The 57,671-nt window shown below is 45.6% G+C and carries 48 protein-coding genes and 1 pseudogene (2 of these 49 running past the window's edge); 16 read left to right on the forward strand and 33 right to left on the reverse strand.

Features of this window, described 5'->3' with window-relative positions; translation table 11 throughout:
• The 17 genes from DW769_RS06000 to DW769_RS06080 form a co-directional block, all read right to left on the reverse strand.
• A protein-coding gene (locus DW769_RS06000) for a glycoside hydrolase family 2 TIM barrel-domain containing protein (protein WP_118666674.1) crosses the window boundary here: on the reverse strand, positions 1-2,285 show its 5' portion. The gene continues 754 nt to the left of window position 1, outside the view; only the first 2,285 of its 3,039 coding nucleotides appear in the window; the start codon lies at positions 2,283-2,285; the stop codon falls past the left edge of the window.
• A 97-nt stretch (positions 2,286-2,382) separates the two neighbouring features.
• Complete coding sequence (locus DW769_RS06005; protein WP_243026074.1) at positions 2,383-3,189, reverse strand: carbohydrate ABC transporter permease; 807 nt, start codon at positions 3,187-3,189, stop codon at positions 2,383-2,385.
• Positions 3,189-4,052 (reverse strand): carbohydrate ABC transporter permease, encoded by an 864-nt coding sequence (locus DW769_RS06010; RefSeq protein WP_243105421.1) that lies wholly within the window; start codon positions 4,050-4,052, stop codon positions 3,189-3,191. The genes DW769_RS06005 and DW769_RS06010 overlap by 1 nt, the downstream gene beginning before the upstream one ends.
• Before the next feature lie 212 nt (positions 4,053-4,264).
• Entirely contained in the window at positions 4,265-5,641 is a 1,377-nt protein-coding gene (locus DW769_RS06015; RefSeq protein ID WP_118750109.1) for an ABC transporter substrate-binding protein, read from the reverse strand.
• Positions 5,642-5,844: 203 nt separating this feature from the next.
• Entirely contained in the window at positions 5,845-6,786 is a 942-nt protein-coding gene (locus tag DW769_RS06020) for an AraC family transcriptional regulator (protein ID WP_243001870.1), read from the reverse strand.
• Positions 6,787-6,801: 15 nt separating this feature from the next.
• Positions 6,802-7,101 carry a cupin domain-containing protein gene (locus DW769_RS06025; protein ID WP_118666672.1) on the reverse strand — a complete coding sequence of 100 codons (300 nt, stop codon included), beginning with the start codon at positions 7,099-7,101 and terminating at the stop codon, positions 6,802-6,804.
• 236 nt (positions 7,102-7,337) lie between these two features.
• Positions 7,338-9,191 (reverse strand): ABC transporter ATP-binding protein, encoded by a 1,854-nt coding sequence (locus tag DW769_RS06030; RefSeq protein ID WP_118750110.1) that lies wholly within the window; start codon positions 9,189-9,191, stop codon positions 7,338-7,340.
• Complete coding sequence (locus DW769_RS06035; protein WP_118750111.1) at positions 9,184-11,505, reverse strand: ABC transporter ATP-binding protein; 2,322 nt, start codon at positions 11,503-11,505, stop codon at positions 9,184-9,186. The genes DW769_RS06030 and DW769_RS06035 overlap by 8 nt, the downstream gene beginning before the upstream one ends.
• 45 nt (positions 11,506-11,550) lie before the next feature.
• Positions 11,551-11,997, reverse strand: a complete 447-nt coding sequence (locus tag DW769_RS06040) for a MarR family winged helix-turn-helix transcriptional regulator (protein WP_117804436.1) — start codon at positions 11,995-11,997, stop codon at positions 11,551-11,553.
• A gap of 120 nt (positions 11,998-12,117) precedes the next feature.
• Positions 12,118-15,465, reverse strand: a complete 3,348-nt coding sequence (locus DW769_RS06045) for a DEAD/DEAH box helicase family protein (protein ID WP_118750112.1) — start codon at positions 15,463-15,465, stop codon at positions 12,118-12,120.
• 132 nt (positions 15,466-15,597) lie between these two features.
• A complete protein-coding gene (locus DW769_RS06050) occupies positions 15,598-16,686 on the reverse strand; it encodes a restriction endonuclease subunit S (RefSeq protein ID WP_118750113.1) in 1,089 nt (362 codons plus the stop codon).
• Between the two features lie 29 nt (positions 16,687-16,715).
• The gene (gene xerA, locus DW769_RS06055) at positions 16,716-17,684 is read right to left on the reverse strand and encodes a site-specific tyrosine recombinase/integron integrase (protein ID WP_118750114.1); all 969 of its coding nucleotides are present in this window, start codon (positions 17,682-17,684) and stop codon (positions 16,716-16,718) included.
• A gap of 48 nt (positions 17,685-17,732) precedes the next feature.
• Positions 17,733-18,902, reverse strand: a complete 1,170-nt coding sequence (locus DW769_RS06060; RefSeq protein ID WP_118750115.1) for a restriction endonuclease subunit S — start codon at positions 18,900-18,902, stop codon at positions 17,733-17,735.
• A 51-nt stretch (positions 18,903-18,953) separates the two neighbouring features.
• Positions 18,954-19,850 carry an AbiJ-NTD4 domain-containing protein gene (locus DW769_RS06065; RefSeq protein WP_243105429.1) on the reverse strand — a complete coding sequence of 299 codons (897 nt, stop codon included), beginning with the start codon at positions 19,848-19,850 and terminating at the stop codon, positions 18,954-18,956.
• A gap of 237 nt (positions 19,851-20,087) precedes the next feature.
• A complete protein-coding gene (locus DW769_RS06070; RefSeq protein ID WP_118750117.1) occupies positions 20,088-20,615 on the reverse strand; it encodes a hypothetical protein in 528 nt (175 codons plus the stop codon).
• A gap of 14 nt (positions 20,616-20,629) precedes the next feature.
• The gene (locus tag DW769_RS06075) at positions 20,630-22,132 is read right to left on the reverse strand and encodes a class I SAM-dependent DNA methyltransferase (RefSeq protein WP_118750118.1); all 1,503 of its coding nucleotides are present in this window, start codon (positions 22,130-22,132) and stop codon (positions 20,630-20,632) included.
• 20 nt (positions 22,133-22,152) lie between these two features.
• Positions 22,153-23,205: a Fic family protein gene (locus tag DW769_RS06080; protein WP_118750119.1), complete on the reverse strand. Its 1,053-nt coding sequence runs from the start codon at positions 23,203-23,205 to the stop codon at positions 22,153-22,155.
• 210 nt (positions 23,206-23,415) lie between these two features.
• Between DW769_RS06080 and DW769_RS06085 the strand changes: the two genes are divergently transcribed.
• Positions 23,416-24,111 carry a hypothetical protein gene (locus DW769_RS06085; RefSeq protein WP_118750120.1) on the forward strand — a complete coding sequence of 232 codons (696 nt, stop codon included), beginning with the start codon at positions 23,416-23,418 and terminating at the stop codon, positions 24,109-24,111.
• 74 nt (positions 24,112-24,185) lie between these two features.
• Here the strand turns inward: DW769_RS06085 and DW769_RS06090 are convergent, their stop codons facing one another.
• Positions 24,186-25,124, reverse strand: coding sequence for an AraC family transcriptional regulator (locus DW769_RS06090; RefSeq protein WP_118750121.1), 939 nt, complete (start codon positions 25,122-25,124; stop codon positions 24,186-24,188).
• A 207-nt stretch (positions 25,125-25,331) separates the two neighbouring features.
• Between DW769_RS06090 and DW769_RS06095 the strand changes: the two genes are divergently transcribed.
• On the forward strand, positions 25,332-26,510 hold the full coding sequence (locus DW769_RS06095; RefSeq protein ID WP_118750122.1) for an MFS transporter: 1,179 nt from the start codon (positions 25,332-25,334) through the stop codon (positions 26,508-26,510).
• A gap of 64 nt (positions 26,511-26,574) precedes the next feature.
• The gene (locus DW769_RS06100; RefSeq protein WP_055218940.1) at positions 26,575-27,168 is read left to right on the forward strand and encodes a DUF1349 domain-containing protein; all 594 of its coding nucleotides are present in this window, start codon (positions 26,575-26,577) and stop codon (positions 27,166-27,168) included.
• A gap of 53 nt (positions 27,169-27,221) precedes the next feature.
• Here DW769_RS06100 and DW769_RS06105 read toward each other — a convergent pair whose 3' ends face one another.
• From DW769_RS06105 to DW769_RS06115, 3 genes are all read right to left on the reverse strand, one after another.
• A complete protein-coding gene (locus DW769_RS06105) occupies positions 27,222-28,676 on the reverse strand; it encodes a serpin family protein (RefSeq protein WP_118750123.1) in 1,455 nt (484 codons plus the stop codon).
• Positions 28,673-29,233 carry an RNA polymerase sigma factor gene (locus DW769_RS06110; RefSeq protein ID WP_118750124.1) on the reverse strand — a complete coding sequence of 187 codons (561 nt, stop codon included), beginning with the start codon at positions 29,231-29,233 and terminating at the stop codon, positions 28,673-28,675. Before DW769_RS06110 ends, DW769_RS06105 begins: the two co-directional genes overlap by 4 nt.
• A gap of 123 nt (positions 29,234-29,356) precedes the next feature.
• Positions 29,357-31,039: a phospho-sugar mutase gene (locus tag DW769_RS06115; RefSeq protein WP_055218946.1), complete on the reverse strand. Its 1,683-nt coding sequence runs from the start codon at positions 31,037-31,039 to the stop codon at positions 29,357-29,359.
• Positions 31,040-31,436: 397 nt separating this feature from the next.
• Here DW769_RS06115 and DW769_RS17400 point away from each other — a divergent pair, with 397 nt between their 5' ends.
• Positions 31,437-31,511 (forward strand): DUF6783 domain-containing protein, encoded by a 75-nt coding sequence (locus DW769_RS17400; protein ID WP_368249205.1) that lies wholly within the window; start codon positions 31,437-31,439, stop codon positions 31,509-31,511.
• On the opposite strand, the gene DW769_RS06120 is transcribed toward DW769_RS17400, so the two are convergent.
• The 6 genes from DW769_RS06120 to DW769_RS06145 all read right to left on the reverse strand — a co-directional run bounded on the left by DW769_RS06120 (position 31,490) and on the right by DW769_RS06145 (position 37,650).
• Positions 31,490-32,158: an SGNH/GDSL hydrolase family protein gene (locus DW769_RS06120; RefSeq protein WP_118750125.1), complete on the reverse strand. Its 669-nt coding sequence runs from the start codon at positions 32,156-32,158 to the stop codon at positions 31,490-31,492. The two genes, DW769_RS17400 and DW769_RS06120, sit on opposite strands and share 22 nt — an antisense overlap.
• A 328-nt stretch (positions 32,159-32,486) precedes the next feature.
• Entirely contained in the window at positions 32,487-33,521 is a 1,035-nt protein-coding gene (locus DW769_RS06125; protein WP_243105422.1) for a TRAP transporter substrate-binding protein, read from the reverse strand.
• A gap of 16 nt (positions 33,522-33,537) precedes the next feature.
• A complete protein-coding gene (locus DW769_RS06130; RefSeq protein WP_118750126.1) occupies positions 33,538-34,827 on the reverse strand; it encodes a TRAP transporter large permease in 1,290 nt (429 codons plus the stop codon).
• Entirely contained in the window at positions 34,827-35,459 is a 633-nt protein-coding gene (locus DW769_RS06135) for a TRAP transporter small permease (RefSeq protein WP_117510066.1), read from the reverse strand. The genes DW769_RS06130 and DW769_RS06135 overlap by 1 nt, the downstream gene beginning before the upstream one ends.
• A gap of 104 nt (positions 35,460-35,563) precedes the next feature.
• Positions 35,564-36,325: a type I 3-dehydroquinate dehydratase gene (gene aroD, locus DW769_RS06140; RefSeq protein ID WP_055226275.1), complete on the reverse strand. Its 762-nt coding sequence runs from the start codon at positions 36,323-36,325 to the stop codon at positions 35,564-35,566.
• A 110-nt stretch (positions 36,326-36,435) separates the two neighbouring features.
• The gene (locus DW769_RS06145) at positions 36,436-37,650 is read right to left on the reverse strand and encodes an MFS transporter (protein ID WP_118750127.1); all 1,215 of its coding nucleotides are present in this window, start codon (positions 37,648-37,650) and stop codon (positions 36,436-36,438) included.
• Between the two features lie 279 nt (positions 37,651-37,929).
• Between DW769_RS06145 and DW769_RS06150 the strand changes: the two genes are divergently transcribed.
• The 4 genes from DW769_RS06150 to aroE all read left to right on the forward strand — a co-directional run bounded on the left by DW769_RS06150 (position 37,930) and on the right by aroE (position 43,156).
• Positions 37,930-38,877 carry a LysR family transcriptional regulator gene (locus DW769_RS06150; RefSeq protein WP_022462049.1) on the forward strand — a complete coding sequence of 316 codons (948 nt, stop codon included), beginning with the start codon at positions 37,930-37,932 and terminating at the stop codon, positions 38,875-38,877.
• A gap of 71 nt (positions 38,878-38,948) precedes the next feature.
• Complete coding sequence (locus tag DW769_RS06155; protein ID WP_118750128.1) at positions 38,949-40,970, forward strand: oxidoreductase; 2,022 nt, start codon at positions 38,949-38,951, stop codon at positions 40,968-40,970.
• Between the two features lie 221 nt (positions 40,971-41,191).
• On the forward strand, positions 41,192-42,082 hold the full coding sequence (locus DW769_RS06160) for a quinate/shikimate dehydrogenase (RefSeq protein WP_334291836.1): 891 nt from the start codon (positions 41,192-41,194) through the stop codon (positions 42,080-42,082).
• Between the two features lie 201 nt (positions 42,083-42,283).
• Entirely contained in the window at positions 42,284-43,156 is an 873-nt protein-coding gene (gene aroE / locus DW769_RS06165) for a shikimate dehydrogenase (RefSeq protein WP_055218962.1), read from the forward strand.
• 159 nt (positions 43,157-43,315) lie between these two features.
• Here the strand turns inward: aroE and DW769_RS06170 are convergent, their stop codons facing one another.
• Positions 43,316-45,103 carry an ABC transporter ATP-binding protein gene (locus tag DW769_RS06170; protein ID WP_118750129.1) on the reverse strand — a complete coding sequence of 596 codons (1,788 nt, stop codon included), beginning with the start codon at positions 45,101-45,103 and terminating at the stop codon, positions 43,316-43,318.
• Between the two features lie 11 nt (positions 45,104-45,114).
• Positions 45,115-46,902, reverse strand: a complete 1,788-nt coding sequence (locus tag DW769_RS06175; protein WP_055267790.1) for an ABC transporter ATP-binding protein — start codon at positions 46,900-46,902, stop codon at positions 45,115-45,117.
• A gap of 201 nt (positions 46,903-47,103) precedes the next feature.
• On the opposite strand from DW769_RS06175, the gene DW769_RS06185 reads away from it, so the two are divergent.
• Together DW769_RS06185 and DW769_RS06190 are read left to right on the forward strand one after the other, a co-directional pair.
• Positions 47,104-48,009, forward strand: coding sequence for an AraC family transcriptional regulator (locus DW769_RS06185; RefSeq protein WP_055267788.1), 906 nt, complete (start codon positions 47,104-47,106; stop codon positions 48,007-48,009).
• A gap of 273 nt (positions 48,010-48,282) precedes the next feature.
• Positions 48,283-48,786: pseudogene (locus tag DW769_RS06190) on the forward strand (DUF6017 domain-containing protein); the annotation flags it as partial.
• Between the two features lie 71 nt (positions 48,787-48,857).
• Here DW769_RS06190 and DW769_RS17405 read toward each other — a convergent pair.
• The gene (locus tag DW769_RS17405; RefSeq protein WP_242998350.1) at positions 48,858-49,175 is read right to left on the reverse strand and encodes a helix-turn-helix domain-containing protein; all 318 of its coding nucleotides are present in this window, start codon (positions 49,173-49,175) and stop codon (positions 48,858-48,860) included.
• A gap of 259 nt (positions 49,176-49,434) precedes the next feature.
• On the opposite strand from DW769_RS17405, the gene DW769_RS06200 reads away from it, so the two are divergent.
• The 6 genes from DW769_RS06200 (at position 49,435) to DW769_RS06225 (ending at position 53,991) form a co-directional block, all read left to right on the forward strand.
• Entirely contained in the window at positions 49,435-50,118 is a 684-nt protein-coding gene (locus tag DW769_RS06200; RefSeq protein WP_118719902.1) for a response regulator transcription factor, read from the forward strand.
• A 96-nt stretch (positions 50,119-50,214) separates the two neighbouring features.
• Positions 50,215-51,153, forward strand: a complete 939-nt coding sequence (locus DW769_RS06205) for an ABC transporter ATP-binding protein (protein WP_055267784.1) — start codon at positions 50,215-50,217, stop codon at positions 51,151-51,153.
• Positions 51,131-51,817, forward strand: a complete 687-nt coding sequence (locus tag DW769_RS06210) for an ABC transporter permease (protein ID WP_117510060.1) — start codon at positions 51,131-51,133, stop codon at positions 51,815-51,817. Before DW769_RS06205 ends, DW769_RS06210 begins: the two co-directional genes overlap by 23 nt.
• A gap of 15 nt (positions 51,818-51,832) precedes the next feature.
• On the forward strand, positions 51,833-52,570 hold the full coding sequence (locus DW769_RS06215) for an ABC transporter permease (protein ID WP_118719904.1): 738 nt from the start codon (positions 51,833-51,835) through the stop codon (positions 52,568-52,570).
• Between the two features lie 11 nt (positions 52,571-52,581).
• On the forward strand, positions 52,582-53,484 hold the full coding sequence (locus DW769_RS06220; protein WP_055267777.1) for a sensor histidine kinase: 903 nt from the start codon (positions 52,582-52,584) through the stop codon (positions 53,482-53,484).
• Positions 53,485-53,490: 6 nt separating this feature from the next.
• A complete protein-coding gene (locus DW769_RS06225) occupies positions 53,491-53,991 on the forward strand; it encodes a DUF4368 domain-containing protein (protein ID WP_118719906.1) in 501 nt (166 codons plus the stop codon).
• Between the two features lie 139 nt (positions 53,992-54,130).
• Here DW769_RS06225 and DW769_RS06230 read toward each other — a convergent pair whose 3' ends face one another.
• The 3 genes from DW769_RS06230 to DW769_RS06240 all read right to left on the reverse strand — a co-directional run.
• Positions 54,131-55,711, reverse strand: a complete 1,581-nt coding sequence (locus tag DW769_RS06230; RefSeq protein WP_118750130.1) for a glucose-6-phosphate isomerase — start codon at positions 55,709-55,711, stop codon at positions 54,131-54,133.
• 123 nt (positions 55,712-55,834) lie between these two features.
• Positions 55,835-56,827 (reverse strand): 6-phosphofructokinase, encoded by a 993-nt coding sequence (pfkA, locus tag DW769_RS06235; protein ID WP_022462041.1) that lies wholly within the window; start codon positions 56,825-56,827, stop codon positions 55,835-55,837.
• Between the two features lie 81 nt (positions 56,828-56,908).
• A protein-coding gene (locus DW769_RS06240) for a DNA polymerase III subunit alpha (protein WP_118750131.1) crosses the window boundary here: on the reverse strand, positions 56,909-57,671 show its 3' end. The gene runs 2,711 nt beyond the window's last position; the window shows 763 of its 3,474 coding nt (coding positions 2,712-3,474); its start codon lies off the right edge, out of view — the gene reads right to left on this strand; the stop codon is at positions 56,909-56,911.

Below are 57,671 nucleotides of genomic sequence, written 5' to 3' on the forward strand. Positions count from 1 at the left end.
GGAATCATTTTGATCATCTCAACGCCGCCGTAACGGTACGATACGAGTCCGCCGTTCAGATCGGAGAACATCACATCGAAATTCTCGCCGCGCACACCAAAATCATGGTTGGAACGGATCACTTCAAATTTCGCCGGTTTTTCTGCTTTCGCTGGTGCTTCCACTTCATAAACACCCTGTCCGAATGCAACTTCATGGCCGCGCTTGCCCCATACGTTATCTTCTTTCAGGCGGAAGGAAACGGTCACCGCATACTCGCCCGGAAGTGTCTGTACGGCAATCGGAAGCTCCACTGTTTTTTCGGAAAGCGGTTCCACGGAAACTTCCATCGGCACTTCTTTCAGTTTCTTTCCTTCTTTTTCGAGAATTACCACGCAGTCAAACGCATCAGTATTCACAAACAGGTTCTTATTTTTTACAACTGCTTTGTCTTTCTGTACATCCACAGCAATGTTCTGATAGCAGAATTTTACTTCCTGCATCTTCGGGGAAGCATCGCGCTCGCCGCCGTATACAATACCATTTCCGCTGAAATTGTAATCACATGGATGATCGTCAAAATCGCCGCCGTACGCCTGAAATTCTTTTCCGTAGCGGTCTTTTTTGTAGATTGACTGGTCGATATAATCCCAGATAAAGCCGCCCTGGAACAGCGGTTCTTCCTCGGCAAGATCCATATATTTCTTCATGGCGCCGCAGGAATTTCCCATCGCATGCGCATACTCACAGCAGACATACGGTTTTCTTCTGTCTTTCGACAAGAATTCACGGATTTCATTGACCGTCGTGTACATCCGGCTTTCCATATCGCTGGTGTCGTTGTATCTGCGGTCGTCATTAACTCCTTCATAATGAACAAGACGGGTCGGGTCCATCTTCCGGTACAGCTGGGACATTTCAAAAATAACTTTTCCGCCAAACGATTCATTTCCGCAGGACCAGATCAGAATCGCCGGATGGTTTTTGTCTCTCTGATACATCGAATTCACACGGTCGAGCATGCAGTCCATCCACTCCGGGCGGTCGCATGGTACAACACCGGAGAAATCTCCGTTTCGTACCGCATCCGTATCTCTCGTTCCATGGGACTCCATGTTGCACTCCGCGATCATGTAAAGACCGTATTCATCGCACAGATCATAAATGCCGACCGCATCCGGGTAATGGCAGGTACGGATTGCATTGATGTTGTTCTGTTTCATCGTTGTCAGGTCTTTGATCAGCTCTTCTCTCGAAACAACACGGCCGGATACGGAGCTGAACTCGTGGCGGTTGACGCCTTTAAAGACAATGCGTTTTCCATTCAGCATCATGATGTGGTCTTTCATCTCAAAGCGGCGGAATCCGACTCTCTGCGGAATCAGTTCCTGCACCGTTCCATCCTCTGCGGTGACTTCCAGCAGAAGATCATACAGCACCGGTGTCTCTGCGGACCACAGTTCCGGGTGATCGACTTTCAGAACAAACTGTGTTTCCCCATCCAGCACACCTTCGGTGCTCTGCAGTGCCGTTCCGTCTTTTGACAGGGTAATTTTCACTTTTCCTTTTCCGATCGTTTTCGTATCAATGACCAGATCTGCCTTCGTAAACGTATCATCCAGCAGCGTCTGTACTTTCAGATCCGAAACGTGAACCTCCGGAATCGTGTACAGATACACATCACGGTAAATACCGGAGAAACGGAAGAAATCCTGATCCTCGCACCAGCTTCCGCTCGTCCATTTGAAAACCTGCGCAGCCAGTTTATTTTCGCCCTCTTTCAGATACGGGGTCAGTTCAAACTCGGACGGAGTAAACGTATCCTCGCTGTAGCCAAGGAACGTTCCGTTCAGCCATACGGCAATACCGCTCTCTGCTCCCTGGAAGGAAACAAAAAGCCGTTTTCCTTTCATCTGATCCGGCACTTCAAAACATTTCACATAGGAAGCCGTCGGATTGAACCGCTCCGGAATCTCGCCCGGCTGGATTTCTTCTCTTCCTTCCCACGGATACTGCACATTGGCATACTGCGGTGCGTCGTATCCCTCCATCTGGATATGCGCCGGCACGCGGATATCATCCCATTTTGTGCAGTCATACTCCGGTGTCTCAAATCCCGGAATCGTGCTCTCGTAGTTCTTTGCGTAGTGGAATTTCCACAGTCCGTTCAGACTGTGACGGAAGTTTTCCACATGCTGCTCCATTTCTTCCACCGATCCATAATACCTGTGATCGGAATGCGCCGGTACCCGGTTCTCTCCATAATACGTCGGGTCCTTCACTTTTTCATACTGAAATACACCCATTTTTATTTTCCTCCTTCTGGAATTTTATTTTCTTTGATCTTTTGAAAAAAGGTGGATATTCATCCAAATATCCACCTTTTCTGTTCGATTCTTTTTCTTATTTTACAGCACCTGTGATACCTTCTGTGAAGCTCTTCTGGAAGCAGAAGAAAATGATTGCTGTCGGGATCGTACAGATGAATACGCCGAGCATCAGCACGCCATAATCTACAGTGTAGCCGCCGAGCAGGTTCGCTACCAGCATCGGCATGGTAATGGAATCATTGTTCTGTAAGATAACCTTTGGCCACAGATAGTTGTTCCATGCATTCATGAAGGTGATGATCGTTGCTGCCGCATAGGTCGATTTCATGGTCGGCATATACATGCGGAAGAAAATTCCTGTCTCGCTTAAACCATCCAGTCTTGCCGCTTCGATGATATCGTGCGGGAAAGAACGGGAAGCCTGACGGAACATCATAATCATAAACGGAGTGGAAATCGAAGGAAGCATAAATGCTGCCATCGTGTTGACCATTTTTAACTGTGAAAACATACGGAACATCGGGATCATGATTGCTGCGAACGGGATCATCATCGCAGTCAGAAGCACGGTAAATACCGCATCTTTCGCTTTGTCATGATAAATTTCAAATCCATAACCTGCGATTGAGCAGACCAGAAGACAAAGGATCGTCAGTACCGTTGCATTCCGGAACGAGTTCCACAGTGCAAGACGCAGGTTCTGCTGCGCAATCAGTGACTTGAAGTTTTCCATCAGATAAGTACCCGGAATCAGTTTTCCGGCAATAACATCAATACTTCTGTTCGTAGACGCGCAGAACATATAGTACAGCGGAAATACAGAAAGGAGGGATGCTACCGTTAAAACCAGATACATGAAGAATTTCTTTGTTTTTCCCATTATCGCTCGTCACCTACTTTCATCTGAAGCAGTGCCAGAATGGCAACCATAATCAGGATCAGGATCGACATTGCTGCCGCATAGCCGAAGTTTGGACTCTGTACAAAGGACATGTTGTAAATGTAATGAGACATGGTCATGGTTGATTTTCCAGGACCTCCATTTGTCAGGTTCAGGGACTCATCGAACAGCTGCAGCGTACCATTGGTAGAGGTAATCGTGGTCAGCAGGATCATCGGCTTTAACAGCGGAACGGTGATCTTGAAGAAGGTCTGCAGCGGGCTTGCGCCGTCAATTTTTGCTGCTTCGTAGATCGAATATTCAATGTTCTGCATACCGGAGAGATAGAATACCATATTATATCCCGTCCATCTCCAGACCAATGCGATGATGATAACGGCACGGGCTGTCCAGGCATTGGAGAACCACATGATCGGATGCATGCCAAGTCCGCGCAGAACGGTGTTGATAAATCCATCGTTTGCAAACAGGGAACGGAAAATCATTGCGTAAGAGACCAGCGATGTTGCGCACGGCAGGAAAATACAGGTACGGAACAATCCCTTGAAACGCAGATCTTTGTTGTTCAGCATCGATGCAAACATCAGACCAAGGATCAGCATGATCGGCACCTGAATAATCAGGTAGAGGAAGGTGTTACTTAAAGTCTGTTTAAAGGTCGGGTCTTTTAAAATACGCGCATAGTTTGCAAATCCGTTGAATTTCAGGTTAATGCCCATACCGGTCTGCAAAGACAGGATAAATGCCTGAATCATCGGATAAAAGCTCATCCATGCGATCAGAATCGTTGCCGGAAGCAGAAAAACCCATCCGGTAAAATTCTGTTTTCTTTCCAAGTTCATTCCTTTTTTCTTCTGGCTGCTCATGGAATCTTCCTTTCTTTTTTCGCTGCGAGGTACGCTTGAAAAAATCTTTTTGCAGACAACATTGCATGTTCTCCCGCAGAAATCATTTTTCAAGCCCACCCCGGGGCAGATACAGAACGGGCCTGCTTCTGTCTGTCTAGAAGCAGACCCGTTTCTTATCGTCCTACTTTTTTACAATATGAGAAATCTTAGTTACCCATGTTGAACTCTACGGTTTCCTGTGCAGTCTGGAGTTCGCTGTCCATATCTGCTCCTGTCTGGATGATATTAGAAAGTGCGGTTCCGACAGCATCGCGTGCATCGTAGTAGAATGCTCCAGTGATGTTGGATGGAGTCTTGGTTGCGAAATCAACGATTTTTGCATAAACCGGATCATCGCTGAAGAATGCAACTGGCTGTGCATATGCTTCGGAATCTCCTGCCGGTGCCCAGGTTGCCAGAGCGCCTTTTGCGATGATGTCATCGTAAAGAGCTGTGCTGCCTGCGAAGGTAGATTTCATAAAGTCAATGGCAAGATCGGTTTTCTTGCAGTTGGAAGAAATTGCCCAGGAAGAACCACCGTTGTTGGAGTAGTTGGTTGCTCCGTCGATGCCGTCCAGTTTTGGCATATTGGTGAGCGCCCATTTACCGGACTGATCGTCATTTGCTGTGATGGAAGCCATGATCCAGCATCCGTTGATAACGCCTGCTGTGGTCCCGTTGTTGATCGATGCAATATACTGATCCCAGTCGGTAACTTCTACCAGAGTACCATCTTTTACCATCTGGCTGTAGATCTCAAGGATTGGTTTTAATGCTTTGTTGTCTACAATATTTACGGATCCGTCCTCGTTGAACAGGGACTCACCGCAGGACTGCAGCATTTCCATAACAAGGTCCGGAGATCCGGCCTGAGATGTCAGGATTGGCTGGCCTGTTTTCTCTTTGACAACTTTTGCTTTTTCCATAAAGTCATTCCAGGTAATGTCTGTGAAATCATCTACGGTAAAGCCTGCCTCTTCCAGCATATCGGTACGCAGGCACTCGATCACAGCGCCATTGTCAAACGGAATTCCGTAGTTCTTTCCATCCAGTGTAGAGTAAGCAACTTTTGCGGATGAGAACTCACCAAAGTCGATACCGGAATCGGTCAGATCTGTGAAAATGTCCGGGTAGTTGGTTGCATATTTCTGGAAGGAGTTGTCCTGCATCAGAAAGATATCCGGCAGAGTACTTAAGTCTCCTGCAGAAACTGCTGTGGTCAGGCGGGTTTCAATGTCATCGGACTGTACTTCGCTGACTTCTACTTTAAAGCCTTCGTGATCCTGTGCGTAAATCTCAGCTGCTTTCTGGATCGCATAAACGTTGAAGTTCGGGTCCCAGGTCCATACGGTTAAGGTGTTGTCATCATCTGAACCACCTTCTACTACGTCGCTGCTCTCTGATTTTGCAGTGGTGTCATCTGCTGCTGATGCATCGTTTCCGCCGTTGCTGGAGCTTGTTGTAGTTCCTCCGCTGGATCCGCATGCAGCCAGTCCAAGTACCATTGCTGATGCCATTACGATTGATACAATTTTTCTTCTCATATTGCACATCCTCCTTAAGATGTTATTTTACAACCTGACTTTTTCACATATATCGCCTAAAAGTCTTTTGGTTGTTTTGTACATTTTTTAGGTTTTTATCCCCTCAACATGTACAAATTATAACAACATTCTTTCGTCGGTTGTGCGCATATTCGACTCTATCCTATGCATTTTCAACTATCTATAGATATTTTCACTTTGTTTCACCATCCTTCCTGTGTTTTTATGTCAAATTTCAACAAATTCTGCTCGTAATGTTCCGGTGCCCTCCGCCATTGCTGGGGCGAAACGCCGAGAATCTTTCGAAAATTACGATTAAAAGTGGATATTGTTGTGAATCCGCAGTGCAGTGCAATGTCACTTACGGAGGCATTTGTCTTTCTCAGCTCTTTGCACGCTGCCCGGATCCGAACCCAGTTGATATATTCCACCGGCGGCATCCGCATGGATTCCTGAAAAATACGGCGCAGATGTGTCTCACTGATGTGGCACACATCCGCAAGTTCTTCAATCCGGATGCTCTCGTGGAAATTTTCCCCGATATAATTGAGCGCAGGAAGAATCAGGGCAATGCTGGCATCATCCAGAATGGCATTCTTTTCCTGCGTCTCATCTTTTTCATTCCATCTCGCAATCTGCATCAGAAGCGCCCGCGTCAGCCCCTTTACTTCTTCCAGATAAAATTCCTCTTTTTCATCCATGCATTTAATAATCAGTTTGATCAGCTCCGCCACCTCAGGTCTGTCCTCATTTTTCGAGTAATGAGCTCTCTGGTTGATGCGGGAAATCAGCTTCTGTGCCATACGCGAATTATCCTTATACAGCTTTGTGATAAAGCCTTCCACATCAATAAACAGCCATGCCCAGGAGCACAGACTGTTTTCCTTTGAGTTTGTCGTATGTGGAAAGTTCTTTGGTACTACCGTAAATGCCCCCCCGTCGTACGGAATTTCTTTATCTTCCAGGACAATTGTCCCCTCACCGTAATAGCAGACGCCGATCTCCATCATATTATGAAAATGCAGGTAATCAATCTGATAACCGTAGTTCTGTACCCATTTTTCGCCCAGAAGCGCCAGCACCGGACATTTCTCCGGCGCTTCGTAGTAGCGGTATTCCATCCTGGGCTTTTTCTTTCTGCTCATGGCCGTCCGCTCCGGTTACTCTGCTTTTTTCTGAATCATCGCCAGAAAGACCAGCGGCTCTTCCCCAAGGCAGGAAATCGCATGTCCGCTGCTGTCCTCGCAGAACGTCGTCATGCCAGCCTGTACCGGATAGGTCTTGTCATTATCCTGATACATTCCCCCGCCGGATAAGATGTGGTACGTTTCTGTCTCTCCGTGATGCTCATGATACGGAAGCTCGTCGCCCGGTAAAATTGTTACTTTCGCAAATAATGTCACCTTTCCGGAAAGACGCTCGCCCTCCAGTAATTTTTCTGTTGTGTGTCTGTCTGCCATTTTTTGTTCTCACTTTCTTTTTTCTGCTGTTTATTTTACTCCAGATTGCTTAGATATTCTACCACGAAAGCAAAAAATGCCTGAACACTTAAGCTCAGGCATTCATTTTCTTTTTTGAATTGTAAATAACAACAATTCCCACTCACAGTAGGGACCAATGCTTTTATAACGGAGCCAGTGCTCTTACTTATTTTGTACAGAAATTCCGAAGATATGTCAAGTCAATTTTTCTTCTCTTACGCCACCACATCCTCGAACTGCGAATTGTAAAGATTTGCATAGAACCCGTTTGCCGCGAGCAGTTCTTCGTGATTTCCCTGCTCGATGATGTCTCCGTCTTTCATGACGAGAATCAGATCCGCATCACGAATCGTGGACAGCCGGTGGGCGATGACGAAGCTTGTTCTGCCCTTCATCAGGTTATCCATGGCTTTCTGGATCTCGATTTCGGTTCTGGTGTCGACGGATGAAGTTGCCTCGTCGAGGATCAGAATCTTGTTGTCAGCAAGGATTGCGCGTGCAATCGTCAGCAGCTGTTTCTGTCCCTGCGACACATTGCTGGCATCTTCATTCAGTTCCATCTGATAGCCGCCCGGCAGGGTCTGGATGAAGTGGTGGGCTCTTGCGGCTTTTGCTGCTGCGATGACTTCCTCATCTGTCGCATCGAGCCGGCCGTAGCGGATGTTTTCCATGATGGTTCCCTTGAACAGCCACGTATCCTGCAGGACCATACCGAAGGCATCGCGCAGCTCTCTGCGGTTGAAGTCTTTGATGTTGTGGTCGTTCAGCAGAATGGCTCCGCTGTTGACATCGTAGAAGCGCATCAGCAGTTTGACCATCGTCGTCTTTCCGGCTCCGGTCGGGCCGACGATCGCGGTTTTCTGGCCCGGTTTTACTTTGGCGCTGAAATCGTTGATGATGATCTGCTCCGGGTTGTAGCCGAAATGTACGTGGTCGAAGGTGACTTCTCCTGTCACAGTCTCGATTGCTGCCGGATTCTCGACAATCTGGTCTTCCTCTTCCTCGTTCAGGAATTCAAAGACACGCTCAGATGCCGCCGACATCGACTGTACCATGTTGATAACCTGCGCAATCTGCTGGATCGGCTGGGTAAAGTTTTTCACATACTGGATAAATGCCTGGATATCACCGATCGTGATCACGTTTTTGATCGCCAGAAGTCCGCCGGTCAATGCCACGCAGGCGTAGCCTAAATTTCCGACAAACATCATAATCGGCTGCATCATACCGGATAAAAACTGGGATTTCCATGCAGAATCGTAAAGAATATTGTTGGTTTTTTCAAACTCTTCGATCGTATCCTTCTCGCGGTTGAATGCCTTGATGACGAGATGGCCGCCGTAAACCTCCTCAACCTGACCGTTGATGTGGCCTAAATATTCCTGCTGGGCACGGAAGAATTTCTGTGATTTCTTTGTCACGAGTCCGATGAGTCCCATTGAAATCGGCAGGATCACAAGCGCGATCAGCGTCATCAATGGGGAGATACTCAGCATCATGATCAGAACACCGATGAGCGTTGCCAACGAGGTGATGATCGTCGTGATACTCTGGTTCAGTCCCTGGCCAAGCGTATCGACATCGTTTGTGATGCGTGAGAGCACTTCACCGTACGTGCGGCTCTCAAAATATTTCATCGGCATACGGTTGATCTTCTCCGAAATCTCTTTTCGAAGCTGATAGCACACCTTCTGCGTCACGCCCGTCATGATCCATCCCTGGATGAAGCTGAACAGGGCGCTCATCAGATACAGGCCAAGTACAAACAGCAGAATCGTTCCGATTCTTGCAAAATCAATGCTTCCTGTGCCCCGGATCTTTTCCATCAGTCCCTCGGACAGTGCGGTCGTAGCTTTTCCGAGAATCTTTGGTCCGGCAACGTTGAACACCGTTGAGCATGCGGCACAGATCATAACAATAAAAATCGCAATTTTATATTTTCCGATGTACTGGGCGAGCTGTTTGATCGATTTTTTCAGATCTTTCGGCTTCTCGCCCGGCTGCATGCCGCGGCCCATCCGTCCCATCGGTCCTCTTTTGCGCGGCTGCTGGTTCATTTCATTACTCATGGTCAGCCACCTCACTTTCCTTCAGTCCAAGCTCTTTCTCTGACAGCTGGGATTTCACAATCTCCTGATAAACCTCGCAGCTTCTCAGCAGTTCCTCATGCGTACCTTTTCCGACTACTTTTCCGTCATCGAGCACCAGAATCTGCTCCGCATGGAGAATCGTGCTGATCCGCTGTGCCACGATGATCACGGTGCTGTCTTTGACATTCTCCGCCAGTGCTTTTCGAAGCGCCGCATCCGTTTTCAGGTCAAGTGCAGAAAAACTGTCGTCGAAAATAAAGATTTTCGGGTCTTTTGCAATCGCACGCGCAATCGCCAGACGCTGTTTCTGTCCGCCGGACACGTTCGTTCCGCCCTGTGCAATCGCGGTTTCGTATTTGTCATCTTTTGCCTCGATAAACTCGGTTGCCTGCGCAATTGCGGCTGCCTTTTCGATCTCCGCATCCGTCGCATCGTCTTTTCCGAAGCGCAGGTTGGATGCGATCGTTCCCGAGAACAGCACACCTTTCTGCGGCACGAAACCGATCTCATCGCGCAGATCCTTCATCGTAATGTTTCGAATATCTTTTCCGTCGAGCGTAATCTTTCCGCCCGTCACATCATAGAGACGTGGGATCAGGTTGACCAGCGTCGATTTACCGCAGCCGGTGCTTCCGATGATCGCCGTCGTCTTGCCAGGCTCGGCAACGAAGTCGATGTCATGCAGCACATCCTCCTCGGCGCCCGGATAACGGAAGTTGACGTGATCGAAGCGGACAACTCCGTTGTGAACCTCCAGCTGCTCCGGATTTTTGACATCCTGAATGGAGGATTCTGTCTGAATGACTTCATCGATACGGCCGGCGGCAACAGCGGCACGCGGCAGCATGATTGACATCATTGTCAGCATCAGGAAAGACATGACGATCATCATGGCGTAGGTAATAAATGCAGTCATTGCACCGACCTGCATCGTGCCGGCATCGATTTTATGTGCACCGACCCATACGATTCCGACGGTCAGCACGTTCATAATCATCATCATACCAGGCATCATAAAGGTCATGACGCGGTTGGTGAACAGGGTTGTTTTGGTCAGTTCCTTATTCGCACCGTTGAAGCGCTCTTCCTCTTTGTCCTCTCTTCCGAACGCACGGATGACAGAGAGTCCGGTCAGGATTTCACGCGATACGAGGTTGATGTTGTCGACCAGTTTCTGCATCAGCTTAAATTTCGGCATCGCAAGGGAGACAAGCAGCATCACGTAGCCGAGAATGACGATGATCGCAAGAACAATGATCCATTCCATACCGGCTCCTGTTTTCATGACTTTCAGCACACCGCCGATGCCAAGGATCGGAGCGTAGGCAACCATTCGCAGCACCATGACGGAGACCATCTGGATCTGCTGGATATCGTTCGTGCTTCGGGTAATCAGCGATGCGGTGGAGAACTGATCCATCTCCGCATTGGAGAATCCGACAACCCGTTTGAATACTTTTTCGCGCAGATCGCGGCCGATTCCGGCGCCGACGCGGGAGGCAAACAGTCCGACGAGAACAGTTACCACACCCATCAGGAGTGCCATGCCGACCATCTTGAGGCCTGCAGTCAGAAGGTACGTTTTCTGAATCTGGTCTACATCGAGGCCCGCCGCTTTGTCTGCGGAAACTGCATACGCAATGCCCATCGATTTTACCAGGGAGCTTCCCATCGTATCAAGCGTTTTTTCCATGCTGTCGCGCATCGAGAGCACGGTGTCTTTATCCATCTGTCCGCTCTCGAGCATCGCTGCAAAGATTGGACGGACATCCACACAGGTGACTTCGACTTTGTTTCCATCGTCATCCTCTTTTTCCTGCTGGAAGCTCTTCAGCTCCACATGCATCATCTCGCCGATCTGCTCAATCGTCATGTTTTCAAACACCGACGCATCCTGACCGGTCTGCTGTGCCATGAGTTGTTTAAAGGTATCCTCCTCCATCGCACCCATCTGGTAATTCATCAGCAGTGCAACGGTCAGTGTATCGTCTGTTTCATCAAGTTCTTTTTCAGAAGCTTTGTTCCGTTCATAATAGCCGTCCTTTTTCGTATAGAGGCTTTCCCATAAATCCACCTCATCATCCGTCATGATAAACTCGGCCGTCTGAAATTCTTCCTCGGTGATCCGTTTCGGCGTAACGTGCTCGACGCCGCTGTTCTGAATGCCCACATCGATGATGTCGGATGTATACGACGGGAGCGACAAGTCGCACCACGCCTGGACAAACAGAAGCACAAGAATCACGAGAATCGATTTCCAGTACGGGATCATGTTCTTGAAAATCTTACTCATTTTTTCCCCTTTCTGTCTTTTTTTGTGTACCAGCTTGCCGGCACACTAATTCTGTCGTTTTCGGGTGTCAATTTCTTTTTCTGCGATCTCATAGATACGATCCAGATAATCAACCAGCTGATCTATATCCTCTTCCTTTAACTGTGACATCACAGAGCAGCCAAAATCCTGCATTCTGTCCCGTACCTCTTCCCCCTTTTTCCAGCCCTTCTCTGTCAGACTGATATACGTATTTCTGCGGTCTTTTTTGTCAACGCTCCGCTCTACATATCCTTTTTCTTCCAGTCCGCGCAGTGTGCGCGACACAGCCGGCGGAAGTGTTTTGGTCTTCGCCGCCAGCTCTGAGCTTGTAATTTTTCCGTTTTCTCCCATTTGCAAAATCGCACCCATAACGGAAAATTCGGAACTGCTGAGTCCCGGAATCAGGTCTGATACGTTCAGTTTTTTAAACTGGTGCACCGCACGAAACAGTTTTTCAAATGCATCCTTCATATTATCCCCCTCCTTTTTGCGCAAATGCTTAACAGTGTTATTTATTTACGTGTGTTAAATAATAACACCGGCAAATTTCCATGTCAAGAAATTTGCCGGTGTTTATGTTTTTTTTAGAATTTACGCTACCGCATTTTCGTTAATCTGATTGATTACTTTCCGAATGCCCATCCAGACTGCCAGATCTGTAAAGACTTCCGCAACACTTCCCCGATCTGTAAACGGCGCTTCCTGAAGCACGGAAAGGTCTTTCATCATTCCATTATGAACAATATATTCGATAATCTGATTCAAAAAATAAATCTGTCTGCTGTCAAAATCGGCATTCGTCAGATACTCTGAAAACGCTTCTTTAGCTGCATTCATATCGAGTCCGACAATTTCCCGGACAAATTCTCCCAAAGGTTTCGTTCCAAATTCCTGCTCATAATCCTGCTTCGTACCAATCTCATTCCAGAGAATTTTTTCCAAGCTGGCAACATCCATTTCTGTCAGCGGCTGATTTGTTCTCAGTTTCGCAATTGCAATCGTGTCCTGATGCTGCCGGATATAATACTCCGCTTTTGCTTTATAATTTTTCAGCTCATCATTTTCCAGTTCAGACTCGCGCCAGTCGATGGATAATAAGTCATCATCAAAATTGGTATTATAAAGCAATTTCGTTTTTAGAATATATTTCATCAAATCCCGTAATCTTTCCCGGATTTCTTCGAATTCATTGATTCCCGCATTCGCAATATAATCTGTATGCAGAATTTGCCCAATCAGATCTGACTGTGCCTGAATTTCCGGAACATTCGCAACGTTTGCAATACCAGCTACTCTTTTCATAAGATCACTGCGGGCCCGTGTATATTTTTTTCCAATCAAATATGCCAGTTCAATTCCATACATCAATGCATCAAAACGAACTGCACTTGCCTCATCTTTATCCGGAAGAATTAACGGTGCCACTTCTTCACGCACAAGCAACGTATCTTCATAGGTAAGAACATTATAGTTTTTTTCATCCGAGTACAAATCTACATATTTCAGATGCTGCCTTACCGCAAAATTATCTCTCGGCAGCTCCCGCACCTTTTCTGTCATCTGTTTTACCAGCGCATCACGGTACGCAATCAGTCTGTCCACCTGATAGGAAATATCCTGCAGTTTGTAGGCAATATCAAATTTCAAATTAAATATTGCTCCCTGCAAAGCAATCATATTTGCAGTTGCCTTCCCTTTATTCATTCGGAAAAACTCAAAGTTTCCACAAAAGTCAAAAATATAAAACTTCTGCTTATCCTCGCCATCCAGCAAGCCCGGGCAGAGTCGTGTTCCACGTCCAATCATCTGCCAGAATTTCGCCTTACTCATCACCTTTTTGAAAAACACCAGGTTCAGCACCTCCGGCACATCAATACCGGTATCCAGCATATCCACAGAGATTGCAATTTGAGGCATTTTTTTCGCATCTGAAAATTCATCAATTGCGCTTTGTGCATACTCAATTTTATTATCAATCACTTTTGCATAGTCATCTGGATACTGTGGATATTCCTTTCGAAAAACTCTGAGTATTTCTTCGGCATGCTTGTGCTTTTTCGCGAAAATAATTGTTTTTCCAAGCTTCTGCCCATAATCAATCTTGATGCCATTCGTCATCAGAATATGCAATACCTGTTTTATGGTATCTTCATTAAAAATCCAGGTATTTAACGCGGAGGAACTGATTGACTCCGGCAGATTTCCGTTCTCGTCTTCGAATGTTGCCTCATACGTTTCTTTGTCTTCCTCCGACAATTCATCATACACAATTCCCTGTTCGATGAATTTCAATCGCGATTCCACCGAAACATAATCTACAAGATAACCGTCTTTTACCGCCTGCGCCAGATCATATCCATACGTCGGAACGCCGTTTTCCAGTTCAAAGACTTCATACGTATTTTTATCAATTTCATCTTTTGGCGTTGCAGTGAGTCCTACCAGCGGCGCATCGAAATAATTAAAAATATCCCGATACTTATTGTAAATTGATCTATGCGCCTCATCACAGATCACCAGATCAAAATGGCCGCAGGTAAACAGTTTTCCCTCGCTGTCATGAACTGTATCAATACAATTGATCATTGTCTGGTACGTAGAGAAAACACAGTGCGCATTGTAGTTATCCTTTTCTTCAACCAAATTGGTACAGGACAAATTCGGCAGCAGATTCACAAAACTTCGTTTTGCCTGCGTAACAAGCGAATTCCGGTCTGCCAGGAAAAGAACATTTTTTATCCAGCCTGTCTTTAATAATACATCGCACAGTGCAATCACCGTTCGCGTCTTGCCAGAACCAGTCGCCATGACAAGCAGCGCTTTCCTGCGATTCTTTTCATCAAAACTGCGGCACACTGCTTTTATGGCAGCTTCCTGGTAATAGCGTCCCGCAATATTTTTGTCCACGGTAATATGCTTCAGACTTGTGCGCATAGACCGCAAATTAAACCACTTTTCCAGATCTCTCTTCGAATAAATCACAGAACATTTTCGCTCCGGATACTGGCCATCAATAATACGCGTGTCAAATCCATTTGTAAGAAAGACAACGGGACGTCTTTTGTATATTTTTTCCAGCAGATCCGCATACAGTTTTGCCTGCTGTCTTCCCTTGGAAACGTCTACGCAGGTACGCTTTGCTTCAATTACCGCGAGTGGTCGGTGCATATCATCATAAAGGACATAATCAGCAAAACCAACCTCCGATTTATTCGGCATTCCCGGAATTTCCACCTCATTGAGCCAGTCTCTGCCTTCTACCCAGCCTGCTTCTGTCAGCATGGAATCGATATAAAGTTTTCGCGTCTGATACTCGGACAGTTCCAGCGGTTTGGGAACATACGTCTGCTGCTGTTCCTGACGGCGTGCGGACAGTTCTTCCCGCAGAGAAGCATTTTCTGCACTCAGTTTTTTCAGATCAAGCTCCTGCTGTGCCGCTTTCTCCTGTTCTTTCTCCAGAGCTTCTTTTGCTGCCTTCGCATCTTCTTTCGACTTTTTCGCTTTCTCTATCCGTGCTATGATCAATGTTTTGTCGAAGGCTCTCCGCTGATACTGGTCGGAATAGCAGTATGCAATATAATCGAGATAAATAAAAAGATTTTCCAGGCAAAGCATCGCTTCATCCCGTCCCAGTTTTCTGCTGCTGTGTGCCGCATTATTTCCGCTCCGCCGAATATAATCCATCCGCTTCCACAAATCCGGCCCGATTGTCTGGCGATAATCCTCACTGTTCATCAGACTCTGCAGGTTGTCCTGGTACGGCATCTCGAGCGCATTATCCACAGAATACATCCATTTCACCGCAAACTCCATCGCCCGCCGGCTGTTCAAAATACTGGCCTCCGGGTCGAGTAAAATGATTTTTTCTGCGGACACGGCAGCATCGGCAAAGGCGGAAAATTTAGGTTCTTTTTTCAAATAATCAAAATTCGTAGCCATGCGCACCTCCCCCTAATTTCTGTCAAAGCGGATATTCGCAATCCGCTTCGCTATTTGCTTGATTCGGTTAAAATAGTTTCCCATCTTTCTGTTATTTGTATTTTAGCACACTATTTCTTTATATGTGAGCACTTATCTCAGCTTCTTCAATTTTGATTTGTTGACTTGTGCCTTAAATAAAACAAACTCCTCTTGTTTGGGTAACGGCGGCATCAATACCGGCAATGCTCGCAGCTGCGTCATATTAATACTTGCGATTCCCGTTGTCTGTTTTGCACATCCCAGAAAATAGCGTTTTGATCGTTGATGCTGAAGGTACTCTGCAAAAAATTCAGGAAGTATCATAGATTCATCCAATCTCACTCGGAAAATATGGTTCTGGTGTATACAGTTCTCAAGCGGCTCTTTTATAATCGCACCGCGTCCCACTTTATCTGGATCGCCACCCTCAGTCATAAGTACATCGTCCGCAAGCAATCGATATTGCTCAATCTCCTGTTGTGTTGCTTCTATTGTTTTCACCGTTGTCCAGTCTATATAACCATCTTTTACATTGGATACAGCCATGTATGGAACTTCAGTCAAATCTTCAGCCTTTGTTTTTCTTCCTTTCGTGATACCAGAAACAACATCTGCCATGCTCTCCAATTTTGCTTCTGGCCATCCTTTGGAATTCAAATACATGTCTCCAAACATCTCGACAAATCGGGCTTTGATCAAATCATCCAATTGCTGCAGTTCTTGTTGCCGAAATTCTACAATACTTTCTATCTTTGAAAGAATATATGCAATGTCTGCTTGTTTTTCAACAGTTGGAAATGGAATTACTGTATTATCAAAATCTTTTTTGACAATATGTTTCATTGTAGCACCATGGGTTTTTAATTCCATTTCTTTCAGCTTGTATTTAACCGCAAACACGAAATACTGTTTATTCACTTCACACTTATCAAATACAACTTTGAAAATATGTTGATTTAAAAGACCTTTTCCTCGATTCCAAATATATACACCCAAGCTAGCTGACCACGAAATTAAAACATCTCCATCATTAATTTCAATTTTTTCAGGATACTTTCCATCATAAAAGCCTAAATCATAAGCATTACCTGTAAGATCTTGTATTCTAATGATCGGAAGACCTGTGCTGCCTCGATCTTCTGGTTTGAATGCATATCCATTTATGTAGGTAGCGATATCGCCTAATCGTTTTTGTTCCATCTACCTCATCCCTGCAAATCCGAATTTGCTCAGGACAAATATTTCTGATGAGCTGTTTTCACATTGTTTTGATTGACCATTGCATACTTCATAGTTGTATCTATCTGAGAATGACCGAGGATTTTTTGTACTTGTTCGATTGGCATTCCTTTGTCGATTGCTCTTGTAGCCATTGATCGGCGGAATTTATGTGGATGAATCCTTTCCAGGTTTAATTTTCGTCCGAGTTTTCGAAGTCTTATCTCCACTCCACTGATTTTCAGTCGATCATATGGTGCATCTAAGGTCACAAATAGAGCTGAATTGTTGTCTGTTCTATTATCTATGTATTCTTTTAAGTGAACTTTAGCTTTGGCATCAAAATAAACTCTACGTTCTTTGTCACCCTTTCCATAAACGATGCATTCACGCCCCTCAAAATCAATATCATCAATATTAAGATTCACCAATTCGCCTACGCGTATGCCCGTGGAATATAATAGATCAATAATTGCTAAATCTCTTTTTTCTTTGCAGTTGTCTCTGAGTTTTTCGATTCCTTCATCTGAAATAATGTTTTTAACAACGGTCTTTGTCCGGATTTTATGGATTCTCCTCATAGGGCTCTTTAAAATATAGTCTTCCTCTTCTAGCCAGGAAAAGAAGCTGGAAATGTTACGGCGAACATTATCTATCGTTACATTCGAACAGTGATTCCATTGTTGATATGCCGATAGGTATTCACGTATCTCTTCCGTTGTCACTTTACGGACGTTTGTTTCAATTTTAGACAGCAAATGCTGAACGGTTGTCTGATAATAACTTATTGTACGTTCCGAACATCCTTCTATTCGCTTAGCTGCGAGAAACATATTTAGAAATTCATCATTCGAGATGTCCGTTTTCACTGCTTCATTTTCTGCAAATGTTTTCAGAATCACCTCTTGTAACTTTTTCATCTGTGGAATAGACAAATATTCCGACATTTCATTTAATACTGTTACGATTTTCTCATCCATGCTGGTACTCCTCTCTTAAGTACCAGCATCCTACAACCATTCGTAATCTTATCCAAAATATTCTTGCATCAAAGAATCAAATAATAACTGTGTTTCATCTAATGCTTTTTGTACTGCAACTTTTGATTTGTAGACTTGTTCACAAAACGTATCAAACTCAATCTGAAGATCCATAGGTGGCACAAAAGCCTCCAAACTATTAATCATATTTGTATATAGTCCAGCCTGTGCAGCCGCATGTGAACAATGATCAATATCATTCTGAATTGCTTCGCTTCTTAATAAATTTATCAAGAAATTACTTGTAACCATTTCTTTATTAGGTTTAATCAATGCCACACTACGCGCCATGCTAAACTCACCCATTATTTCTGAAACTAATGTACATTTTCCTATTGTAGCCCCTACGCATACCAGAAGCAAATCATCCTTTTCCGGATTACATCTTTTATATATTTTTTCATGGATTTCTCGTGGAACAAAAGATGTTTCAGATAAATCAATTTCACCTTCTTTTGTAATATTACGAGCCATGAAATAGAGATATCCTTCGCCTTCATCTACTCTTGGGACTGTGCCATGTTCTCCATCTGTAATCTTTGTACTAATGTCCTTGAATGTGCATTTTTCCCATCCATACTCATTAGTCTTTATATCACCAAACATCTCGACAAATCGGGCTTTCATCAGCTCATTTAAATTCATAAGCTCTTGTTTTCGTTGTTCTATAATAATCCTCGTTTTATCAATTATCCTTGAAACTTCATACTGTTTTTCAATTGATATCTCTGGTATTTTCAAATTTGCAAGTGTATCAATTTTTATACCCTTAATTGTTGCGCCACGTGCTTGGGAATTTAGATATTGACTTTTTCCAATCAAACACTTGCAAAGATACTCTTTACACCATCTAGTTTCATCTATTCCAATCAGAGAAACAATATCTTGACTGGTAGACATATCAACTAAATTAATGGCTACTTTCCCCACTCCAACACGTGTTCCTATCATTATGGAATTTGCCGGAACAATTTTGGCTGCACTTTGTTTAATAGCTTCTTCTGTAATCCAATTTACTGCGTCACTTCCATCGATTCCCAAACCCTTTAAAGCTACTGTTGTGATCCACGGAATATCTCCATCGAAAAATTTTTGATTATTTTTGGATGGTGTTCCTCCAGATTGAAAATCACATATTTCTCCTAGCCTAACATACATACATTTATCCCACAAATCCGAATTTGATAATTCGAATAGTCCTTTCTTTACTCATTTCGCCTCTAGTGCTATTAAATAATTGACAAAAGCAGAACAAACCACCAGCATATACTTCGCTTCTTCGAACGTAGAATTCTTTCCTCCTACATTTTTTGCATGTCGAATTCCACTTGCATCACTGGTATATCCATATAATGAGCTGTATGCCGCTTTTAATGCCGGATGTATTTTAATTCCTTTATCTTCTAATTTTTTCAACATGCTTCCAAGCGTGGCCTCTTTTCCTCCCGTTGAAGTTAATATTTCACAAATAGCCTCGACTGCGCTTATACTTTCTTTTATTGAATTTTCATAATCCGGATTTTCTCTATCTGCTAACAAAGTATTTGCCTTAGCAATATGTTCTCGCACCGGCTGATACTTATTTTCTAGCGCTTCTCGTATGGCTGATACCTCATGTTTATCACTAATAGGCACTATTTTTTCGTCTATAAATCTATAACCTATGTATTCTCTTTCAAAAATCGAATTTACATAATCAAATAAAGAGTTATCTGTATATCCAACATACTTATTATAATAGCTAGGATTGCTGCCTTTCAAATAAACATCCCAATATTGAACAATAGCTTCTGTTAATGTTAGCACATCATCATATTCATCATTTAACATCGTATTGTTAATCAATTTAAAAATTTCAGTATCCTTATATATTTTCTGTGAATTAACCGGTTCTGCGTATATTTCACCAAGCACAAATTTGAAAAAATTTTGTGTATTTCTTCCGCTATAACCGTACTTTAACTCCTCGCTATATATGTCCCCATATAATTCACTGATCAAGTTTTGCAATTGTATTCTTGTCCTTTGATCAAATTTTTTCAATTGAATCTCTACGCTTTCTGGTTTAATTCCATTTCTATCAGAAAATCCCCCACGTTTACTCACTCTAGGCAATTTGGTCCCCTCCTATTCCAATAATTTCTCCAGCTCATCCATCTCTTTCCCTATCTCCTGCTCCAACTGACGGATGTCTGCCCTGATCGGTTCCGCCGTGTTCGATCTTAGTAAAGATCAGGATCGTCGTAGATGCTCCTGATTCCAAAACAATTTTTTTCACCACTTGACAACAAACGTATTTTTATGTAGTATAAACATCAAGAAATGGGTTTTCACCGTACAGTCTTATGACTCAAGCGGGCTGCTCGTTTCTTTTTTTATTCCTAAAAAATCGTACAAGTACTTTTTCCCATCCGCATCATGGCGTACCAGCATCCTGGTGAAAAAAATATTGTGTCGAATAAGTTCACCATTCTTATCATCGTATACAGGTAAAGCAAAACGGACATCGTACCTGTACCATCCCAATTTAGCATCTTTTGCATGTTTCTTCTTTACATTTTCCGAATATTCCCTATTTGATGCAATCTGAATCAACTCCGGGATTCCCTGCACCGCATTTGCTTTCGCTTTTGCCACAGCACCCTTTAATGCAATTCTACTTTCCGAACCAGCATATTCATCTGGAAAACTGCTGGATATAAATATCTTTTCAGATGTCTCGGAAATTTCAAAAAATTCCCCAACATACTCTTTTAAATACTGCTCCACACTTTCCCAATCCTCACGTTTTTTCCCTTTAAAACGGACATCATGAATCAAAACAATTTTTCTGCCCTCAAGGTCCGTAACAATACTTACGTTTCTCGTCATCAGTGCCCTTCTTTCTATAAATTCAACAATTTCTCCAGCTCATCCATCTCTTTCCCAATCTCCCGTTCCAACTCGCGAATATTTGCCATAATTTCCGATGTCGGCGGATATTCCACCGGGATATATTCTACCTCTTTGTATTTGTTAATGCTGAGATCATACCCATTCTCTACAATCTCTTTTTTCGGAACCAGGAAAGATTTGTCCGTGCGTTTTCTGTCCACTTCCTGATCGAGATATTTAAATCGCTCTATGATATCCGGAATATCATTTTCCGCAATTGGTGACCGTTTGTCATCCAGGGTGAGGCCATCGGCGGTCATGTCGTAGAACCAGACCTGATCGGTTCCGCCATGTTCGGTTTTGGTGAAGATCAGGATCGCCGTGGATACTCCCGCGTAAGGCTTAAATACACCGGATGGCATGGAAACAACTGCTTCCAGTCTCTGGTTTTCTACGATTTCTTTTCGAATTGCCTTGTGCGCCGTGGACGACCCAAATAAAACTCCATCTGGTACAATGCAGGCACAGCGGCCGCCGATTTTCAGCATCCGCAGAAATAATGCCAGGAATAACAGTTCTGTTTTTTTCGTCTTGCACACTTTCAGCAAATCACCGGATACGGACTCTGCGTCAAGGCTCCCTTTAAATGGAGGGTTTGCCAGAATAAGCGTATATTTATCTTTGTCGCCATTCTGATCAGATAAACTGTCTCTATACTCAATGAATGGATTGTCAATTCCATGTGTCATCATATTCATCGCGCCGATACGAAGCATCGTTCGATCCATATCGTATCCATGGAACATATGATTCATGTAGTGATCTTTTTTCTGTTTATCAAAAAAGATTTCTTCTTTTTTTGTTTCTTTTAAATACTCTCCTGCTGCAACCAGAAAACCAGAAGTTCCGCAGGCCGGATCGCAGATCATTTCACTGCTGGATGGATCCATCATTTCCACCATCATACGAATAATGTGGCGAGGTGTTCTAAACTGACCGTTGCGGCCGGACTGAGCAATTTTCGAAAGAAGATATTCATACACATCTCCCCGTACATCGGTTGCCTGAATTTCGCTCATCATTTTATAAATTTCGTCCAGCGAGTCTACCACCTTCGACAGCACCAGCGGTGTCGGCAGTTTAAAGATTGCGTCATCCATGTATTTAGAATACGCACTGTTTTTGTCACTATGCAATGTCTTAATGAACGGAAATACCCACTCCTGCATCACAGAATACATCCGATCAGCAGGAAAGTCGTGAAAGACCGACCATTTCAGCTGCGATCCGTCAATCGTTCTTTCTCCTATTTTTACTTCTTCCACGAAAATACTCTGATACGACAGACCAAGCATGGCGCTCTCTTTGGCACGAATATTATCGGAGTCGTCCAGATCATGAATAAACATCAAATAGGTGATCTGCTCAATGACTTCCAGCGGATTTACAAGGCCTCCCGCCGCGAAAATATCCCACAATGCATCAATTTTATTTTTTAATTCACCAGTAATCATCCTTTCAACTTCTCCTCTCGTTAGTCATTATTCCATGTATATTTCGTATATCGCCCGCCGCCGATTTTCAGAATTTCACCAGACGATAGCAAATCAGCAAGTGCCCTCTGAACCGTTACCTGGCTGATATCCGGACACTTTTTTAATATTTCCGTTTTGGTAATCTGCCCCGGTGTTGTACGAATGATTTCTTTTACACGATCCGGCTTTGACATTCCAGATGTTGTCAGCAGATTCACTCTGGAAGAAAAATCCCGGTATGCCGCAATCATAATGCTGAGCATGTATTTCACAAATGGCTCATAATCATTTTCGTTTTCATGCCATTGTTCGGAGCTCTGCCGCAGGCACTCATAGTATTCTTCTTTTGTCGTTTCGATTAATTTCTCGATACTGATATATTTTCCTACAATATAGCCTGCCCGGTAATATAAAAGTAAGGTAAGCAGACGGCTCATTCTTCCATTTCCGTCATTAAAAGGATGAATGCACAGAAAATCGAGAATGAACATGGGAATCAACAGCAGTGGATCTATCTGTTCCGATCCCAGCGCCTGTTCAAAGGCCTCACATAATGATTCAACTGCTGCCGGTGTCTCCCACTCCGGAACCGGGCGGAATCGAATAAATGTATTTCCGATTGTATCCTCTTCTTCTATCACATTATCTACTGTTTTGTATTTTCCGCCGATATCATATCCTTCAAATTTGTACAGATCTCGATGAAGCTGCAAAAAGATGGACGGCTTGGGTGGAATGTAATCATGACTCTCATGAATTGTATTCAGCACATCCCGATAGCCGGCAATTTCACGCTCGCTGCGCGTTTTCGGTCTCGTCGTATCCCGCACCAGGGCTCTTAACCGTTCATCCGAAGTGTAAATACCCTCAATTTTGTTCGATGCTTCTGTACTCTGAATTTTTGCAATTTCAACAAGCTGATTCAGCGCATCCGCTTTTGCTTCGATGAACAAAGTCTGCTCTCCTTTGAATTCATGAATCTGCGTCAGATAGGATACAATTTCCGGCGTGAGTAATTTTTTCCATTTCTCCTGATAAGTAAACTGTCTCATTTGCGTTCCCCAATATGTTGTATTTCTGCTATGATTTCAGTATATTCGTTAATTTTATCATTGTCAATTCAATTTCATCATTATGTATAAAATGATCAAATTAAGAAGTACACATGAGGTTTCATCCTATCATGCCAAGTAAATAGAATTTGACAAACGCTGCCATTTTGTTTAGATTAGAAGCAAATACGAAAGGACATCTTCATTCCCATGCCAGGTTTTATTTTACATCTCACCGCAGCCCAAATGCTGTTAAAGCACCTCCCGTCCCACCCGGATTTTCCATATCCGATTTCATCGGTAAATGATTTTCTAATCGGAAATCTTCTGCCGGATGCGACGCAGCAGAAAGAATCCTCCCATTTCCGCGATCCGCTTTACCGCGAAAAAATGATGGTATTCCCGGATCTTACACGGTTTACAGCGAAATACCGTTCACTTCTGCCAGATTCGAGCGCACTGGGATATTATTTTCATCTTTATATTGACCGGAAATTTTTTAAGGATTTCATTCCGCAGATTGTGGAATTTTATAATGCGGATGGGGAAATTACAGATATGAGAGATGAGATTGCAACGGTTTATATCAAAAAATCGCGGACATCCATTCCTTCTTCCAGATATCTCACGGAGGAGTATTATTATGGGGATTATACACGAATGAATACATATCTTGTCAACCGCTATTGCATCCCGCTCGATCTCGATTCCAACGTCACGAACCCTGGAATCACAGAAATTCCGTATGAGAACGTCCAACAGGTACTTGACCTCCTCCATCACTTCCTCTCCGTCCCGCCGGAAGCCGCGCAGGATCTGAAGGTCTTTCCGCTTGAAGAGCTGCTTGCGGCACTGGAGCAATATGTAGAAGAGTTTTTGGCTGTGTCGAATAAGTATGTTCCATAATTTTCCATTCAAAAAGGAGCAGAACCCACACCGGATTCCGCTCCTTTTTCAGAATGTAATTTTTCCGTTTTCTCTTACACTACATCTTGAACGATCCCTTCTCTGTCATCCGTATCCATTTGTTTTTTTCTTCGATATTCCGTCGGTGTCCTCCCATAATATTTCTTAAATGTTTTGCAAAAATAATCCATATTTTCAAATCCCGTCTCGCCGGAAATTACAGTTATCTTTTTCTCCGTCGTGGCCAGAAGCTTTGCAGCCTCCTGCAGACGATACTTCACCAGATAATGCACCGGCGTATCGTGAAGATATCTTCGGAACAGATTCAATGCCGTACTTTTGCTCACCATAGCCTGCTCGGCGATATCCTCCAATGTAAGATTTTGTCGGAAATTTTGATGAATATATTGCATCATCAGCTGTGTTCTTCCCTGTGAGGATGCCGTATTTTCTCTTTTTTTCTGCAGCACTTCCGAATCCATGTGCAAATAAAGCAAGTGCCACAATTCCTGCGTCAGAAATAAAGTAACCAGTTCCCGGTCTTTGTCTGATTCCTGCGCTTTGAGAATTTTCTGCATGAGCTCCAGTGCTTCTGCCTGCCATTTTATTTCCCTGCAAAAGACAATGCAGTCCACCTTACACGCCTGTATCGGTGCAATGTATTTTTTGTAAATCAGGCTGTCTGCCGAAGCGAGAAATGTCGGTTTCAGAACGAAATTTGGCACAATCGCATGGCCTTCAGAAAAATAGCGATGCAAAATCTTTGAGTTAATAAAAATGCCCGTTCCCTGTCCCAGTGAAAACTGCTTTTCGCCAACCCAGAAGGTTGCTGTTCCCTCCTGTACAAAAACAAACTCAAACTCCACATGCCAGTGCCATTCTACACAATGAAAATCAAACAACGCAAGATCGTCGTAATACAATTGAAACGGATACTCACTGTTTCCATGCTGTATCGTTTCCATCATGCTTTCATCCGTTTGGATCTTGTTATAAAATGTATTAAATTCCATCTTTCCCCGCCTCCGTTTTTCAGGCACGTCCCTCTCTATTTTACGATATTATACAATAAACAGACGATATATTCCAGTGAAAGCGACACTATTTTACGTTATTATACAAAAAGAATCGTTGTCGCTCCATGGAACACGGTGAACGGCAACGAAACGAACACTACGGCCGCAGCAGTTCTGCCATTTTAAAAAACGGAGTATATCATCATGAAAAAGAACTACCACAAAACCTTAATTGCCTGTTATCTTGGATTTATCACGCAGGCAATTTCTGCAAATTTTGCACCTTTACTATTTCTTACCTTTCACAGAACTTACCATATTTCTCTTGGAAAAATTGCGTTTATCTCGACAGTATTCTTTTTCACACAACTTCTTGTCGATTTGTTCTGTGCCAGATATGTCGATAAAATCGGTTATCGCAGGTGTGTCGTTGCTTCTGAGATTCTTTCCGCCTGCGGCCTGATTGGACTTGCCTTTCTGCCCAATATTCTGCCAAATGCCTATGCAGGAATTTTGCTCAGTGCCATGATCTATGCCGCCGGAAGCGGACTGATTGAGGTTCTTGTCAGCCCAATCGTAGAGGCTTGTCCGTTTGACAATAAGGACAGCGTTATGAGTCTGCTTCACTCCTTTTACTGCTGGGGGTCTGTAGGCGTCATCTTACTTTCCACTGCTTTTCTGGCAGTTTTTGGTATGGAACGCTGGCCGATCCTCGCATGTATCTGGGCTGTACTTCCACTGTACAATACGTTTAATTTTCTTTCCTGCCCGATTGAATCACTGACCGGAAGCGAAGAAGGACTTACCGTTCGTCAGCTGTGCCGTCTTCCCATTTTCTGGATTTCCCTTGTTCTTATGGTCTGCGCCGGAGCAAGCGAGATTTCGATGGCGCAATGGGCTTCCGCTTATGCCGAGTCTGCATTAGGTCTCTCAAAAAGCATTGGAGACATTGCAGGACCGTGCCTGTTTGCTGTGATGATGGGCATCAGCAGAACCTTCTATGGTAAATACGGGGAAAAAATTGACTTAACAAAATTTATGATCGCATCCGGTACACTTTGCCTGATCTGTTATCTGGCTGCAGCTCTCGCACCATATCCTCTTTTAAATCTTACAGGCTGCGTTGTGTGTGGTTTCTCCGTAGGAATTATGTGGCCGGGAACCATCAGTATTTCATCCTCTAAAATTCCACTCGGCGGAACTGCACTGTTCGCACTTCTCGCCATGGCCGGAGATATGGGCGGTTCCATTGGCCCATTTGTTATTGGATTTGTCACACAAAACACCGGCGACGATCTGAAGGCAGGTATGCTGGCCGGCTGCATTTTCCCTGCTGTACTGATTTTGTCTGTTTTTCTGCTCCGACAAAGGAACGCAGAGTAAAAATAAGCACCGAAGAGATACTGTAACGTGTCTCAGACACACTTCTTAGAAAGGAGATAGGATGATGGATTTTTCCTGGTTAAATGAAAGCGAATTAAAAAGAGAGGAAGAAGGCAAGCTTGTCATCTTTGCACCGGCTGGGACAGATTTCTTCTGCAACAACGGCACTGTTTCGGAAGAAGGCATTACGCCGGAATCACTGCACAATGCACCCTATTATTATACGGAAATCGAAGGCGATTTTGTTCTGACTGTCAAAGTTTCTCATGACTTCAAAGACATCTATGACTCTTCTTCTCTTATGGTCATGGAAGATCTGGACAACTGGGCAAAAAGCTGCTTTGAAAAAACCGATTTCGGAACTCATGCCGCTGTCAGCGTTGTGACGAAACAAGGTTATTCTGACGATGCCAACGGAAGTAATATTTCCGGAAATACCGCATGGCTGAAAATTTGCAGAGTGAAAAATTCCTTTGCTTTCCATTATTCTGAAGACGGCATTCATTATTTTATGACAAGATTTTTTAATCTTTCCGGTAAAAAGACCGTAAAAGTAGGGCTTCTTGCCCAGGCGCCGCAGGGAAATGGTGGCAACCGGATTTATGAAGATTTGCATATTGAGAAGAAAACAGTAAAGAATATCCGCTTCGGAGAATGAAATACCCTGAGTTCTTCTATTTTAAAAGGAGTCGGACAGTCCGACTCCTTTTTTCACTTCCCGTCGATATTTCTTACAACTCCCGAGAACAACAGCGATCCGTCCTGCCCCGTAACAAGAAACAGGAATGGACGATCCAGTACGAAATCGATTTCGTCGTCCGGGATTTCTGCTGCGGTTTCTGAAACGCCAAGTTCTGTATAGGCTGCTCCGGTTACTCCGTTTTCATCAATTTCGAGCATGGCGGCGTGGTCTGCTTTGCTCAGGTATAAGCCATTCCTGTTCTCTGTTAATGGACTGAAATCCGCCAGATCCGCATCCAGTGCATCCGTTACACCAAGTGCACGCACCGTTTCGATCAGGTCTGTTTTCTCCGATACTTTAAATTTAGGAACAGACAGATTCACCATAGGGGAATACCAGTTATCACTGCTTTCATCCCGCCGTATAACCTTCATCAGATCCGGCGATGATACCAGTTCACTTACATCTGCATTTTCATCCGGAAGCAGGAAATACATAGAGCCGCTGTCCTGAAGGCTAAGACCGATTGCCGTAAATTGTTCTCCCTGGTAGACATCCATCCGTTCCGTTTTTTTCATCATATCCACATCGGTGTCTCCCGCAGTTCCGTGGAACGTTTCCTTCTCTGTATTCACTTCCCAGAAATTTTCCCTCCACATCGCCTTATAATAGATGGTAGATACAAGCTCAAACACGGTATCCGGTGCGATCGCCATGTCTTTCGTATATTCCTTCAAAAGCCCGCCGGTATTATTATCCGTCCAGGTCTGCAATGCCTGATCCATTTCTTTTGATCCTGGCGTTCCTCTGAATGTCGATGCATAGTACTGCTCCGCCAGCCGCTGCAGCGTTGCGTCATTGTATGATTCCTCACTATCGAGCCACAGCGAATTTGCCAGCACACTTTTCAGCGCGGGCGTGTCTGCATAATTGCTTTCCCAGAGTGAAGAAACATTTTCCCGTAAGGTGTCCATGTCCTGCGCACCAAGCATATCCAGAATCTGCTGCCGCGTATTTCCATCCGAAGTTTCCGCCAGCATTGCAAACGCGATATACAGATTGATCGGCGAGCAGACGGTATTTTCATCTTCTGAAACCAGCATTTGTTTCATCAGGTTCTGATAATATGCATCCATTCCCGACTGCAGTTCTGCTGATTTTGCTGTCAACTCCCGGTACGAATCCCACCAGTCCCAGTGTGCATCGCTTTCCATGAATTTCTGTGCATCCATTGTCCGCTCCACAGATGCCGGATAAGCCGCCAGAACCGTCGTTACCCCCGACGGATAACGGACTGCAGAACCCTCCCGACCGTTTCTCCATGTCGCAACCCCCAGCACAGCTCCGCCGATGATCACCGCGCAGGCTGCGGCGGCCGTCCATTTTTTCCATACGCCTCTCCGCGGGTGGCGATCACTCCGTGCTTTTTCCACCATACCAGGCTCCAGATTTCCCAGCACTTCAAACAATTCTTCTTTCTTCATAATTCGAACCCCCTTTCCGTCAAGTGTGTATGCAATTTTCCACGGATCCGGTTTAATGAAACTGAAATATAATTTTCACTTCTTCCCAGCCGCTCCGCGATTTCACCGATGCTGTCTACATACCAGTACCGCAGGACAAACATGCATCGTTTTTCCTCCGGCAGCTTCTGCAGAAACTGATTGATCTCCGCGATCAGTTCTTTCATCTCCCACTGCCGCTCAATATCATCTTTCCCCGAAACACATTCTTCCAGCTCGTCCAATACCGCATCCATCTGACTTTCTCCGCGTTTTTTGCGATGCATTTTTCTATACAGATCAAACGAAAGATTTCTCGTTATTTTTCCAAGAAATGTGGATAGCAGAGACGGCCGGTGCGGCGGCATGGCATTCCACGCGTGAAGCCAGGTGTCGTTGACACATTCTTCTGCATCCGCCGGATTCTGCAGAATATTCTGTGCAATCGAAGTACAGTATGTACCATATTTCACCGCAGACTCGCTGATCGCTGTTTCGTTCCTGTCCCAGTACATTTGGACAATATGAGTATCCTCCATATGGAAATCCCCCCTTTCATCTATCATCACGCCATTTTGCAGAAAATCTTACACTTTTCAAAAGAAATTTCGGTTCAAAAAAGGGCGTGACCAAAGCCACGCCCTTCCATTCTTTTATTTTCTTTATGCCAAAATCGGTTTCAAAGCCTCTGCGAGTTTTTCTTTCTCTGCTTCTGCCTCTGCCAGATCCTTGCCAAGTGTTGTGTAATATACCTTGATCTTCGGCTCTGTACCGGACGGGCGGACGATGACGGTTTCACCATTTGCCAGTTTGTAGATCAGAACGTTTGCGGATGGGAGTCCTGTTTCTTCCGGTTTCTCGTAATCGGTTACTTTGACAACAGCGGAACCTGCGATCTCGGTCAGCGGCTCTTTTCGAAGGCCATCCATAATACCGGCCATCTTGTCCATTCCGCTAAGTCCCGGGAACTCGAAGCTGTCTACTTTGTTCAGGTAACGGCCATACTCGGCATAGATCTCTTCCAGTCTCTGTTTCAGGGAGCTTCCGATGCTTCTGTAATAAGCTGCCATCTCGCAGATCAGCATGGAGCCGATGACTGCGTCTTTATCTCTTACATACGGACCGGCCAGGTATCCGTAGCTCTCCTCGAATCCGAAGATGAAGCGGTCTACTTCGCCGTCTGCCTCAAGGTTTGCAATCTGATCGCCGATCCATTTGAATCCGGTCAGAACGCTGCGGAGCTCAACGCCGTAGTGCTCGGCAACAGCATCTGCCAGTGGTGTGGATACGATGGATTTTACAGCAACCGGTTTCTCCGGCATGGTGCCTTTCTCGATGCGGCCTGCGCAGATGTAGTCGAGAAGCAGAACGCCGACTTCGTTTCCGGTTACCAGCTCATAGCTTCCATCCGGGCACTTCATGGCAATACCAACACGGTCTGCATCCGGGTCGGTTGCCAGCATCAGGTCTGCGCCGGTCTCTTTTGCAAGATCCAGGCCTTTTTCCAGTGCAGCAAAGATTTCCGGGTTCGGATAGCTGCAGGTGGTGAAGTATCCGTTCGGATACTCCTGCTCCGGAACGATGGTGATATCAGTGATGCCGATGTCTTTTAATACACGGGTAACCGGTACAAGACCAGATCCGTTCAGCGGGCTGTAAACGAGTTTCAGTCCAGCGGTCTTGCAGAGGCCTGGACGAACCTGACGGGATTCGATGGCTTCGTACAGTGCATTCTTGCAGTCATCGCCGACGAAACGGATCAGTCCCTCTTCTACTCCCTGTGCAAACGGCATATATTTTACGCCGGTCAGGATATCGGTTTTCTGAATCTCTGCGTATACGATTGCTGCAGCATCATCGGTCATCTGGCATCCGTCCGGGCCGTAGGCTTTGTAGCCGTTGTATTTTGCCGGGTTGTGGGATGCAGTTACCATGATACCTGCGTTGCAGTTGTAATAACGGGTTGCAAAGGAAAGTGCCGGTACCGGCATCAGTGCGTCGTAAATTCTGACTTTGATTCCGTTTGCAGCCAGAACGCCTGCTGCTGTTTTTGCGAATACATCGCTCTTAATACGGCTGTCATAGCTGATGGCTACGGTCTGGTTTCCGCCCTGTGTTTTTACCCAGTTTGCAAGTCCCTGTGTTGCCTGACGTACTACATAGATATTCATACGGTTTGTTCCTGCGCCAAGTACACCACGAAGTCCTGCGGTTCCGAATTTCAGAGATACAGCAAAACGGTCCTTGATCTCCTCATCGTTTCCTTCAATCCGTGCCAGCTCCGGGTTCAGATCTGCGTCTTCCAGATCAGCTGCCAGCCATCTCTTATACTCTTCCAGATACATATCTTTTTTTCTCCTGTTCTATTCTTTATTTGTAACCATTCAGATCCATGCGAAAGAGAAGAAAATCGTGAATCACGCTTGCATGAATGCGCGGTTTTCTGGAATTTCATATGGCGAGAAGCAACATCGAGATGCAGCGCAAGCGGAATCGAGATGGGGTTCTGAATAGTTACCTTTCTTTTATGTCTCACTCTTATGTCCCCATGTAGCGCCACATAAATGTATGTATAGTCATAATATACCATAACTGTCCCAAAACAGCAATTATTTTTGGTAATTTAAGCAAAATTTTACCGATTCTTTTTCTCTTTTTTCGACTCTGTCCGCTGTTTTCAGACAGAACAGGACAAAGAAAAAGCGAGGACCCCAATAACGATTCCCGCTTTTTGTCTGCCTTATGAGGGCAAGCCATACCGCAAAGTGGCGCTTTCAGATTGCGGAAATGGTTTTTCAAGCATGCTCCGGTCTGTGATTATAGTCGAATCCGCATTTTTCCAGAAATGCCCGTGCGATCACTGTAGCGCCGATCTGGTTCGGATGGATTCGATCCCAGGCGATGTAGGAGGAATGGCGGTACTGGAAGTAATCGTTGAAGACGGCCTGCAGGTCGATAAAGCGGCAGCCGTATTTCTCAGCCAGCTCGCTGCAGATCGCGCCGTAGGTGTCCATGCGTTTTCTCATCCAGTCCTCCCCATTTGGCTCCATGTAGTATGGGGTCATGAGGAAAATTCCTTTTACATTATCTTTTACGGAAAGAATCATCTTTTCGACGTTGGAACGGTACTCCTCCGGCGATACCTGCTCGTCCGGGATGGCCGGGCTGTCGAACTGTCTCCAGACGTCGTTGATGCCGATGCAGATGGATACCCAGTCTGGTTTTAATGATACGACATCACGGTCGAAGCGCTGCAGCAGGTCGCGGCTTGTGTTTCCACTGATACCGGAGTTTGTCACGCGGAGATATATCTCCGGGTAGAATGCTGCGAGCATGTTCTCGACAATTCGAACGTAGCTCTTTCCGACATTTTCAAATAAACCTTCCCCCACCGGCTGTGCACTTTCCATATCTGTTACGGAATCTCCTGCAAATACAATCCGGTCCATGTGTTCAAAAATCATTTTTTTGCCTCCCTTGTTCATCAGTAATAGCTCAAAAACCTTCCAAACATCATTATAATCTTGTAATTTCGACGGTGCAAGGCAGATTTTGTAAATTCAAAGTGATTTTAAAGCGATCCGGACAGAAAAAAATGGCTGCGAAGCACCGTTTTTCAGCACCCCGCAGCCGGGAAATTTCTTTTTTTGCAACGATTCAGAGCCATGCGAAGCCGAAGAAAAATCGCGAAACACGCTTGCATGAATGAGCAATTTTTCCGGAGTTTCATATAGCGAAAAGCAACATCGAGATAAGGCTCTGAATCGTCACCATTTTTTTAGTGAATAACGCTCAGTTTTCAATCCCATCCATATACGCATTGTAAATCGCCGGATCAATATTCTCCTCAATCGACTTATACACACTCTTCGATGCCTCTCGGATCTCCGCTCTTGTCTGGTCATCGAGTGTCAGAATCTTCGTTCCGCTCTCCTCGATCGTCGCGATCTTGTCGGCGATACGGGCATCGGACTGCTCTCTTGCGTACTCGGTCGCAATCTTTGCGGCCTCTGTCATGATCTCTTGCTCGTCCTCCGGCAGAGCTTTGAAGAAATCGTCGTTGACAATCAGGGAAATCAGATGCGGCAGATGGTTCGTTTCCACTACGTAATCCTGCTGCTCATACAGATTATTCGAAACGATGACCTCATACGGGTTCTCCTGCGCATCAATCGTGTGCTGCTGCAGGCCGATGTAAACCTCACTGAAGCTCATCGGCGTCGGGTTGGCACCGATGGCTTTCCAGAATGCCAGATGGTAGCTGTTCTCCATGGTACGGATCTTCTGGCCCTTGAAATCCGAAAAGCTGTAAACCGGCTTATTCGTACTCATGACACGAAATCCCTGATCCGCCATACCGAGCAGGTGATAGCCGCCCTCTGTGTAAACATTGCTGATCAGCTCGTAAAACTCCGGATTATCAATCTTCTCACGGCATTCATCGAGAGAATCAAACACACACGGCAAATCAAACACGGCAAGATCCCCCATAAAAGAAACCTGCGGTGCCGTATTCTGTACGACAAACGGAATATCACCATCGGCACACGTTTCAAGCAGATCGCGGTCGCCGCCAAGCGTTGAGTTTGCGTAAACCTGAATTTTCATCCTTCCATCGCTCAGCTCTGAAATCTCTTCCGCAAACTTCTCGGCAAAAATCTGTGTTACGGTGTCCTCCGGGCTCGCCGTTGCCAGCGGCCAGGAATAACGCTGTGTTGTCTCCCCATCGGAAGAACCACAGCCGGCAAGTGATGCACCGAGTACAACGACAGCGGCAAGCGCCGTCACTTTTCGGAAAAGCTTTTTCTTTTTTGTCATCTTTTTCATTGTCTTTCGCTCCTCCTTATAAAATTCCAATCGAAATTGCCGGGATAAACGTAATCAGCAGCAGCGCCACGAGGAAGAAACCGATCATCGGCATTGCCTTCTTCGCAATCTGCATAACCGGAACGTCGGTCAGGGAGCTTGCCACGAACAGATTGACACCGATCGGCGGTGTTACGAAACCAATCGCAAGGTTGACAACCATGATGACACCAAACTGAATCGGATTCATGCCGATCGCCTGCACAATCGGCAGAAGGATCGGCGTCAGAATCAGAATCGCCGGTGTCGTATCCATAACCATTCCGACAATCAGCAGGAATACATTGATGATCAGAAGGATCGCAACCGGGCTGTGGAAGTTGTTCAGGATAAACTCGCTGACCGTCTGCGGTACCTGCATCAGCGTCAGCACACGGGAAAATGCCGTCGATGCCGCCAGAATAAACAGGATCGGGGTGAAGGTACGAATCGCCTCAACCAGAATGGACCAGATGTCGCGGATGCGGATACTCCTGTACACAAAAAGGCTGATGATCAATGCATAGAATACGGAGATAACAGCCGCCTCAGTCGGGGAAGCGACACCGCTGTAGATACAGCCAAGGATGATCACCGGGCTGAGCAGTGCAAAAAAGCTCTCTTTTAAAACGCGAAGCAGGCCTTTGTCATGCAGCACTTTGACTTCTGCATGGATCTTCTCTTTGTCCTCCCCATACCGTTTGCAGTGATAAACGGCATAAACCATCAGCAGCAGACCGATCATCAGACCCGGTACAATTCCGGCAAGGAACAGGTCACTGACCGAAGCGCCGGAAGCCATACCGTACATGATGAACGGAATACTCGGGGGAATGATAACGCCAAGGCCGCCGGCAACTGCCACAATCGCTGTGGAGAATGTCAGATCATAACCAAGGGTAGTCAGAATCGGGATTGTCATGCTTCCGACAGCGGCAACGGTCGCCGGAGCGGAACCGGAAATCGCACCGTAAAAAAGGCAGGTGACGATAACGGCGCACGGCATACCTGCGGTGAATTTTCCGAGAAAATAGGCAAAGACATCAAACAGTTTTTTGGAGATGCCTCCCTTAGCCATGATGATACCGGAGAGGACGAACATCGGAACTGCCAGCAGAGGGAAGGAATCGAGTCCTCCGAACATGGCACGGATCAGATATTTGGCTCCTACCGTAAAAGACGGGTCAAACACCGACGGAAGCACAGATGTGATTCCAAGGGTAATCGATACCGGAACAGCGATGACCAGCAATGCAACAAAAATCAGAAATAATACTACGACTGGCATTAGCGTTCCTCCTCATTCGAATTTTTAATCGTATGGATGCGGTTGTCGATACCCGCGTTCAGGGCATTTTCTGTGGCGTTATCTGCTCCGGCATTTGCCTCGATGAAGGACTCCGGCGTATTTCGCTCCGGATGCGCCGGGTCGAAAACATTCTCACCGCGTGCCACACGGAACTCGATCATCCACCGCTGCAGAACGCGGAATGCAACCAGCACAAAGGAGACGAGCGGTGCTGCCTGGATAAAGTACATCGGAATTTTGCAGGCCGGGGAAAGCTGGCCGCTTTTAACTGACGACATCATATAGGAAAAAGCAAACGGAATCATATAGATGAAAAAAATCAGTTCAAATGTATGATTCACAATTTTGAAAATGGCTTTTCCTCTCCGCGGAAAAATCGCAACAAACTGCTCGATCTTGATGGAAAGGCATTTTTTGCTGCAGTAGCTGACGCTTAAAAAACCGCACCAGATAAAAATATATCTGGTCAGCTCTTCCGACCACGACAGCGACATGCCAAGGACGTAGCGGCAGAAAACCTGAATTCCCATGATCAGCGTCATGGCGATCAGACCGATCACAAGAAGAAATTCTTCCAAGTTTTCATCCAGCCAGTGAAATACTCTCTTCATAAAAGGCATACCTCCGTTAAATTTATAACAGAACAATAATACAAAAGGGACATCGGCATCAACAGCAAAGCTAAAAATACCGGTGTCCCATAAAGAAAAAACGGTTACATGGCTTTGTGAAGCAGATCCAGAACGGTGCTCAGATCATTCACACCCATCTGACCCGGTGCGGATGCTTTCTTCGCCGCGCCGAAGGTCATGGAAGAACCAAACACCTCACCGCAGAGACGGCTGATTACACCGGTGCCTGCCATAGACATGGTGATGATCGGTCTGTCCGCATAATTGGTGGTCATTTCCTCTGTTGCTGCAAGCAGGGTCAGAACGTCTTTCTTATTCTGCGGCATAACAGCGATCTTCGGAATATCTGCGTTCATATCCTGCATCTTGCGCAGTCTGTAGATGATGTCTGCTTTTGCAGGAGTTTTGAAGAAATCATGGTTGGAAGCAACAACCTTTACGCCTGCAGCGTGTGCGCCGTCGATGATTTTCTTTACGATCTCATCTCCGGTGAAGATCTCAACGTCGATCAGATCAACGTATCCGGTCTGTGCTGCCTTGATGTTCAGCTCAGCGTATGCTTCCGGCTCGATAGCTTTCTCGCCGCCCTCTTTGGAGGTACGGAACGTCATCAGAATCGGAATATTGCCGAGTGCTGCACGAAGGTCTTTTAATGCATCTTCTACCTGTGCGAAGTCGAATACGCCTTCAAACCAGTCTACACGCCACTCTACAACGTCAACCGGAATCGAATGGAAGGTTTTTGCTTCTTCGATGATATCGTTTTTGGTAACTCCTACGATCGGAACGATGATCTTCGGTGCACCGGCACCGATTTCAATATCACGAACTTTTACTGTATTCATGTGTTTTTCCTTCTTTCTTCAATATTAACCCTGACTTTTCTTTTGCAGGCTTTTCTTTTTCACGCCCGGATTCCCTGGTACTTCGTACTCCCGCAATCCTTAACCTCATTTTAGTTGTCCTGCTGTGCAAGTTCAACCATTTTTTTATAGCGAATGTTTACAAACAGTCCAAGCGCAACACCAACTGCGGTCAGAACGATGTTCATGGTCATAACGCCGGACGGCTGCATTTTAGATGCTGCGGTCAGGATGGTGTAGTTGCAAAGAGAAGATGCAATCATAACCAATGCGGTTACGGTTCCTTTGATTTTCGGGAACAGCATATTGCAAACGGAAGTTGCGATCTGAAGCAGTCCGCCTGCGCCTGCCCATCCGATAATGAAAGCACCGGCAATCATCAGCGGTTTGCTCTGTCCCATCAGGACAGCAATCATAGTTCCAAGGCAAATGGCCGGGTAAACAACGATGAAACGAACATCTTTGATTTTTCTGGTCAGGAACGCTGTTACGATCAGTGCCAGCATGGTTCCTGCAGAATAATAGGTCTGCATGATGGACGGATCAGCCCAGCCTACATTCTCTTTTGCAAAGTTCTGTGCACAGTTCAGCCACAGCTGGAAGGTACCGGTGCAGGTGAATCCGATCAGGATCATGGCGATGGATTCGAAGGAGAAATGTGTATGTTTCAGACTGTCGATCAGGCCCTCTTTTTTGCCGGATGCTTTCTGGTCAGCGTCTGGCAGCGGGAACAGGAATACCAGTACAAAAAGTACGATATAAGCGATTCCGCATCCGTAGAATAACGGATTGTAGGAGGTAAGGCCTGCTGCTGTAGAAGTAACAGCTACACCAAGAACAAATGGAAGCAGCATCTGAGCAATTGCGATGAAGAATTTGATTCCCATGGTAGCAACGCCAGGAGCTTTGTAAATAATCTCGGATACTGCCGGGTAAATACCGGTATCCAGGAAGGAGTTTGCGATACCGCCGATGATGGCGCATACGTAAGCGATGGTGTAACCGCCGTGTGTTCCTGCATTAAATGCAAGAGCAAGGCCGATCAGGTAAATTGCATAGGAAGCACTTCCGATTGCAGTGGAAATGCGGCGTCCGAGTTTGTCGGACAGAGGACCTGCAAATGGCAGTGCGATCAGACGGCCAAGACCGAGTGCTGCAGAAATCGCAGTAATTGCCATTGCTTCCACTCCCCATGCTGCTGCCAGAGCCTCTTTGATGACTGCCTGGCCAAGAATGGAGCATCCAACACCGTGGATAAAGTAGTTCAAGTACAAAATTAATGCACTTGGCAGGTATTTCTTGTTCATGGTTTCTCTCCTTTTTAAATAGATCGTGTTGAGGTCAAATTGTCTTTTTCCTCTGTTCGGTTCATCCTTTTGTTTTGTCACAAACAACAGATTACCAGTTTCGTGAATGTTAAAAAAATAACATTTGCCTTTATTTTAACAGTGAAAACGTGTACGGTCTAATGCTTTTAAAGGAAAAAACCAATGCATTGAATGCATTGATATGGTATACTTGAGTTATCATAATAAGAGGAAGCAAAGACTTTCTTACGGAACCATTTTTTCAGGAGGAAAAACCACATGACACTGAATCAGATTCTCTATTTCCGAAAGGTCGCCCGGCTGGAAAATTATCACCAGGCGGCAGAGGAGCTTTATATTTCCCAGCCATCCCTGAGCCGTTCGATGGCCGCCCTTGAAAGTGAGCTTGGAATCACGCTGTTTGAAAAGAAAGGGCGCGGTGTTGTCCTTACCAATGCCGGCCGTCTTTTCCTGGAGCATGCAGACCGGATCGCAGGCGACTGTGACATTGCGGCAGGCAAGATGAAAGAACTCGCCTCCGGTGGCGGCAAAATCAACATCGGTTATATTTTTCCACTTGCCGGACATTATATTCCGCACAACGTCCGCACCTTTCTGGACAAAGAAGAAAACAAAAACGTTGCCTTTAGCTTCTGGCAGAACCATACCCCGGCCATTGCACAGAAGGTGAAATCCGGCGAACTCGATCTTGGGTTTGGCGGCTTTTTAAAACGCGACGACATGGAGTTTTTTCCGTTGATCCAGCAGCCGCTTGTCATCGTGTCCCCGGAACAGCATCCGATTGCCGATGAACCGGAGGTTCCGCTTGTAAAGCTTACCCGTTATCCGGTGATCGGCTACGACCGCGCCTCCTGGATGGGAGCTTATACCGGTCATCTCTACCGAAAATATCAGCTTCATCCGAATATTATCATGGAATGCCCGGATGAATATTCGATTGTGGCACTGGTGCGTGAAAATTTCGGTATCGCGCTTATGCCGCGAACCGATATTCTGGAACAGGCAGACGGCATCCGTATCCATACGCTGAACGGTCTCGAGATTTATCATCAGACCTTTATGTTCTGGATGAAGAACCGCTACCGGCTTCCGGCTGTCGAACGGTTTACCGAATACATGAAACAGCACGCTGACATTATCGAAGAGTCCAGAAACGATAGCGAAAACGTATCAAAAGTTTATCTGAAAGATATTGTTAATTTTTAGTCGAAAGAGTTATGATGGATTTGTCACAAACAGAGGATTACCGCTCATGTAATGAATAAGGAGAAATTTTCATGAAGAGTGCTTACCCAAAAATTTTTGAACCAATTACCATCAAACGAACAACGATTAAAAACCGTATTGCAATGACCCCGATGGGAACCAACTACGGTGAGACAAGCGGTGAGATGAGTAACCGTCATATGAATTATTACTCTCTCCGCGCAAAAGGCGGCGTTGGTCTTATTATTCTGGAGAACGCCAACATCGAGTACCCGGTCGGTTCCAACGGAACCAGCCAGATCCGTATCGACCACGACAGCTTTATGCCGCGCTACTATCAGTTAGTCGAAAATCTTCATAAAAACGGTGCTACCGTAGCAATTCAGATCAACCACGCCGGAGCTTCCGCATCTTCCGCAAGAACCGGTATGGAAACCGTTTCTTCTTCCAACATCCCGACAAAAGCCGGCGGAGAAACCCCTCGCCCGATGACAAAAGAAGAAATCATAACAACCGTGAAAAAATACGGCGAGGCTGCAAAACGTGTGCAGGCCATCGGCTTTGATGCCATTGAAATCCACTGCGGCCACTCTTACCTGATGAGCCAGTTCATCTCCCCGTATTACAATAAAAGAACCGATGAATTCGGTGGTTCTGTAGAAAACCGCCTGCGCTTCCCGCGTATGGTCCTCGAAGAAGTACGTAAAAACGTCGGACCGTGGTTCCCGATCATCGTTCGTATCTCTGCCGAGGAGCGTGTTCCTGGCGGAAACACACTGGAAGATACCCTGGAATACCTGGAGTACCTGGATGAGTTCGTAGATATGTACGACGTATCCTGCGGTCTCAACCCATCCCTGCAGTATCAGATCGATTCCAACTTCCTGCCGGATGGATGGCGTTCCTACATGGCAAGAGCCGTAAAAGATAAATTTAAAAAACCTGTGATCAACGCCGGTAACTACCGTGACCCGAAGGTCGTTGAAAAAGTTCTCGAGAGCGGCGATGTAGATATCGTCGGAATGGGACGCGGCCTGATCGCTGAGCCGAACTGGGTGAAAAAAGTTGAGAACGGCGAGGAAGATCTTCTTCGGAAATGTATCTCCTGTAACGTTGGATGTGCCGGAAACCGTATCGGTGTCAACCGCCCGATCCGCTGTACCGTAAACCCGGCTGTTCCGGAAGGCGATGTTTACAAAGCACTGAAAGTGAACAAAAACTGTAACGTTGTTGTTGTCGGCGCCGGTACTGCCGGTATGGAAGCAGCCTGCACCGCAGCAGAAGTCGGATGCAACGTTTTCGTACTCGAGAAAAACGACCACATCGGCGGTCTTTCCACTTTCATCTCTGATCTTCCAAGCAAGAGCCGTATGAAAGACTTCCCGAAATACCTTGAGGCAAGAGCCGCCAGACTGAAAAACCTGTATATTTTCCTCAACACCGAAGCTACGGTGGATAAGATCAAACAGTTCAAACCGGACATCATTGTAAACTCCACCGGTTCTGTTCCGCTTGTTCCGCCGATCAAAGGCCTGAAAGAGAACATCGATGCCGGAAACGTAAATACCATCTTTGGTATGATCAACAATGTAAACGCCGGAAAATATCCGGAAGAAGCCTGTCAGGGCAAGAAAGTCGTTGTAGTCGGCGGCGGTTCCGTAGGACTTGACGTTATTGAATACTTTGCACCGAGAGGCGCCGAGTGTACCATCATCGATATGCTGCCGCAGATCGGTATGCTTGCAGACCCGATCACCAAATGCTCCATGCGTGAGACACACGACAAATACGGTGTAAAAGAATATGTCAACACTGCTCTTCAGGAAGTAAAAGAAAACGCATTCACCGTAAAACTTCCAGACGGAACTATTCAAGATCTTGAATTCGATTACGGATTCAACTGCCTTGGAATGCGCTCCAACAACCCGGTTCTGCCGGAGATCCAGGAAGCATTCGCTGATACCAATGCTTATGTATACACCATCGGCGATTCCGTACGTGCACGCCGTATCATGGAAGGTACCATGGAAGGCCGCGCTATCCTGAACGTACTGGAATCCCAGGGATACCTGCATCTGGAGCCGCTTGAGTAATCCCCAGCATCGCTTTCTTACCCAGCGAAATAACAAGTGTTTCACTGCATAAGGGAACGATAACGATTCCACTACTTTAAGCAGCCCGACAAAAACTGTATATCATCTGCTACGCTGTTTCTTTTTCAAACTGACAAGATACCAGGGTCAAAAGGTCAAAAAACCTTTTGACTCCAACATCAATGACAACAGCGCAGCATGAAAAAAGAAAAGAGGAAAATATCATGCCAAATATTACAGGACATACCGAATTAGTTGGATTAATGGCTTACCCGATCCGTCACACCCAGTCTCCGACAACCCACAACCTTGCATACGACAAAAACGGAGATGACGTCATTCAGCTTGCTTTCGAAGTTGATAACGATTCTTTAAAAGATGCTGTGCAGAGTATCCGCGCGCTGAAAATGCTCGGTTCCAATATTTCCATGCCAAACAAAACTGTTGTCCACAAATATCTGGACGAAGTAGATGAAGCAGCTAAGTTATGCGGCGCTATCAATACCGTAGTCAACCTCCGCGACGAAAACGGTCAGGTAACCGGAAAACTGAAAGGCTACAACACCGATGGTATGGGATACTGGCAGGCACTGACCGAAGAGGGCATCGATTTCAAGGGAATGAAGATGGTCCTGATCGGAACCGGCGGTGCTGCTACTGCAATTGCAGTGCGCGGTGCTCTGGATGGAGTTGCAGAAATTGAAATCTTCAACATCAAAGACAAATTCTACAGCCGTGGAGAGGAAATTGTTGATCTGATCAATAAGAACACCAACTGCAAGGCTACCATGAACGATCTGGCAGACAAAGACCTCCTGAAAGAAAAAATGCACGCAGCTGATCTGTTCTGCGATGCTACCGGCGTAGGAATGCATCCACTCGAAGACCTTTCCAACATTCCTGATCCTTCCTTCTTTAAAAAAGATCTCATCGTAACGGATACCGTTTACGCTCCGCGCGAAACCGTTATGATGAAACAGGCAAAAGAAGCAGGATGTGAGAAAGTATTCAACGGCATGGGCATGATGCTGTTCCAGGCACTCATCGCAATCAAGCTGTACACCGGAAAAGATACTCCGGTTGACTACATGAAAGAGAAACTTGGAATCTGATTTCCGGGCGAATCTTTTCCATCTTAAACCTTAATCAAAAACCAACACGAAAAGAGGAAATGAACTTTGCGTCATTTCCTCTTTTTTTCTTGCTTTCTTTCGGCATCTGGAGTATAATTCACTTCATATAGTAGCAGTTTAAAGTGCTACAGCACGATTTATCATCATGCGGAAATACGAGGAGAGAGAGGATTTCAAACTATGTCAAAACACATCACAGGACACACCGGATTATTATGTTTACTCGGAAGCCCGGTTGCACACAGTGTTTCTCCGGAAATGCACAACGAAGCATGCGACCAGCTCGGCCTTGATTATAGCTACCTTGCCTTTGATGTACCGGAAGACAAAATGCCGCAGGCAGTCGAAGGACTCCGCACCATGGGTGCAAGAGGCTGGAACATCACCATGCCTGGCAAAAATATCATGTGCAAATTGGCAGACAAGGTTTCTCCTGCTTCGGAGATCTCCGGCGCATGTAATACCATCGTCAACGACAACGGCGTTCTCACCGCTTACACCACCGACGGTGTCGGCTTCATGAGAGCAGTTGCAGAAAACGGCGTAGACATCATCGGCAAAAAGATGACTCTGCTCGGTGCCGGCGGCGCTGCTACTGCAATCCTGGTACAGGCAGCCCTCGACGGCGTAGCTGAGATCAATGTATTCAACGTCAGAGACAATTTCTTCGGAAGAGCCGAGGAAATCGTTGCAAAACTCAATGAGCGTACTTCCTGCAAGGTTACCCTGCACGACTTCTCCGATCCGGAAGTCCTTCGCGCATCCATCGCAGACAGCGCCATTCTTGTCAACGGAACTTCCGTCGGAATGGCTCCAAAAACCGAGAACACCATCATCACCGACACAACGATGTTCCACAAAGACCTCTTCGTTTTCGATGTGATCTACAATCCGCAGGAAACCCGCCTGCTGCGTGAGGCAAAAGAGGCTGGATGCAAGACCGGAAACGGTATGTACATGCTGTTATACCAGGGAGCTGCTTCCTTCAAACTGTGGACTGGCGAGGATATGCCGGTTGAGATCATCAAAGAGAAATACTTCTCCGGAAAATAAGAAGAACTCCTGCTTTGCCGAATTTTCCGCCTGCGGCGGGTCGCTTCGGCGACACGCGCAAAAAGCGACACGAACAAGAAACGGCAAAAGGCTTCTGCCACGGATTTTTATCCGCTGGCAGAAGCCTTTTTTATAATCTTTTTTATGATCTTTTTTTGATCAGCCCGCTTTCTGTACTTCATCAAGCTGTGCTGTATACAGTTTATAATAATAGCCTTTCTTTGCCATCAGCTCATCATGTGTTCCGCTCTCCATAATACCGCCGTTATCGATATACATAATCTTATCGCAGTTGCGGATCGTAGACAGACGATGCGCAATGATAAATGAGGTTCTGCCCTTCAGCATGGCATTGAGTCCCGTCTGCAGTGCTTTTTCGGTCTGTACGTCAATGCTTGAGGTCGCCTCATCGAGAATCAGAATGGCCGGATCGGAAAGCAGGGTACGCGCAAACGAAATGAGCTGCTTTTGTCCCTGGCTCAGCATGGAACCACGCTCCCTTACCTCCGTCTGATAGCGATCCGGCATTTTGCTGATAAACTCGTCCGCACAGACAGTTCTGCTCGCCTTCACAATCTCCTCATGCGTTGCGTCAAGCTTTCCGTAACGGATATTATCCTCAATATCTCCCGAGAAAATAAAGCTGTCCTGCATCATAATACCCATCTGCTCACGCAGGGAATGAATGGTCACCTGCGAGATATCCTGTCCATCGATCAGGACGCGACCGCCATTGACATTGTAAAACCGTGAAATCAGATTGACAATCGTACTCTTTCCGGCTCCGGTCGGTCCGACAAGCGCCACACTCTCACCCGGTTTTACCGTAAACGAAACATCGTTTAAGATCTGTTTTGACGCATCGTACGAGAAATTTACGTGATCGAAGGTCACCTCACCGCGGATTTTTGGCATTTCAACGGCATCTTTTGCATCCTTTACCGTCACCGGCTCATCCATCGTCTCAAAGATACGTTCCAGATACGCAATGTTGTTGATAAAGTTATTGAAGATGTTTCCAAGGTTCATGATCGGCTGCCAGAAATACGATGCATAGCTCGAAATCGCTACAATCGTACCAACCGACTTATTTCCCTGCCCGAAAAGGATCAGACCGGACAGAAAAATGGCAGCACGCACGCAGACGGAAATTGAATCGATACCCGGCCATACCAGGTTGGAATAGCGAACTGCTGTATTCCATGTTCTGCGGCAATCCTTGGAAAGATCTTTGAAAATCTCCGCATTCTCATCCTCTCGTGCAAAGATCTGCGTAATGCGGGCTCCGACAATATTCTCCTGCAGATAGGCATTCAGGTTTGAGTTCTTGTTCGAAACTGCCTGCCATGCACGTCTCTGTTTATTCTTGATCCAGACCATGAAAACGCACAGCACCGGCACGCCGCAGAGCACGACAAATGCCATCTGCACATCAACCAGAAACATGAAAATCACGATAAACAGAAGGTTGAAGCTCTCCAGAACGATGTTGATCAGACCATTTGACAGCATATCCGATACCGAGTTGACGTAGTTGACAACCCGAATCAGGATCTTGCCGTGCGGGCGGTCATCGTAATACTGGAACGGCAGCTCCTGCAGATGTGCAAACAAATCTTTTCGGATATCATAGATGATACTCTGACTGACATCCACCATAATGCGGCTTCGGATTGTTGTGAAGATCACGCTCACCAGATAGATGCCGACCAGCATTCCCACAAGAGAAAATAAAAGCCTCTCGTTTTTCTCCGGAATTGCAAGGTCCAGCGCCCGCTGGATAATCATCGGCGCCACATAGCCGGACGCACCGCCGATGCCACTCAAAAGGATCGCAAAAACCATCCGTTTTGCATATTTTTTGATATAGGATGAAGCTCTGAGCAGATGCTTGATGTCAAACGGCTCTTCGAGCACTTCATCCTGCTTGTATGTATTTTTTGCCATTGCTTCCCCTCCTACAGTTCATCCACACCGGTCTGCAGCTTCACCAGTTCATAATAGTAACCCTTCTTCTCCATCAGTTCCTCATGTGTTCCCATTTCTTCAATATAGCCATTTTGCAGAACAATAATCTTGTCCGCTGTTTTCGTTGTCGAAATTCGCTGTGCAATCACAATCTTGGTACATGGAAAATCAAGCTCCCGTAAGGACTGCTGAATCTGTTTCTCTGTTTCCATATCAACCGCCGATGTTGTATCGTCAAGAATCAGAACCGATGGACGGATCGCCAGTGCTCTTGCCAGAGAAATTCTCTGCTTCTGGCCTCCGGAAAGACCAACACCGCGCTCTCCGACCAGGGTATCGTAGCCCTCCGGCATCTTTGAAATGAAATCTGCCGCAGCGGAATACCTTGCAAACTTGACAACCTCGTTCATCTTGATCGAATCATCGCCGTAGGCAATGTTTCCCTCGATCGTGTCAGAATACAGCAGAACATCCTGCGTGGCAAGTCCGATCTGTTTTCGGAGATCATACAGCTTCAGCTGTTCTACAGGAATTCCGTCAATCCGGATCTGTCCTTCTGTCGGCTCATAAAACCGCGGGATCAGATTGATCAGCGATGTCTTGCCGCAGCCGGTCTCGCCCATGATCGCAACCGTCTCGTTCGGATGGGCCGTGAAGGAAATATTGTGCAGAACCGGCAAATCACCATCCTCGTATTGGAAGGAAACGTTATCAAACTCGATTTTGCCTTCAAACCGCTCCGGATGGGAAACGGCATTTTCTTCGTCCCTGATTTTCGGTTCGGAGTAATACAGCTCCATGACCTTTTTCGACGCTGCTGAGAACCGCTGAAATTCGTTCATGATATTTCCCATCTGACGCATCGGATTGGCGATTGCCCAGATGAGGCCTGAAAATGCCACATAGTCTCCCATAGTAAGCTGTCCTCTGATCATAAAAACACCGCCGACTGCGAGCAGGACAACCGGCATCAGGTTCGCAATACTCTCGACAATCGGGAAAAATTTCAGCCATACCATTCCGGTTGCCTTATTCGTCTCCGCATAGTCGGTATTGGCACGGTCGAATTTCTCGATTTCGTAATCTTCTCTTGCAAACGCTTTGACAACGCGGTTTCCGGAAATATTCTCCTGTGCGCATGTATTCATCTGTGCCAGTTTTTCACGCAGCGCCGCATGCATCGGGGCAACGCGGTTCCGGAACAGATAGATAATCCAGAATACAAACGGTGAAATCACAAGAACGCACAGTGCCAGCTTCCAGTTCGTATACAGGAAGAAAACGGCCGCTGCAGCAAACAGAGAAAATGACTCAACCACCATTCGTACAACCCATGCAACCATGTGACGCACCGCATCCAGGTCTCCTGTCTGCCGTGTCATCAGATCTCCTGTCCGATAGGTACTGTAAAACGTCATATCCTGACGCTGAAGCTTGTCGTACAGATAATTCCGCACCCGGTACAGAACACTCTGCGACACCGTCTCATAGATCATACAGCTGCCATAAACAACGATAACACGCAGGAACGTAAAGCCGACCATCGCAAACAGCAAGCGGTAAAGCAGGTCACGGTGTACCTGAAGATTTGTCGCCGCGTTCTCCCCCGTTAAAAACAGATCCACAATTTTTCCCGAAAAATAGGGAATCGTAAGCTGCAGAATATTGTACAAAACGGTTCCGAGAATACCGACAAAGTACAGCGCCCGTTTTCCCTCCATGTTTTCCCACAGCCACGCAATTTTGTTTTTCGGGAATTGTTTCGTGTTGCTTTTCATGTTTTCATATCCCCCCTTATCTTAGGAAATTGAGTTACCAAATTCAGCATTAATTTTCTTTCAAATGCTTTCGCCATTGTATCAATTTTCATTTGGATATGATATAATGCGACTGTACAAAAATAGAATGTTTCTATTTTTCCGAAACTGATATTCCCAGAAAAATACTGAATATTTTTTACCTGAAGGGGGACTTTTCCGTTGAAGAATCTTTTTGAATACAGTGACATCCTGCACTCGCCGATTGAAGCCTTTTCCTGCTGCTCCGACAGTTTTTCCATGCCGGTCAAATCCCACTGGCACTATTTTACGGAGGTTCTTTATCTGCAGGAAGGTTCTCTTCTCGTGAGCTGCAACGATTCCGTCTACCACATAAAACCGGGCTCTTTCATCCTGTTTCCTCCACAGACGGTCCACGCACTTGCCGCAGACCAGGATCGGCCATTCCGCTATTTCTGTATCAAATTCAACCTGAACCGCATCCAGCTCACCGGAAGCTACCTTCCGAACCTGAGCTTTGCTTTCCATAAAATCGCCACGATGACCTATCCTTCGCTTTTGTTTACGCAGGAAGATCTCTCAGAGCTGAATCTCCATGATTTTTTTGTAACCCTTGAGAGGGAGGCTCTTGAAAAGAAATACGGTTATGATGCCTATATCTATTCTCTCTTTTCCACACTGTTTCTCCGGCTTCTGCGTATCTGGCACTGCCAGGGAATCTGTTTCAATCCCGAATCGATTTCCGAGAGTGAGGAACAGAGTATGCAGGATATCCTCGTCTATCTCGACCGCCATTCCCAGGAAAACATCAATATCGAGGCACTGGCACATAAATACAACATGAGCTACTCCTATTTTGCCAAACTTTTTCTGAAGCATTACGGGCAGAGCTGTAAGCAGTATATCGAGTTTATCCGCCTGAACAAGGTTGAAAACCTGCTTCTTTTTACCGACTATGACCTGAACTATATTGCAGCCGAGACCGGCTTTGCGGACTGCAGTCATCTGATCCGCACCTTTAAAAAGCGGTACCAGATCACCCCGCGGCAATTCCGTCAAAAGCACCAGACCACGGTTTCCTCGTCTCTCCCGGCGAAGCTGGGATAATCTGAAAATGAAAAAACCCTGCAAAAAAGAGCGTTGCCATAAGAAAACATGAAAAAAACCAGTAAAATCAATGTTTTTTAGGGCAGCGGAAAACGGGGCAGGTCAAAACAACTGAATAATCAGACAGAAACAGGGTGTTGTCAAGCATGACAGCGCCCTTTTCTGTTCCCCGGCTAAGCCGCAGATTTTGAAAAAGTCTGCGGCTTTTCTTTTTGCCCAAACGCAGAAAGGAGGCGACGGCCTATGTACTTCACTTCCGGCAGCGACCGGGCCTTTGAACAGCCCCAGCCCCGGCCAGAGCAGCCGGACGAGGCGGCACCGGGATTGGAAAACTCGGTGTTGGAAAATCCAACATCGGATAATCCGACACCGGGAAACCCGACATTGGAAAATCCAATGCAATTAAATAAAGATATATCAAGTAAAGAAAAAACAACTACGGATGTATCAATTACCGATTCCATTCCTATCCTTTCCCGACCCTTCCCCTCGGAGGACGAAGCGGCACAGCCGCCGGAACGGAAAGGAACGGGAGCGAAATCACAGAGCGCCATAGAGATTTATCGTGAGATCATCATGGACAACATCGAGTACGAACACCTTTGCCAGCACGCCAAGGGCATTGACCGGGAAACGCTGGACGAGATCGTGGACTTGCTGGTGGAAACCGTGTGCAGCGTCCGCAAGACCATCCGTATTGCCGGGGACGATTACCCGGCAGAGCTGGTGAAATCCAAGTTTATGAAGCTGGACAGCTCTCACATCGAGTTTGCTATGACATAATCGGCAATTATCCAAAACGCCGGGCGCGGAGGTGTCAAAGCCTCTGCGTCCGGCGCTCTTTTTTCTTATGCCTGCCCCATTGGGAAGTTAGGCAGTTCTTCCAACAGTTTCAGAATAAGGTGCTGCTTCATATCTTCGTCAACGGCCAACTCGTCGATCATGGGGGTGTAGTGTTCGATCACTTTTTGTTTAGCCCATAGCTCACCGGCGACGGCGGCCCTGATGGTAGCTGTGTCCAGTAACATTTCCTGTTCGGCCATCGTGTCAACTCCTGTCGTTTTTTGTCTTATTCCAGCATACCACAGAACCGGCGGGAAAACCAGCGCCGGAAAGATTTTCCTACGCATTTCAAAGCCCGTTCCGACGGGTATTTGATAAATCATTCTGCCACCCCATCGACCACCGCCGAAAAGCCTTGATTTCCGTGGGCTTTTTGCCCCCTAAATGCGTAGACAGGAGGGGCTTTTGCTGGCTTTTGGTTTCATATTTCCAGTGTACCCAGCAATAGAAATGTGTTCTTCTAACATCTAATAATTCATATTTTATGCCTTGTATTCTCTCCTGAAAGGAAATATAATTAAATCTATTAGAGATAAAAAGTGTAGTACAATGCTGACATAAGGCAGGTGAACATAGAACAACATGAAAATTTTGATTGTTGAGGATGATTTAGAGATCAGCAAATTGCTGGCTGATTTTTTACAGGGAAATGGATATGAGGTGCTTTGTCAGTATGATGGGCTTCATGTGTTAGACTGCATACAAGAACATCAGATTGATCTTATTCTGCTTGATATAATGCTGCCTTATCGGAGTGGTGATACTATACTTGCGGATATTCGTAAATTCTCAACGGTTCCTGTCATAGTAATTTCAGCAAAGGAAACAACACAGAACAAGATTGATTTGTTGCGGCTTGGTGCGGATGATTACATTACAAAACCTTTCGATATGGAAGAAGTTCTCGCCAGAATTGAAAGCAACTTACGCCGGATTCAATTTCAAAACAGCACGCCGCCATCTTTGAAGTGCAATGATTTGGTTTTAGATTTAGACGGCAACAGAGCTATGCTACAAGGGGCGGAGTTACCTTTAACTGCGAAAGAATTTGCTATACTGGAATTGCTTATGAAATACCCGGACAAGATCTTCTCAAAGGCGAATTTGTTTCAAAGTGTTTGGAATACAGAGTATATCAGCGAGGACAACACCTTGAATGTCCATATTAGCAACTTGCGAAACAAGATGAAAGCCATTTGCCCGGATAAAGAGTTTATAGATACTGTGTGGGGCATTGGATACCGTTTGCATAAAGCCGAGGGGTAAGCTCTTGGCTTTATGCTTTTTTTATGGTTTCCAAATAGAAATTAAGAAATTCTTTATGATTTCCCCTTACACTAAAATGTAAAGGAGGATGACAACATGAGTTCTGTTATTTTGGAAGCACATGACTTAACAAAAGAATACCGGCACACAGTTGCCTTAGATCATATTGATTTGAAAATTGAAAAAGGGAAAATTTATGGCTTCATAGGCCAAAATGGAGCAGGAAAGACCACCTTTTTGAGATTGGTTACAGGATTAGCGTTTCCGACAAGCGGCACCTTATCGTTGTGGGGGAAAACCGTCGAAAAGGAATTGCAGGAACAGAGAAAGCGGATCGGTTGCATGATCGAAACACCTGCGCTTTTTCCGACAATGACCGCTTATCAAAATATGGAGATACAGCGTATCCAACGTGGTATCCCTGACAAAGCAGTTATCCAAAAAACTTTAGACATGGTAGGTCTGAAAGATACCGGGAAAAAAGCTGTCCGTAATTTTTCGCTGGGGATGCGACAGCGATTGGGTATTGCAATCGCACTATTAAATACACCAGAATTTCTTATTTTGGATGAACCGATCAATGGGCTTGATCCTGCTGGAATTGTGGAAATTCGTAATTTGCTAAAGTCCTTGAATAAGGAATACGGAATGACGATATTGGTATCCAGCCATATCTTAGAGGAACTGTATCAGACAGCATCAGAGTTTATTTTAATAGACAAAGGCAAAATTATCGAAGAAATATCAGATCGAGAACTAAATGATCGTTGCAAACGGCATATCGCAATAAAGGCAACTGATCCACAAAAAGCTCTGATCGTTTTGGAAGAAACGCTACACACAGATAGTTTTAAGCTGATGCCAGATGGCATAATTCGCCTATATGATTATCTCGATGATATGGAAAAAGTGGCTGCTGCTTTGTCAGATGCACATATTCTCGTTACAGGTCTTTCTGTGGCCGGTGATACATTAGAAGATTACTTTTTAAGCAAAATAGGAGGGACAGGAAATGTCAAATCTCCTAAAAGCTGAATTTTATAAGCTGTTCCATAGCTGGTATTTTTGGGGGATAGGATTGTTTAATCTCCTTTTAAGTAGTGTGTTGTTACTGGATAGCGTTGGGGAAACATCCAACCTTTTCTTTGCTTCGATATACAATATGCCAATCCTATATTTCCTCACAATCATCTTTTCTGCCCTGTTTGTTGGAAATGATTTTGGCAGAAGAACATTACAATCATATATCAATGCCGGACATCGACGCGGAAAGATACTATTTGCGAAGCTGGTAGTTCATCAAATCGCCTGCATGGTTATCCTGTCTTTTCCACTGTTGTTACATAGCATAATTGGTACGTTTGTCACTAAAGGAGCATTGGCAAGCATCGGCATAGTTGTAATGGTGATTGCTTCGCAATTTGCAATGTGCCTATTACCTTTTTTCTTTGCCTTCATTTTCCGTGATATAGGAAAGAGTATGGCTGTGCCGATGGTACTCTTTTTCTTAATGGTCTTTTTGATGAATGGAGATCAAGTGCAGCTTATCTCACAAATATTGCCTATGGGCCAGCTTCGGCTTATGGCATTGCAACAATCCAACATATCCGGCGGGCAATTCATGTTTTCAGATTTTTTATGGGTACTGGCATTATGCTTAGGTACTTATCTGTGGTTCCGACGCTCGGATTTGAAATAACAAGGAGGTGTGGGAATGAACAACTTACTGAAAATGGAAAAATATCAATTATCACATAATATCTTTTATTGGTGCGGTTTAATAGGGATATTTTTGATTGGTTTTTTTACCGCAGATACTTATGTCCCGGAAGCTATGGGGCCTATGGGTGGGGCTGCTACATCCCTCGCAGATATTTTTAATGGAATGGTTTACGATTCAACCTTTCTCCTGATTATTATATCCAGTATTTTAGCTCTGATTTTAGGACAGGAATTTTCCAGTCGGATGATTGATCTTGAGGTCAATGCAGGACATTCGAGAAAAACCATTTTCTTTGCTAAAGTAATCTCATACTTAATTACATTTAATATCATGGCTCTTGTTTATCCTGTGGCTGGTTGTATAAGAGAAAGTGTCCGCTTTGGTATTACCGAAGCAGGCAACCTTTGTTATCAGGTCAGTAAGGCGATTTTATATTCTCTGCTTTTGAACAGTGCGACTTTTCTTATTGCAATCTGGATTGTTTTTTGGTTAAGAAGCTCTGCAAGAGCAATAGCTGTTACCGCTTTAGTCACTTTTGTTCTTAGCCTTTATCTTGGGTATGGAATGATGTTTGATCTTCCTGTTGCATTTTTGGCAACCTATCAGATACGGGAAGCGGTTTTTTCTGTGACCTATTTTTTGCCATGGGCCATTTTAGTTGGCGTTGTTTGGATAGTTGCTTTGATAACCTTTTCATGGATTAGCTTTCGCAAATGTGAACTCAAATAACAAGGAGGGAGGTGTCTGGAATAAAGCTGTTGTTAATTTTAGTTATCGCAGTCTTGATAGTAGTGCTTTTCAAATATGTGCAAATCAAAAGACAAATCCGTAACCTATCGAAACAAATGACCGATCTTACAACTGGAAAATCGGAAAAGATGCTGGACATCTCTCTTGTTGATAAAGATATAGAACAACTGGCCGCAGTATTAAACCAGTATAATGAAAAGCAAAGACAGTCCATTGCAAGCACATTACGGCACGAAATGTATTTGAAAGAGTCCATTGCTAATATTTCACATGACTTGCGTACCCCTCTGACGGTAATACTTGGCCATTTACAATTATTAAAAAAGGAGAATTTATCAGCAGGTCAAACACAGCGTATAGAAACCATTTATAATAAAGCAGAAAGAATGAAAGCGCTGATACAAACCTTTTACGATGTTTCTGTAATAGACGCAAAAGAAGTAACTCCTGTGCGTGAAGATTTCAACTTAACAAATTTGCTGATAAATCTTATCACAGAGAACGCCCCAGCATTGGAAGCAAAAGGCATATCTCCTGTAATTGGTCTGCCAGATCATTCCGTTTATCTCCATTCGGACTATGGTATGGTAGAACGTATTTTTCAAAATCTTATTATAAATGCTATTCGATATTCCTCTGGCTCGATTAAAATTGACTTGAAGCAAGGCAAAGAAAAGAGTGCTATTTTTATCATTGAAAATCCCATTGATAGTAAGGTGGAAATAGACCCAAACCGACTATTTGAAAGATTTTATACCGGGGACAAATCAAGGCATAATAGCGGTACAGGAGTGGGGCTTGCTGTGGTAAAACTATTAACTGACAAGCTCGGCGGCAATGTGTTCGCTAAAATTGAAAATGATACACTAACCATTTCATTGGAAATCAAATAAACAGTATTGTTTCAACTGCCGGGCGACGGCAAAGAAAAAAAGCCGTCGTACAACAGCCCTTTTGACACGCCCATAAAACCAGCGGCGGCTTTGAGAAATCAAGGCCGCCGCTTCTCTTTGCCCAGCGCAGGATCTGCGGCCCACAGAGGGAGCCGCCATGCTGATATACTGTCCCGTGACTATGAATTGGAACAGACTAACCTTACAAACCTTGTCGAATATCTTCGGCAAGAAGTCAAGGAACAGGAAAAGCAGAAAGTCAATGTCAGACAGTTTATTGCAGCGATCAGGAAGTACACTGATATGCAGCAGCTTGACGCCTCTGTTCTCCGGGAGTTTGTGGAGAAAATTTATATCTCCGAGGTTTATACGCCGGACGAGAATGAGCCGCGCATCAAGGTCAGAGAAATCGAGATCGTCTATAACTTCATTGGTGCATTTGATTTTGAGGACGCAAGGGAGCAATCCCAAGCAGCCCAAAAAGAAAAGAAAACCGGCGTAGCCTAAACTACGCCGATTCTCTCACATAAATGTTTTCTTACGTCACCGCCCCTAAGCAGGGCTTTGTCTATAGTCTGAAATCTCCCGGAGTTTTTCCGGGAGATTTTTTTCACAGGACGCCTTTTCTGATCAGAAAATAACGCTTTTAGATATTGAGCAGATCACTGAATACCTTCAGTGCTCCGTCTGTCTCGTGAGCCAGAACGCGTTTTGCAAGGACTTTACCAAGCTGTACACCCTCTTGGTCGAAGCTGTTTACGTTCCACAGGAATCCCTGGAACATGATCTTATTCTCGAAGTGTGCAAGCAGTGCTCCCAGCGTCTTCGGATTTACCTGATCTCCGATGATGATGCTGGACGGACGGCCGCCTTCGAAGTTTTTGTTTTTATTCTCATCTGCTTTACCGCAGGCAAATGCAACGATCTGAGCTGCTACGTTTGCGCAGAGTTTCTGCTGGCTGGTGCTGCCCTGGATGTCGACATCGGTCTCCATCTGGTTATTGCGGAAGCCTACAAACTGCAGCGGAACGATATCAGTTCCCTGATGCAGCAGCTGATAGAAGGAATGCTGTCCGTTGGTACCTGGCTCGCCGAAGAGAACCGGACCGGTCGGGTAATTGACCGGCTCGCCGAAGCGGTTGACCGATTTACCGTTGGACTCCATATCTACCTGCTGTAAATGAGCCGGGAAACGGTTCAGCGCCTGGGAGTATGGAAGAACTGCAGTGCTTGGATAGCCAAGAACGTTTCTCTCATAAACACCGATCAGCGCATCGAGCATCTCCGGGTTCTGTAATACATCCTTGTTTGCAGAAAGTTTATCTTCTGCTGCAGCGCCCTCAAGGAATGCTGCGAATACTTCCGGTCCGAAAGCCAGAGACAGAACAGCGCCGCCGACTGCGGATGTGGAAGAATAACGGCCTCCGATGTAGTCATCCATGAAGAATGCTGCCAGATAGTCTTCGCTCTTTGCCAGTGGAGAAGTCTCGCTGGTAACCGCGATCATGTGCTTGGATGCATCCAGGCCTGCATTTTTCAGAGCGTCTTTTACGAAGGACTCGTTGGTCAGAGTCTCCAGTGTGGTTCCGGATTTGGATACCAGAACGAAGATGGAATGTGCTACGTCGATCGAATTCAGAACAGCTGCTGCGTCATCCGGGTCAACGTTGCTGATGAATTTTGCTTCCATTTTGAAGCAGCCGTTTTTCTTTGCCCAGTTTTCCAGAGCCAGATACATCGCACGCGGGCCAAGGTCGCTTCCGCCGATACCGATCTGCACAACGGTGGTGAATTTTTCACCTGCTGCGTTGGTGATCTCACCTGCATGTACTTTGTTCGCAAACTCTGCAATGCGGTTCTGCTGCTCTACGTAGAAAGCACGTTTGTCTACGCCGTCTGCCGTAACGGTGTTTCCGAGCTGGCCGCGGGTCAGCTGATGAAGCACGAGACGGTTCTCTCCGGTGTTGATGACAGCACCGTTGTAAAGCTCCTCAAATTTTTCAGAAAGCTGTGCCTCTTCTGCCAGTTTTACGAGTGCGGCAAGGACATCCTCATTCACCTGTTTTGCTGCGTAGTTATACGCAAGTCCTTCTGCCATCGGAACGCTGTAAGATTTTACGCGCTCTGCTCCGTTTTCGCCGGACATCACCTCGGCAAGATTGACACGCTCCACTTTTTTCAGCTCCTCAAAAGAAGCCAGTTTATCAAGATTGTTCCAGGTAACCATTGTTAAGTTCCTCCTGTTTTTTTATTTTGTCTCTCTATTCCGTCCGCGGAAACATTTTTATTCCCGCTATTATACCAATGAAACAGACTGCTTGCTAAAAACAGTCTGTTTCGTGATACTTTTTTATTTCGTATAGTTATAAGAAAGAGCTCTTGCGATCTCCCACTGATATTCCGGCAGAGTCTTTGTCATGGACAGTGCCTCATCGATATCGTAATCTACATACTCACCGTTCTTGTATGCAACAACGCGGTCTGTTTTGCCTTCCAGAAGAAGGTCAACTGCGTAAGCACCCATGATGGACGCATATACACGGTCTTTACATGTCGGGCTTCCTCCACGCTGCATATGTCCAAGGATCGTTGCACGGGTCTCGATTCCGGTTGCAGCTTCGATTCTGCGCGCCATGCTGGTGGAATGGCCGATGCCCTCAGCATTTACGATGATATGATGTTTTTTGCCTTTTCTACGGTTCTCGATGATGTTGTTGATGATCTTCTGCTCATCGTAATCGTATTTCTCCGGAAGAAGAATATCCTCTGCGCCGTTTGCGATACCGCACCACAGAGCGATGTATCCGGCATTACGTCCCATAACCTCGATGATCGAGCATCTCTCATGGGAAGTGGAAGTATCTCTTACTTTGTCAATGGCTTCCATTGCTGTATTTACCGCGGTATCAAAACCGATGGTATATTCTGTGCAGGCGATATCCAGATCGATGGTTCCCGGTACACCTACTGTATTAATTCCAAGTGCTGCCAGCTTCTGAGCTCCTGCAAAGGAACCGTCTCCGCCGATAACAACCAGTCCGTCGATGCCGTGTTTTCTGCAGACATCTGCGGCACGTTTCTGGCCTTCCGGTGTACGCATCTCTGCGCAGCGGGCTGTATAAAGGATGGTACCTCCGCGCTCGATGGTATCGGATACATCACGGGCGGTCATATCAATGATCTCTTCGTTCATCAGTCCGTCGTATCCTTTGAGGATACCTTTCATCTGAACACCCTTCTGCAATCCTCTTCTTACTGCTGCACGAATTGCAGCGTTCATACCAGGTGCGTCACCGCCGCTGGTAAGCACTCCGATTGTCTTTACCTTGTTAGTCGTTGCCATATGAATTCCTCCATCTCATCACACACATTAATAAACGAGTAGTTTTATTTATTAATCACACACAGTTTTATTTTAAAGCATTCAGGCCCTTTTTTCAATACTCTTTTCTACAACTTTCACGTTTCCGGTACCGAATTTTGCCTGAAGTGACGCCACCAGACGGGCATCTGCCTGCACATTGCGGCTCGGCGGCAGTTTTTTCATCGCTTTGATCGATTTGATGTAGAGAATCACGCTGTCCTTGCCGTCGGATTCATGCAGCATCTGGTACAGATCCGCCACTTCTCTCTCGTACGTTTCCTTGTCCGGGAACTGGATCCAGAGCTCTTTCGGGATGCCTGCAAACGGGAAAATTTTCTCGCAGATCAGCTTGCTCGGCTTATCATCCTCCGCGGAAACACGGCCCTGGATGAAGACACGCGCATCGGTCTGCATCATCGCTGCGTTTTTCTCGTAATCGCGCGGGAATACGACGATTTCCATACTGCCGACGAGGTCCTCGAGTGTGAGAAATGCCATTGTCTTGTTATTCTTTGTATATTTGATTTTTTTATCCGTGATAATGCCGCCGACAATCTCTTTCGCGCCGTCGGTGACGGATGGGAAACCCGTCTCCTCATCCGGCTGGAAGTCTGTCGTTACCGCGGAAATGTTCTTCCGCCAGCACTCCTCCTGCTCCTCGAGCGGATGACCGCTGACGTAGATGCCGAGCACCTCTTTTTCGAGCGCCAAAAGATCACTCTTTTCGTATTCTCCGACATCCGGGTACACCGTTTCATACGACCGTTTGGCCGTCTCGTCTACGAAGTCAAACAGACTCATCTGGCCGCTTAACGAATCTTTT

The organism is Blautia sp. AM29-29 (assembly GCF_003480555.1).
GTDB lineage: Bacteria > Bacillota > Clostridia > Lachnospirales > Lachnospiraceae > Fusicatenibacter > Fusicatenibacter saccharivorans.

Excerpts from the sequence above, each read along its gene's own strand:
- DW769_RS06005 (WP_243026074.1), bottom strand. The coding sequence starts at position 3,189 with ATGGGAAAAACAAAGAAATTCTTCATGTATCTGGTTTTAACGGTAGCA.
- DW769_RS06010 (WP_243105421.1), bottom strand. The coding sequence starts at position 4,052 with ATGAACTTGGAAAGAAAACAGAATTTTACCGGATGGGTTTTTCTGCTT.
- DW769_RS06015 (WP_118750109.1), bottom strand. The coding sequence starts at position 5,641 with ATGAGAAGAAAAATTGTATCAATCGTAATGGCATCAGCAATGGTACTT.
- DW769_RS06020 (WP_243001870.1), bottom strand. The coding sequence starts at position 6,786 with ATGAGCAGAAAGAAAAAGCCCAGGATGGAATACCGCTACTACGAAGCG.
- DW769_RS06025 (WP_118666672.1), bottom strand. The coding sequence starts at position 7,101 with ATGGCAGACAGACACACAACAGAAAAATTACTGGAGGGCGAGCGTCTT.
- DW769_RS06030 (WP_118750110.1), bottom strand. The coding sequence starts at position 9,191 with ATGAGTAATGAAATGAACCAGCAGCCGCGCAAAAGAGGACCGATGGGA.
- DW769_RS06035 (WP_118750111.1), bottom strand. The coding sequence starts at position 11,505 with ATGAGTAAGATTTTCAAGAACATGATCCCGTACTGGAAATCGATTCTC.
- DW769_RS06040 (WP_117804436.1), bottom strand. The coding sequence starts at position 11,997 with ATGAAGGATGCATTTGAAAAACTGTTTCGTGCGGTGCACCAGTTTAAA.
- DW769_RS06045 (WP_118750112.1), bottom strand. The coding sequence starts at position 15,465 with ATGGCTACGAATTTTGATTATTTGAAAAAAGAACCTAAATTTTCCGCC.
- DW769_RS06050 (WP_118750113.1), bottom strand. The coding sequence starts at position 16,686 with ATGGAACAAAAACGATTAGGCGATATCGCTACCTACATAAATGGATAT.
- xerA (WP_118750114.1), bottom strand. The coding sequence starts at position 17,684 with ATGGATGAGAAAATCGTAACAGTATTAAATGAAATGTCGGAATATTTG.
- DW769_RS06060 (WP_118750115.1), bottom strand. The coding sequence starts at position 18,902 with ATGTATGTTAGGCTAGGAGAAATATGTGATTTTCAATCTGGAGGAACA.
- DW769_RS06070 (WP_118750117.1), bottom strand. The coding sequence starts at position 20,615 with ATGACGAGAAACGTAAGTATTGTTACGGACCTTGAGGGCAGAAAAATT.
- DW769_RS06075 (WP_118750118.1), bottom strand. The coding sequence starts at position 22,132 with ATGATTACTGGTGAATTAAAAAATAAAATTGATGCATTGTGGGATATT.
- DW769_RS06080 (WP_118750119.1), bottom strand. The coding sequence starts at position 23,205 with ATGAGACAGTTTACTTATCAGGAGAAATGGAAAAAATTACTCACGCCG.
- DW769_RS06085 (WP_118750120.1), top strand. The coding sequence starts at position 23,416 with ATGCCAGGTTTTATTTTACATCTCACCGCAGCCCAAATGCTGTTAAAG.
- DW769_RS06090 (WP_118750121.1), bottom strand. The coding sequence starts at position 25,124 with ATGGAATTTAATACATTTTATAACAAGATCCAAACGGATGAAAGCATG.
- DW769_RS06095 (WP_118750122.1), top strand. The coding sequence starts at position 25,332 with ATGAAAAAGAACTACCACAAAACCTTAATTGCCTGTTATCTTGGATTT.
- DW769_RS06100 (WP_055218940.1), top strand. The coding sequence starts at position 26,575 with ATGGATTTTTCCTGGTTAAATGAAAGCGAATTAAAAAGAGAGGAAGAA.
- DW769_RS06105 (WP_118750123.1), bottom strand. The coding sequence starts at position 28,676 with ATGAAGAAAGAAGAATTGTTTGAAGTGCTGGGAAATCTGGAGCCTGGT.
- DW769_RS06110 (WP_118750124.1), bottom strand. The coding sequence starts at position 29,233 with ATGGAGGATACTCATATTGTCCAAATGTACTGGGACAGGAACGAAACA.
- DW769_RS06115 (WP_055218946.1), bottom strand. The coding sequence starts at position 31,039 with ATGTATCTGGAAGAGTATAAGAGATGGCTGGCAGCTGATCTGGAAGAC.
- DW769_RS06120 (WP_118750125.1), bottom strand. The coding sequence starts at position 32,158 with ATGATTTTTGAACACATGGACCGGATTGTATTTGCAGGAGATTCCGTA.
- DW769_RS06125 (WP_243105422.1), bottom strand. The coding sequence starts at position 33,521 with ATGAAAAAGATGACAAAAAAGAAAAAGCTTTTCCGAAAAGTGACGGCG.
- DW769_RS06130 (WP_118750126.1), bottom strand. The coding sequence starts at position 34,827 with ATGCCAGTCGTAGTATTATTTCTGATTTTTGTTGCATTGCTGGTCATC.
- DW769_RS06135 (WP_117510066.1), bottom strand. The coding sequence starts at position 35,459 with ATGAAGAGAGTATTTCACTGGCTGGATGAAAACTTGGAAGAATTTCTT.
- aroD (WP_055226275.1), bottom strand. The coding sequence starts at position 36,325 with ATGAATACAGTAAAAGTTCGTGATATTGAAATCGGTGCCGGTGCACCG.
- DW769_RS06145 (WP_118750127.1), bottom strand. The coding sequence starts at position 37,650 with ATGAACAAGAAATACCTGCCAAGTGCATTAATTTTGTACTTGAACTAC.
- DW769_RS06150 (WP_022462049.1), top strand. The coding sequence starts at position 37,930 with ATGACACTGAATCAGATTCTCTATTTCCGAAAGGTCGCCCGGCTGGAA.
- DW769_RS06155 (WP_118750128.1), top strand. The coding sequence starts at position 38,949 with ATGAAGAGTGCTTACCCAAAAATTTTTGAACCAATTACCATCAAACGA.
- aroE (WP_055218962.1), top strand. The coding sequence starts at position 42,284 with ATGTCAAAACACATCACAGGACACACCGGATTATTATGTTTACTCGGA.
- DW769_RS06170 (WP_118750129.1), bottom strand. The coding sequence starts at position 45,103 with ATGGCAAAAAATACATACAAGCAGGATGAAGTGCTCGAAGAGCCGTTT.
- DW769_RS06175 (WP_055267790.1), bottom strand. The coding sequence starts at position 46,902 with ATGAAAAGCAACACGAAACAATTCCCGAAAAACAAAATTGCGTGGCTG.
- DW769_RS17405 (WP_242998350.1), bottom strand. The coding sequence starts at position 49,175 with ATGATTTATCAAATACCCGTCGGAACGGGCTTTGAAATGCGTAGGAAA.
- DW769_RS06200 (WP_118719902.1), top strand. The coding sequence starts at position 49,435 with ATGAAAATTTTGATTGTTGAGGATGATTTAGAGATCAGCAAATTGCTG.
- DW769_RS06205 (WP_055267784.1), top strand. The coding sequence starts at position 50,215 with ATGAGTTCTGTTATTTTGGAAGCACATGACTTAACAAAAGAATACCGG.
- DW769_RS06210 (WP_117510060.1), top strand. The coding sequence starts at position 51,131 with ATGTCAAATCTCCTAAAAGCTGAATTTTATAAGCTGTTCCATAGCTGG.
- DW769_RS06215 (WP_118719904.1), top strand. The coding sequence starts at position 51,833 with ATGAACAACTTACTGAAAATGGAAAAATATCAATTATCACATAATATC.
- DW769_RS06230 (WP_118750130.1), bottom strand. The coding sequence starts at position 55,711 with ATGGTTACCTGGAACAATCTTGATAAACTGGCTTCTTTTGAGGAGCTG.
- pfkA (WP_022462041.1), bottom strand. The coding sequence starts at position 56,827 with ATGGCAACGACTAACAAGGTAAAGACAATCGGAGTGCTTACCAGCGGC.